This window comes from Ornithinimicrobium kibberense (genome assembly GCF_006519705.1).
In the GTDB taxonomy this organism is placed as follows: domain Bacteria; phylum Actinomycetota; class Actinomycetes; order Actinomycetales; family Dermatophilaceae; genus Ornithinicoccus; species Ornithinicoccus kibberensis.
The window spans coordinates 1-56,152 of sequence record NZ_VFXM01000012.1 but is presented as its reverse complement, the minus strand read 5'-3'; the positions used below and the strand labels follow the sequence as shown (position 1 = coordinate 56,152).

Annotated in this window: 53 protein-coding genes and 3 tRNA genes (1 of these 56 cut by a window edge); 38 read left to right on the top strand and 18 right to left on the bottom strand. The window is 73.0% G+C overall.

Translation table 11 applies throughout. The annotated features are described in order from the left end of the window. The 4 genes from FJR00_RS11495 to FJR00_RS11480 form a co-directional block, all read left to right on the top strand. On the top strand, positions 1 to 319 hold the final stretch of the coding sequence (locus tag FJR00_RS11495; RefSeq protein ID WP_141338866.1) for a Gfo/Idh/MocA family protein. It extends 710 nt beyond the left edge of the window; 319 of the gene's 1,029 nt are visible here — the last part of the coding sequence; its start codon lies beyond the left edge, outside the window; it ends in the stop codon at positions 317 to 319. Positions 320 to 338: 19 nt separating this feature from the next. Continuing rightward, the gene (locus tag FJR00_RS11490) at positions 339 to 1,523 is read left to right on the top strand and encodes a glycosyltransferase (RefSeq protein WP_141338865.1); all 1,185 of its coding nucleotides are present in this window, start codon (positions 339 to 341) and stop codon (positions 1,521 to 1,523) included. 101 nt (positions 1,524 to 1,624) lie between these two features. Further along, on the top strand, positions 1,625 to 2,815 hold the full coding sequence (locus FJR00_RS11485; protein WP_141338864.1) for an MFS transporter: 1,191 nt from the start codon (positions 1,625 to 1,627) through the stop codon (positions 2,813 to 2,815). 4 nt (positions 2,816 to 2,819) lie between these two features. After that, positions 2,820 to 3,461, top strand: a complete 642-nt coding sequence (locus FJR00_RS11480) for a DnaJ family domain-containing protein (RefSeq protein WP_141338863.1) — start codon at positions 2,820 to 2,822, stop codon at positions 3,459 to 3,461. On the opposite strand, the gene FJR00_RS11475 is transcribed toward FJR00_RS11480, so the two are convergent. Then, on the bottom strand, positions 3,409 to 4,647 hold the full coding sequence (locus tag FJR00_RS11475) for a glycosyltransferase (protein ID WP_141338862.1): 1,239 nt from the start codon (positions 4,645 to 4,647) through the stop codon (positions 3,409 to 3,411). The genes FJR00_RS11480 and FJR00_RS11475 overlap by 53 nt on opposite strands. 61 nt (positions 4,648 to 4,708) lie before the next feature. On the opposite strand from FJR00_RS11475, the gene FJR00_RS11470 reads away from it, so the two are divergent. From FJR00_RS11470 to FJR00_RS11460, 3 genes are read left to right on the top strand one after another with little or no spacing between them, the layout of a single operon-like run. Then, complete coding sequence (locus FJR00_RS11470; protein WP_141338861.1) at positions 4,709 to 6,541, top strand: ABC transporter ATP-binding protein; 1,833 nt, start codon at positions 4,709 to 4,711, stop codon at positions 6,539 to 6,541. Then, positions 6,534 to 7,928 carry a glycosyltransferase gene (locus FJR00_RS11465; protein WP_141338860.1) on the top strand — a complete coding sequence of 465 codons (1,395 nt, stop codon included), beginning with the start codon at positions 6,534 to 6,536 and terminating at the stop codon, positions 7,926 to 7,928. The genes FJR00_RS11470 and FJR00_RS11465 overlap by 8 nt, the downstream gene beginning before the upstream one ends. After that, positions 7,925 to 9,073: a glycosyltransferase gene (locus FJR00_RS11460; protein ID WP_141338859.1), complete on the top strand. Its 1,149-nt coding sequence runs from the start codon at positions 7,925 to 7,927 to the stop codon at positions 9,071 to 9,073. The genes FJR00_RS11465 and FJR00_RS11460 overlap by 4 nt, the downstream gene beginning before the upstream one ends. 24 nt (positions 9,074 to 9,097) lie before the next feature. On the opposite strand, the gene wecB is transcribed toward FJR00_RS11460, so the two are convergent. Next, complete coding sequence (gene wecB / locus FJR00_RS11455) at positions 9,098 to 10,165, bottom strand: non-hydrolyzing UDP-N-acetylglucosamine 2-epimerase (RefSeq protein WP_141338858.1); 1,068 nt, start codon at positions 10,163 to 10,165, stop codon at positions 9,098 to 9,100. Between the two features lie 34 nt (positions 10,166 to 10,199). On the opposite strand from wecB, the gene FJR00_RS11450 reads away from it, so the two are divergent. Then, a complete protein-coding gene (locus FJR00_RS11450; protein ID WP_181409609.1) occupies positions 10,200 to 12,467 on the top strand; it encodes a glycosyltransferase in 2,268 nt (755 codons plus the stop codon). Between the two features lie 43 nt (positions 12,468 to 12,510). On the opposite strand, the gene FJR00_RS11445 is transcribed toward FJR00_RS11450, so the two are convergent. Beyond that, positions 12,511 to 13,446, bottom strand: a complete 936-nt coding sequence (locus FJR00_RS11445) for an alpha/beta hydrolase (protein ID WP_141338856.1) — start codon at positions 13,444 to 13,446, stop codon at positions 12,511 to 12,513. Positions 13,447 to 13,520: 74 nt separating this feature from the next. On the opposite strand from FJR00_RS11445, the gene FJR00_RS11440 reads away from it, so the two are divergent. Then, complete coding sequence (locus FJR00_RS11440; RefSeq protein ID WP_141338855.1) at positions 13,521 to 14,849, top strand: nucleotide sugar dehydrogenase; 1,329 nt, start codon at positions 13,521 to 13,523, stop codon at positions 14,847 to 14,849. Continuing rightward, positions 14,846 to 16,822, top strand: a complete 1,977-nt coding sequence (locus FJR00_RS15780; RefSeq protein WP_181409608.1) for a DUF6541 family protein — start codon at positions 14,846 to 14,848, stop codon at positions 16,820 to 16,822. Before FJR00_RS11440 ends, FJR00_RS15780 begins: the two co-directional genes overlap by 4 nt. A gap of 28 nt (positions 16,823 to 16,850) precedes the next feature. Here FJR00_RS15780 and FJR00_RS11430 read toward each other — a convergent pair whose 3' ends face one another. The 8 genes from FJR00_RS11430 to FJR00_RS16005 form a co-directional block, all read right to left on the bottom strand. Beyond that, complete coding sequence (locus tag FJR00_RS11430) at positions 16,851 to 17,636, bottom strand: glycerophosphodiester phosphodiesterase family protein (RefSeq protein ID WP_141338854.1); 786 nt, start codon at positions 17,634 to 17,636, stop codon at positions 16,851 to 16,853. 85 nt (positions 17,637 to 17,721) lie between these two features. Further along, positions 17,722 to 18,363 carry a response regulator gene (locus tag FJR00_RS11425; protein WP_141338853.1) on the bottom strand — a complete coding sequence of 214 codons (642 nt, stop codon included), beginning with the start codon at positions 18,361 to 18,363 and terminating at the stop codon, positions 17,722 to 17,724. Beyond that, a complete protein-coding gene (locus FJR00_RS11420; RefSeq protein ID WP_141338852.1) occupies positions 18,360 to 20,060 on the bottom strand; it encodes a sensor histidine kinase in 1,701 nt (566 codons plus the stop codon). Before FJR00_RS11420 ends, FJR00_RS11425 begins: the two co-directional genes overlap by 4 nt. Before the next feature lie 98 nt (positions 20,061 to 20,158). Beyond that, on the bottom strand, positions 20,159 to 20,578 hold the full coding sequence (locus FJR00_RS11415; protein WP_141338851.1) for a hypothetical protein: 420 nt from the start codon (positions 20,576 to 20,578) through the stop codon (positions 20,159 to 20,161). Positions 20,579 to 20,736: 158 nt separating this feature from the next. After that, the gene (locus FJR00_RS11410; RefSeq protein WP_141338850.1) at positions 20,737 to 21,531 is read right to left on the bottom strand and encodes a spermidine synthase; all 795 of its coding nucleotides are present in this window, start codon (positions 21,529 to 21,531) and stop codon (positions 20,737 to 20,739) included. Between the two features lie 33 nt (positions 21,532 to 21,564). Beyond that, positions 21,565 to 23,094 carry a helix-turn-helix domain-containing protein gene (locus FJR00_RS11405; protein ID WP_141338849.1) on the bottom strand — a complete coding sequence of 510 codons (1,530 nt, stop codon included), beginning with the start codon at positions 23,092 to 23,094 and terminating at the stop codon, positions 21,565 to 21,567. Positions 23,095 to 23,151: 57 nt separating this feature from the next. Continuing rightward, entirely contained in the window at positions 23,152 to 24,414 is a 1,263-nt protein-coding gene (locus tag FJR00_RS11400) for an HRDC domain-containing protein (RefSeq protein WP_202876658.1), read from the bottom strand. Continuing rightward, positions 24,411 to 25,073 carry a DUF3000 domain-containing protein gene (locus FJR00_RS16005; RefSeq protein WP_272949582.1) on the bottom strand — a complete coding sequence of 221 codons (663 nt, stop codon included), beginning with the start codon at positions 25,071 to 25,073 and terminating at the stop codon, positions 24,411 to 24,413. Before FJR00_RS16005 ends, FJR00_RS11400 begins: the two co-directional genes overlap by 4 nt. Before the next feature lie 101 nt (positions 25,074 to 25,174). Between FJR00_RS16005 and hemE the strand changes: the two genes are divergently transcribed. Beyond that, entirely contained in the window at positions 25,175 to 26,224 is a 1,050-nt protein-coding gene (gene hemE / locus FJR00_RS11395; protein ID WP_181409607.1) for a uroporphyrinogen decarboxylase, read from the top strand. 45 nt (positions 26,225 to 26,269) lie between these two features. On the opposite strand, the gene nadE is transcribed toward hemE, so the two are convergent. After that, complete coding sequence (gene nadE / locus FJR00_RS11390) at positions 26,270 to 27,115, bottom strand: ammonia-dependent NAD(+) synthetase (protein WP_141338846.1); 846 nt, start codon at positions 27,113 to 27,115, stop codon at positions 26,270 to 26,272. 41 nt (positions 27,116 to 27,156) lie between these two features. On the opposite strand from nadE, the gene hemG reads away from it, so the two are divergent. Genes hemG through FJR00_RS11375 form a run of 3 tightly spaced genes read left to right on the top strand, consistent with a single transcriptional unit; the run spans position 27,157 to position 29,723 of the window. Next, positions 27,157 to 28,569: a protoporphyrinogen oxidase gene (gene hemG, locus FJR00_RS11385; RefSeq protein ID WP_141338845.1), complete on the top strand. Its 1,413-nt coding sequence runs from the start codon at positions 27,157 to 27,159 to the stop codon at positions 28,567 to 28,569. Between the two features lie 46 nt (positions 28,570 to 28,615). Then, a complete protein-coding gene (gene hemQ / locus FJR00_RS11380) occupies positions 28,616 to 29,323 on the top strand; it encodes a hydrogen peroxide-dependent heme synthase (protein WP_141338844.1) in 708 nt (235 codons plus the stop codon). A gap of 31 nt (positions 29,324 to 29,354) precedes the next feature. Further along, positions 29,355 to 29,723 (top strand): HNH endonuclease, encoded by a 369-nt coding sequence (locus tag FJR00_RS11375; protein WP_075956864.1) that lies wholly within the window; start codon positions 29,355 to 29,357, stop codon positions 29,721 to 29,723. A 7-nt stretch (positions 29,724 to 29,730) separates the two neighbouring features. On the opposite strand, the gene msrB is transcribed toward FJR00_RS11375, so the two are convergent. Both msrB and FJR00_RS15775 read right to left on the bottom strand, forming a co-directional pair. After that, complete coding sequence (gene msrB / locus FJR00_RS11370) at positions 29,731 to 30,147, bottom strand: peptide-methionine (R)-S-oxide reductase MsrB (RefSeq protein WP_141338915.1); 417 nt, start codon at positions 30,145 to 30,147, stop codon at positions 29,731 to 29,733. Between the two features lie 126 nt (positions 30,148 to 30,273). Next, complete coding sequence (locus FJR00_RS15775) at positions 30,274 to 30,966, bottom strand: hypothetical protein (RefSeq protein WP_181409606.1); 693 nt, start codon at positions 30,964 to 30,966, stop codon at positions 30,274 to 30,276. A gap of 163 nt (positions 30,967 to 31,129) precedes the next feature. On the opposite strand from FJR00_RS15775, the gene ligD reads away from it, so the two are divergent. From ligD to FJR00_RS11345, 4 genes are all read left to right on the top strand, one after another. Next, entirely contained in the window at positions 31,130 to 32,221 is a 1,092-nt protein-coding gene (gene ligD / locus FJR00_RS11360; RefSeq protein ID WP_141338843.1) for a non-homologous end-joining DNA ligase, read from the top strand. 4 nt (positions 32,222 to 32,225) lie between these two features. Next, the gene (locus FJR00_RS11355; protein WP_141338842.1) at positions 32,226 to 33,326 is read left to right on the top strand and encodes an ATP-dependent DNA ligase; all 1,101 of its coding nucleotides are present in this window, start codon (positions 32,226 to 32,228) and stop codon (positions 33,324 to 33,326) included. Further along, a complete protein-coding gene (locus FJR00_RS11350) occupies positions 33,323 to 34,504 on the top strand; it encodes an alpha/beta hydrolase family protein (protein ID WP_141338841.1) in 1,182 nt (393 codons plus the stop codon). Before FJR00_RS11355 ends, FJR00_RS11350 begins: the two co-directional genes overlap by 4 nt. 61 nt (positions 34,505 to 34,565) lie before the next feature. Continuing rightward, positions 34,566 to 35,480 (top strand): polyphosphate kinase 2 family protein, encoded by a 915-nt coding sequence (locus FJR00_RS11345; RefSeq protein ID WP_141338840.1) that lies wholly within the window; start codon positions 34,566 to 34,568, stop codon positions 35,478 to 35,480. A gap of 12 nt (positions 35,481 to 35,492) precedes the next feature. Here the strand turns inward: FJR00_RS11345 and glgX are convergent, their stop codons facing one another. After that, a complete protein-coding gene (gene glgX, locus FJR00_RS11340; RefSeq protein WP_141338839.1) occupies positions 35,493 to 37,631 on the bottom strand; it encodes a glycogen debranching protein GlgX in 2,139 nt (712 codons plus the stop codon). Positions 37,632 to 37,813: 182 nt separating this feature from the next. Between glgX and FJR00_RS11335 the strand changes: the two genes are divergently transcribed. The 19 genes from FJR00_RS11335 to trpS all read left to right on the top strand — a co-directional run bounded on the left by FJR00_RS11335 (position 37,814) and on the right by trpS (position 52,425). Further along, a tRNA-Gly gene (locus FJR00_RS11335) sits at positions 37,814 to 37,886 on the top strand. A 28-nt stretch (positions 37,887 to 37,914) separates the two neighbouring features. Next, positions 37,915 to 37,985 (top strand) — tRNA-Cys (locus FJR00_RS11330). A gap of 28 nt (positions 37,986 to 38,013) precedes the next feature. After that, positions 38,014 to 38,088, top strand: a tRNA-Val gene (locus tag FJR00_RS11325). A gap of 93 nt (positions 38,089 to 38,181) precedes the next feature. Continuing rightward, positions 38,182 to 38,499 (top strand): excisionase family DNA-binding protein, encoded by a 318-nt coding sequence (locus tag FJR00_RS16600; RefSeq protein ID WP_337678393.1) that lies wholly within the window; start codon positions 38,182 to 38,184, stop codon positions 38,497 to 38,499. 286 nt (positions 38,500 to 38,785) lie between these two features. Continuing rightward, a complete protein-coding gene (locus tag FJR00_RS11315) occupies positions 38,786 to 39,400 on the top strand; it encodes a hypothetical protein (protein ID WP_141338838.1) in 615 nt (204 codons plus the stop codon). 227 nt (positions 39,401 to 39,627) lie between these two features. Continuing rightward, complete coding sequence (locus FJR00_RS15770; RefSeq protein WP_181409604.1) at positions 39,628 to 40,320, top strand: hypothetical protein; 693 nt, start codon at positions 39,628 to 39,630, stop codon at positions 40,318 to 40,320. 72 nt (positions 40,321 to 40,392) lie between these two features. After that, complete coding sequence (locus FJR00_RS11300; protein WP_141338835.1) at positions 40,393 to 41,103, top strand: SAF domain-containing protein; 711 nt, start codon at positions 40,393 to 40,395, stop codon at positions 41,101 to 41,103. A 1-nt stretch (position 41,104) separates the two neighbouring features. Continuing rightward, complete coding sequence (locus FJR00_RS11295; RefSeq protein ID WP_141338834.1) at positions 41,105 to 41,899, top strand: CpaE/TadZ family protein; 795 nt, start codon at positions 41,105 to 41,107, stop codon at positions 41,897 to 41,899. Continuing rightward, positions 41,896 to 43,521, top strand: coding sequence for a TadA family conjugal transfer-associated ATPase (locus tag FJR00_RS11290; RefSeq protein ID WP_141338833.1), 1,626 nt, complete (start codon positions 41,896 to 41,898; stop codon positions 43,519 to 43,521). The genes FJR00_RS11295 and FJR00_RS11290 overlap by 4 nt, the downstream gene beginning before the upstream one ends. Beyond that, complete coding sequence (locus FJR00_RS11285; RefSeq protein WP_141338832.1) at positions 43,518 to 44,375, top strand: type II secretion system F family protein; 858 nt, start codon at positions 43,518 to 43,520, stop codon at positions 44,373 to 44,375. The genes FJR00_RS11290 and FJR00_RS11285 overlap by 4 nt, the downstream gene beginning before the upstream one ends. Next, entirely contained in the window at positions 44,372 to 45,295 is a 924-nt protein-coding gene (locus FJR00_RS11280) for a type II secretion system F family protein (protein ID WP_141338831.1), read from the top strand. The genes FJR00_RS11285 and FJR00_RS11280 overlap by 4 nt, the downstream gene beginning before the upstream one ends. Before the next feature lie 92 nt (positions 45,296 to 45,387). Beyond that, positions 45,388 to 45,588, top strand: coding sequence for a hypothetical protein (locus FJR00_RS11275; protein ID WP_141338830.1), 201 nt, complete (start codon positions 45,388 to 45,390; stop codon positions 45,586 to 45,588). Beyond that, entirely contained in the window at positions 45,588 to 46,070 is a 483-nt protein-coding gene (locus FJR00_RS11270) for a TadE/TadG family type IV pilus assembly protein (RefSeq protein ID WP_141338829.1), read from the top strand. The genes FJR00_RS11275 and FJR00_RS11270 overlap by 1 nt, the downstream gene beginning before the upstream one ends. Positions 46,071 to 46,287: 217 nt before the next feature. Beyond that, entirely contained in the window at positions 46,288 to 46,716 is a 429-nt protein-coding gene (locus FJR00_RS11265) for a hypothetical protein (RefSeq protein ID WP_141338828.1), read from the top strand. Then, the gene (locus FJR00_RS11260) at positions 46,688 to 46,870 is read left to right on the top strand and encodes a hypothetical protein (RefSeq protein WP_141338827.1); all 183 of its coding nucleotides are present in this window, start codon (positions 46,688 to 46,690) and stop codon (positions 46,868 to 46,870) included. Before FJR00_RS11265 ends, FJR00_RS11260 begins: the two co-directional genes overlap by 29 nt. Beyond that, a complete protein-coding gene (locus tag FJR00_RS11255; RefSeq protein ID WP_141338826.1) occupies positions 46,867 to 47,307 on the top strand; it encodes a TadE/TadG family type IV pilus assembly protein in 441 nt (146 codons plus the stop codon). The genes FJR00_RS11260 and FJR00_RS11255 overlap by 4 nt, the downstream gene beginning before the upstream one ends. A gap of 22 nt (positions 47,308 to 47,329) precedes the next feature. Then, the gene (locus tag FJR00_RS11250; protein WP_238330455.1) at positions 47,330 to 47,761 is read left to right on the top strand and encodes a pilus assembly protein; all 432 of its coding nucleotides are present in this window, start codon (positions 47,330 to 47,332) and stop codon (positions 47,759 to 47,761) included. Further along, on the top strand, positions 47,758 to 51,099 hold the full coding sequence (locus FJR00_RS11245) for a LysM peptidoglycan-binding domain-containing protein (RefSeq protein ID WP_141338825.1): 3,342 nt from the start codon (positions 47,758 to 47,760) through the stop codon (positions 51,097 to 51,099). Before FJR00_RS11250 ends, FJR00_RS11245 begins: the two co-directional genes overlap by 4 nt. 342 nt (positions 51,100 to 51,441) lie before the next feature. Continuing rightward, complete coding sequence (gene trpS / locus FJR00_RS11240; RefSeq protein WP_202876657.1) at positions 51,442 to 52,425, top strand: tryptophan--tRNA ligase; 984 nt, start codon at positions 51,442 to 51,444, stop codon at positions 52,423 to 52,425. A gap of 141 nt (positions 52,426 to 52,566) precedes the next feature. On the opposite strand, the gene FJR00_RS11235 is transcribed toward trpS, so the two are convergent. Beyond that, positions 52,567 to 53,049 (bottom strand): NUDIX hydrolase, encoded by a 483-nt coding sequence (locus FJR00_RS11235; protein ID WP_141338824.1) that lies wholly within the window; start codon positions 53,047 to 53,049, stop codon positions 52,567 to 52,569. A 785-nt stretch (positions 53,050 to 53,834) separates the two neighbouring features. Beyond that, positions 53,835 to 54,494: a DinB family protein gene (locus tag FJR00_RS11230; RefSeq protein WP_238330454.1), complete on the bottom strand. Its 660-nt coding sequence runs from the start codon at positions 54,492 to 54,494 to the stop codon at positions 53,835 to 53,837. 3 nt (positions 54,495 to 54,497) lie between these two features. Between FJR00_RS11230 and FJR00_RS11225 the strand changes: the two genes are divergently transcribed. Next, positions 54,498 to 54,908: an NUDIX domain-containing protein gene (locus FJR00_RS11225; protein ID WP_181409603.1), complete on the top strand. Its 411-nt coding sequence runs from the start codon at positions 54,498 to 54,500 to the stop codon at positions 54,906 to 54,908. 272 nt (positions 54,909 to 55,180) lie between these two features. On the opposite strand, the gene FJR00_RS11215 is transcribed toward FJR00_RS11225, so the two are convergent. Continuing rightward, complete coding sequence (locus FJR00_RS11215; RefSeq protein ID WP_141338822.1) at positions 55,181 to 55,966, bottom strand: metallophosphoesterase family protein; 786 nt, start codon at positions 55,964 to 55,966, stop codon at positions 55,181 to 55,183. Between the last annotated feature and the right edge of the window lie 186 nt (positions 55,967 to 56,152).

Genomic DNA, 56,152 nt, shown 5'->3' with positions numbered 1-56,152 from the left:
CCAGACGGTGGCCACCGGGGAGAAGGGGGCGTTCATCGCCAACACCCTCTCGGGCGACCTGACCTTCGTGGCCAACGGTGACGTGACCTCGTCCTGGGAGGCCGACCGGCAGTTCCGCGGGGTGTCCGAGGGCGACTCGGTGCGCTACGCCATCGCCCGCCGTGAGCCGTTGCGGGTGGAGCAGGAGAACTTCCGCGACGCCCTCTGGGGCCGACCCTCCGACGTCGTCTCCATGGCCGAGGGCGTGCACACCCTGCAGGTCGTCGAGGCGATCCTCGCCTCCGCACGAGCCGGTGAGACCGTCGCCCTCGGGGGCTGAACCTGGTCGGCCACCTTCGGTGCTGCTCGCCACGCGGATCTACTCCCCCGAGGCGGCGGCGGCCACCTTCCGGCTGCGGGCGCTGGTGACCGCCCTGGCCGGGCGGGCACAGGTGGAGGTGCTCACGACCGACCCTCCGCCGGCCCTGCGGGCACCCGGGCACGACCCTGACCACGAGCTGCCCGACAACGTGCTGGTCCGCCGGTGGCCGGCGCTGCGGGACGCCACCGGCTACGTCCGCGGCTACCTGCCCTACCTGTCCTTCGACCTCCCCCTCGCCCTCCGGCTCGTCCTGGCCGACCGCCCCGACGTCGTCGTCGTCGAACCGCCCCCGACCACGGGTGCGGTCGTGCGCGCCACGCTGGCGCTGCGGGGGCTGCGCGGCGGGCGGATCCCCTACGTCTACTACGCCGCCGACGTCTGGTCCGACGCCACCGCCTCCATGGGCGCGCCGGCCCCCGTCGTGGCCGCCATGCGGTGGATGGAGCGGTTCGCGCTGCGCGGAGCGCGCGACGTCGTCGCCGTCTCCGACGGGGTGGCCGACCGGGTCCGGGCGCTGGCGGGGGACGAGGCACCGGTCACCGTGGTGCGCAACGGGGTCGACACCGACCTCTTCACCCCCGAGGGGCCACCGTCGCCGGAGGCGCCGCGCACGCCATACCTCATCTATGCCGGGACCGCCTCGGAGTGGCAGGGCGCCGAGATCTTCGCCGCCGCCATGCCGCAGGTGCTGGCCCAGGTGCCGGGGGCCCGGCTGGTCTTCCTCGGCCAGGGCTCCAGCTGGCCGGAGCTGGAGCGGCTGCGGCGCGAGCTGCCGGCGGGGGCGGTCGAGCTCCGCCCGCTGGCGCCGCCGGCGCAGGCCGCCGCGTGGCAGCGTGGGGCGGCCGCGGCGCTGGTCAGCGTCCGGCCCGGGATCGGCTACGACTTCGCGTACCCGACCAAGGTCCTGGCCGCGCTGGCCTGCGGCACGCCCGTCGTGCACGCCGGTCCCGGCCCCGCCGGGGAGGACCTGCGTCGCGACGACCTGGGGGAGGCGGTGGCCTACGACGTCGACGAGGTCGCCGCGGCCATGGTGCGGCTGCTCCGCGGAGCCGTCACGGACGAAGCCCGGGACCGACGGGCCGCCTGGGTCCGGACCCACCGGAGCCTGCGCGCCACCGGCCGCCGCGTCGCGGACGTGGTCCTGCCGCCGCCGACGCACTGAGCGGGCGACCCCGGCGCCGTCCGCGAACGCTGCCGGAACGCCACCCTCCGTAGCGTCGGCCCCGAGCCGACGGACGGACCGCCGGGCGCAGGAGGGCCGCGATGACCGTCACCACCGCTCCGCACGCACCCGCCGGCCGGTCGGTGACGCTGCTGGCGCCGCTGGCCCTGGCCGGCATGGCCTCCCAGTCGCTGCTGCTCGTGCTGGCCCCGTCCATGGCGGCCGTCGCCGACGACCTGGGCGTGGGGGTCCCGGCGGTGGGCCAGGCCCGGACCGTCACCGCCGCCGTCGCCCTGGCGGGAGCCCTCGTGCTCCTGGTCCAGGTCTCCTCCCTCGGGGTCCGCCGCGTGGCGGTGGCCGGGTCGCTGCTGGCGGTCGCGAGCGGCGCCGCGGTCGCGACCGCCCCCAGCTATCCGGCCTACCTGCTGGCGCACGTCCTCGTGGGGCTGGCGGTGGCCGCGCTGGTGACCGTCTCCTTCGCCGGGATCGCGACCTTCGCCGGGGCGGACCGGTCGTGGGCCGCCGGGTGGGTGACGGCCGCGACCGGCTCGTCGTGGATCTTCGGCAACCCGGTCGCCGGCGCGCTCACCGAGCACCTCTCCTGGCGGGCCACCCACGCGATCCCGGCCCTGCTGGCGGTCGGGGTGCTCGCCCTGGCCCGGCACCTGCCCGGACCGGTGGCGCTCGTGCGCGGAGGTGCGCTGCGCGGGCTGCTGCGTCGGCGGCAGGCCCGGGCCTGGACGGTGGCCGGGACGCTCGGCAACGTCGGCTGGATGAGCGTGCTGACCTACGTGGGCGGGTTCTTCGTCACCCGGCTGGACGCCGGCCCCACGCAGGCCGGCTGGCTGCTGGCCCTGGGTGCGTCCTTCTTCGTGGCCACCTCGATCCTGGGCGGTCGGTCGCTGATGGCCCGCCACGTGCGCGCGGCCGCGGTCGTCTCCACGGCGGTGCTCGCCGCGGCCACCGTGCTCCTCTTCTCCGCCGGCCTGCGGGGCCCCGTCGGTGCTGCCGGTCTGCCCGCCGGGGCGGCCGCCTTCTGCCTGGCCGCGGCCGCCGGCGGGCTGCGGATCCCGTCCTCGAGCGTTCTCGGGATGGCGCAGCACCCGGAGCGTCCGGACGTGATGATGACGGCCCGGACCGGCGCCACCCAGGTGGGCTACCTCGCCGGGGCCGCGCTCTCCGGCTGGGTGGTGGCCGCCCTCGGCTGGGTCTGGCTCGGGCCGGTGCTGGCCGTGGTCCTGCTCGCCTCCGCCGCGCTCATGGCGCGGCTGCCGGACAGGTCGGTACCGTAGGGCCATGAGCGGCCAGGCCGACGGACGTCCTCCCTGGGGGACCCCCGGGCGGCGGCCGGGCGCGCCCGCTGCGGACGACCAGCTCGCCGACCAGGGCGTGCGGCGGCGCCCGCCCCCGCGGGCCACGGTCCAGGCGGTCTCGGGCTGGGTCGACCAGCAGATCCAGCAGGCCCAGCGGCAGGGGGCCTTCGACGACCTCCCGGGAGCGGGGCGTCGGCTGCCGGACGTCGACGTGAGCACCGACCCCGACTGGTGGGTGCGCGGCCTCGTCCAGCGGGAGAACCTCGACCTGTCCGAGGCGCTGCCGGGGGTCCTGCAGCTGCGCCGCGAGAAGTCCACCTTCCCGGAGTCGCTGCTGGGGCTGCCGGACGAGGCGGCCGTGCGGGCCCGGCTCGAGGACTTCAACGAGCGTGTCCTGGCCGACCGCCGCCGCCCCCACGTGGGGCCGCACCCCCCACCCGTCGTGGGCCGGGTCGACGTCGAGCAGATGGTGGGCCGGTGGCGGGCGCTGGCCGCCGCGCAGCCGGAGCGGACGGCTGCTCCCGACGGCGCGGAGCCCGGACCGTCGTCGGCGGGACCGGCCGGGGGGCAGGTCAGCCCGGAGTCCCGCCGCCCCCGCCGGTGGTGGCGCCGAGGACCTCGCTGAGCACCTGCGCGGCCCGGCGCCCGTCGTGGTGCTCCCGGGCCCACGCCGGCCCGGCGGCCGCGACGTCGCGGTAGGCCTCCGGCCGGGAGACGATCTCGCGCACCACGTCCTCGAACGTCGTGGGGTCCGCCTCGACGACGGGCAGGTCGAGACCGCGGACCGAGAGCTCCCGGGCCCGGGTCCGCACCGCGTCGGTGACGTGCCCGACGACGAGACGGCCGGCGGCCATCGACTCCGCGGCCAGGGTGGCCACGTTGCCCAGGGCGACCTGGTCGACCACGACGTCGGCCTCCGCGACCACCTGCGGCATCCGCGCGTGCGGGACGCCCGTCAGCCGGCGGTAGACGATCCGCCCCTCGTCGTGGAGCCGCGTCAGCACCGGCTCGACCACGGCCGTGCCCTTGAGGCGCGGGTTGGTCGGCGCGTGCAGGACCACCGGCACCGGACGTCGCAGCGCAGGGGTGTCCGTGGTGAACAGGTCCACGTCCGTGGTGATGGGCAGCAGCCCCGCGCCCGGCACGGCCTCGAGCATGTCCAGGGTCGGCACGAGCACCGGGCCCGGAAAGGCCTCGACGACGGTGCGGGTGCGGTCCACCAGGGCCTGCAGGGCCTCGAACCGCTCGTCCCACCGCTCCCGGAAGGGCGAGTGGGGGTCCCGCTCGGCGTGCTGACGCAGGTCCCGCATCTCCGAGCCGTGGACGAGGAGCACGGTGCGGACCCCGGCGTCCGCCAGGGCCGGCAGGTCGTCGAGGATCGTCCCCCCGAAGAAGTTCCCCAGCACCGGGCGGCCGCTCTCGGCGAGGACGCCCGTGGCCCCGGGCACACCCCGGCCCAGGACCCGGTCGCGGTGGGCGGGGGTGCCGCGCAGCTGCATACCCCGGTCCAGGTGCACCTCGGTCGCGTAGCCGAGGGTGCCGGCCCCGGCGGCGATGCGTTCCACCGACAGGCTGAGGGCCTGGGCCCCGGCGTGCCGGCGCGCCGACCGGGCCCAGGCGGCCGCCTGACCGGCCGTGTTCAACGGGCCGAGGAGCCACCGGTCGGGCGGCTCCGGGGCGAACCAGGGCTGGCGTCGCACCCCGCTGCCGGCCCGCACCCGCAGCACCGTCTCGGGCAGGGAGCGCGCGGGGGCGGGCAGGCCACGGTAGGCGTCGTAGACCACCTTGCGGACACCCGTGAGCGCAGCCATGGCTCCCAACCTAGGTCAACTACGCTGGGGCGACCTGCCATCGGACCGGGAAGGAGCCGACGTGCTGTCCCTGTGGCGCACCGTGCGTGACCTCCTGGCCGTGCTCCCCCCGGGGACGAGGCGGTTCATCATCACCTTCGCCGGCCTGCAGTCGCTCCTGGCGACCCTGGACGTCGCGGCCATCGGGCTGCTGGCGCTGGTGCTGGCCCCCATGCTCACCGGCGCGACCCTGACCGTGCCCGTCATCGGGCTGGAGATCTCCACCCCCGAGCAGTTCCGGACCGTGCTGATCATGGTCGGCGTGCTCATCATCGCCAAGTCGGTGTTCGCGGTGGCCCTGCAGTGGTGGGCCACCCGCCGGTTCGCCCGGTTCGAGCAGAACCTTGGCGCCCGCCTGCTGGAGTCGACCTTCGCGGCCCCCTGGACCGAGCGGCTGCAGCGCAACTCCACCGACCTGGTGCGCTCCACCGACGTCGGGGTGGCCTCGACGGTCTCCGGGGTGCTCATCCCGTTCTGCCAGCTCTCCGGGGAGCTGTTCACCTTCCTGGCCGTGCTGACCGTCCTCCTCGTCGCCCAGCCGCTGCTGGCGGGGGCCACGATCGTCTACTTCTTCCTCGTCGGGCTGGTGCTCTACAAGGTGGTGCTGCGCCGGGCCGTCCAGGCGGGCCGGGACAACCGGGACGCCTCCACCCGGGCCGTGCGCCTGGTGAGCGAGATGGTCCACTCGCTCAAGGAGATCACCCTGCGGGACAAGCAGGACGAGGTCGCCGAGGTGGTGCTGGAGGTCCGCCGGCGCGCGTCCTCGGCCCGGGCGGACCAGGCCTTCCTGGGGGCCATCCCGCGCTACCTGCTCGAGGCCGCCCTCATCGGCGGGCTGGGGATCGGGGCCGCGATCGGCTACCTGCAGGGTGGCCCTGCGGGCGCGCTGGCGGCGATCGCGCTGTTCGGGGTGGCCGGCTTCCGGATCGTGCCCAGCCTGACCCGCTTCCAGACGATCATGGCCCAGACCGGCGCCAACATCCCCTTCGCCCGGCAGGTGCTGGACGAGATCGAGCGCGGGTCCAGGTATGCCGAGGAGCGCCGGACCGGCGGCGCCCGCCCGGTCCCCGAGGACGCGCGCAGCCTGGTGCTGGACCGGGTCACCTTCAGCTATCCCGGCGCGGACGCCCCGGCGGTCCGCGGCATCTCGCTGGAGCTGCCCTTCGGCCGGACGCTGGCGCTCGTCGGGGCGTCGGGGTCGGGCAAGTCCACCCTCGTCGACATCATCCTGGGGCTGATGCCGCCCGACGAGGGCGAGGTCCGGGTCGGCGACCAGCCGCTGGCCGAGGTGCTGCACGACTGGCGGCGCCGGGTCGGCTACGTGCCGCAGGACGTCTCGTTGTTCGACGCCTCGGTCGCCCGCAACGTGGCGCTGACCTGGCGGGACGAGGAGATCGACGAGGACCGGGTGCGGCGGGCCCTGGCCCGGGCCCAGCTGCTGGACCTCATCGAGTCCCGGCCCGGCGGCATCCACGGGCGGGTCGGCGAACGCGGCCTGGCGCTCTCCGGGGGGCAGCGGCAACGGCTCGGGGTGGCCCGGGCGCTCTACACCGAGCCGCTCGTGCTCGTCATGGACGAGGCCACCTCGGCGCTGGACACCAGCACGGAGGCGGCCGTGACCGCGGCCATCCGCGAGCTGGCCGGCGAGGTCAGCGTCATCGTCGTGGCCCACCGGCTGGCCACCATCCAGCACAGCGACCAGGTGTGCTTCCTGCGCGACGGGCAGCTGGTGGCCAGGGGGAGCTTCGACGAGGTGGTGGCCGCCGAGCCGGACTTCGCCGTCCAGGCGGCGCTCGCGGGTCTCGGGGACCCGGGAGCCCGGCAGGCCGCCCTGGAGGGGCGGGTCGATGGCTGAGCCGCCCCGGCTGCCGTTGGTCGGCGGGCGCCCGGCCCGGGTCGTCAGCCTCGTCTACAACGACGCCAGCGCCGACTCGCGGGTGCAGAAGACCGCGGCCACCCTCCGCGCCGCCGGTGCCGACGCCGTCGTCGTGGCGATCTCCCGGGAGGTCGCCGGCCACCCGCCCGGTCCGGGCACCCTGGGCGACGGCCTGCCGGTGCACCGCGTCCACGACCTCGACCTCACCCGGCTGCTGCCCCGCACGACCCGGGCGTGGCGCCGGCTGCGGGGACGCGCGCCGGACGGCGGCCCCCGGTCCCCGTCGACGCCGGCGCCCGCACCGGCCGCCGCCCCGCCTCCCGCGGAGCCGTCGCCGACCACACCAGCCGCGTCCTCGACCGCCCGTGCCGTGGCCGTGGACCTGTGGATGCGCCTCTACCAGACCGTCCGGCTCGGCCACTGGTGGTACGGCGCGGTGCGCACCGCCCGCGGGCTGGAGCCGGACGTGGTCCACGCCAACGACGCCAACACCCTCGTCCCCGCCCTGCTCACGACGATGGGCACGCCGGGGCAGGTGGTCTACGACTCGCACGAGCTGTGGCGCCGACGCAACACCCGGCAGGACCGGTGGCTGGCCCCCGCCGTCGACGCGCTGGTGGAGACCGTCGGCACCCGCCTGGCGGCCGGGGTGATCACGGTCTCGCCCTCCATCGCCACCTGGCTCCAGGACCACTACCACCTCGCGCAGACCCCCACGCTGGTGCGCAACATCCCCACCGCGCGCCCCACCCCTGCCCCCGCCGAGGGCCGTCTGCGCGAGCTGGCCGGCCTCGGCCCCGAGGCCCGGGTCGTGTCCTACACCGGCAGCATCACCACCGGCCGTGGCCTGGAGGAGACGGTCGACGCCCTCGCCCTCCTCGACGACGACGTCCACCTCGTGCTCCTGGGCTACGGGGCGCCGCAGTACGTCGACCGGCTCCTCCGGCGCGCCCGCACCGAGGGGGTGGCCGACCGCATGCACCTCGTGGGGTCGGTGCCCTCCGCCCAGGTCCCGCAGACGCTGGCCGACGCCGACGTCGCCGTCGTCTACGTCCGCCCGATCTGCCTGAGCTACCTCTACTCCCTGCCCAACAAGCTGTTCGAATCGATCCACGCCGGCCTGCCGATCGTCGCGGCCGACCTGCCGGACACCGCCGAGGTGGTGCGCCGGCACGGGGTCGGGGAGGTGTTCGACGCCCGGACCCCCGCCGACCTGGCGGCCGCGATCCGCACGGTGCTCGCCGACCCCGGCCACTACCGGCAGGCCGCGGTCGCCGCCGCCCGCGACCTGACCTGGGAGCGGGAGGCCGCCCGCATGGTCGCCCTCTACGACCGGGTGCTGACCGGCCGGGCCGCCGCCCGATGAGGCCCGACCCCCGGCCCCGGCTGCTGGTCGTGGCCTTCAGCCCGCTGCGTTCCGACGCCCGCGTGCTGCGCCAGGTCGGCCTGTTCCGTGAGCGCTACGCGGTGACCACCCTCGGCTACGGCGAGGCGCCCGACGGGGTCGTGGAGCACCTGCGCCTGCCGGACGGCGTGGTCGCCTGGCACAAGGACCGCCGCCTCCTGGCGGCGCGCCGCTACGAGACCGCCTACCGCCGGGCCCCCGTCGTCCGGGCCGCCGAGGAGCTGCTCGCCGGACGGCGCGGCCGGTTCGAGGTGGTGCTGGCCAACGACGCCGACACCCTGCCGCTGGGGCTCGACCTCGCTCCGCCGGGCGGGCTGCACCTGGACCTGCACGAGTACGCCTCCCGGCAGAGCGAGGAGTCGTGGCGCTGGCGCGTCTTCGTGGCGCCCTACTACCGCTGGCTGCTGCTCCGCTACGGGCACCGGGCCGACTCGGTGAGCACGGTGGGCCGATGGTTGGCCCGGGAGTACCGTCGCGAGTTCGGGCTTGTCGCCGGCGTCGTCCCCAACGCCGCCCCGTGGGCCGACCGGACGCCCACCCCCGTCGGCTCGCCCCTGCGGCTGGTCCACTCCGGCCTGGCCCGGCGCGGGCGCAGCCTGCACGTCATGCTCGACGCCGTCCGCGCCACCCGCCGGGACGTGACCCTCGACCTCTACCTCATGCCCAACGACCCGGCCTACCTGGCCGAGCTGCAGGAGGCGGCCCGCGACCTGCCGCAGGTGCGCTTCCACGACCCCGTCCCGCCGGACGCGCTCGGGGACGCCCTCGCCGGCGCCGACCTGGGGGTCTTCGTCCTGCCCCCGGTCAACTTCAACTACAGGTTCACCCTGCCCAACAAGTTCTTCGACTTCGTCCAGGCCCGGCTGGGGATCGTCGTGGGCCCCAGCCCCGAGATGGCCGACCTCGTGCGCTCCCACCACCTGGGGGTCGTCCTCGACGACTTTACCGGGGAGGCGCTGGCCGCGGCGCTGGACGACCTGGGCGACGAGGACGTCGCCGGCTTCAAGGCCGCCGCGCACGACGCTGCCCGCGCGCTGTCCGCCGAGGAGCAGGTCCGGGGGTGGGTGCGGGCCGTGGACACCCTGGCGGCCAGGGTCAACGGCTGAGCGGGGGTATGCCGCGGTCCCGCCTCAGCGGGGCAGGTCCCCGGCGAGGGCGTCCAGGACCGCGGAGGCGGCGTGCCCGTCGCCGTAGGGGGTGGCGTCGGTGGAGGCCGGCAGGGGGCGCGAGGCCGCGGCGGCCAGGTCGGGTCCGGGCTCGACGAGGACGTTCCAGCCCAGCTCGACGGTCTCGACCCACTCGGTCTCGGTGCGCACGGTCGTGCAGGGGGTGCGCAGGACGAAGGCCTCCTTCTGCAGCCCGCCGGAGTCGGTGATCACGCCGCGGGCCTGGTCCACCGCTCCGACGAGGGCGGGGTAGGGCAGCGGGTCGTGCACCTCCAGCGACCCGCCGGACAGGTCCAGCCCCTGGTCGGCCGCCCTGGCCCGCAGCCGGGGATGGGCAAGCAGCACGACCGGGTGGTCGACCTGCCGCAGGGCGTCCACGACCGCGGCCAGCCGGGCCGGGTCGTCGGTGTTCTCGGCCCGGTGGACCGTGGCCACCGAGAAGCCTCCCGGGACGACGCCCAGGCGCTGCAGCACCGCGTCGGCGTCGACGAGCTCCTCCCGCACCCGGTGCAGCACGTCCACCATCACGTCGCCGACGAGAACGGACCGGTCGGCCAGCCCCTCGGCGGCCAGGTGCTCCATGGCCGCTCGGGTCGGGGCCAGGCACAGGTCGGCGGCGTGGTCGGTCAGCACCCGGTTGTGCTCCTCGGGCATGCGCCGGTTGAAGCTGCGCAGCCCCGCCTCAAGGTGGGCCACCGGCACCTGCAGCTTCACCGCCGACAGGGCACCGGCCAGGGTGGAGTTGGTGTCCCCGTAGACGAGCACCCGGTCGGGGCGGTGCTCGGTCAGCACCTCGTCCATGGCCGCCAGGATCCCCCCCGTCTGGACCCCGTGGGTTCCGGAGCCGACCCCCAGGTGCACGTCCGGGTCCGGGATCCCCAGGTCGGTGAAGAAGACGTCGGAGAGCGCCGGGTCGTAGTGCTGCCCGGTGTGCACGATGACGTGCTGCACCCCGCGGGCGGCGCACTCGGCCGCGACCGGCGACAGCTTGACGAACTGGGGACGGGCACCCACGACCGAGAGGATCCTCACCGGGCCAGCGTAGGGCCCCGGTAGGTTGGGCCCTGTGCGCGTGCTGGTGGTGACGACCTGGTTCCCCACCCCGTCGTCCCCGGGCACGGGCGTGTTCGTGGCCCGGGACGTCTCCGCGCTGGCCGACCGCCACGACGTGCGCGTCCTCCACCTGGTGGCGCCCCGCCTCGCTCCCGGCTCAGGGGAGGACCCGGCAGGGGAGGGCGTGCGAGCCCGGGTGCCCGTCCGGCGCCTCGTCATGGACCCGCGCCGCCCGGACCACGTGCTGCGCACCGCCCGGGTCCTGCGACGGGAGGCGCGGTCGGCCGACCTCGTCCACACGATGGCGGTCTCCGCCCTGCTGCCGACGGTCCGGTGGCGGCCCGCGGTGCCGTGGGTGCACACCGAGCACTGGTCGGGCCTCGGCGCGCCGGGGACGCTCTCCGCGGGTCTGCGCCTGGCCCGCAGGGTCGTGCGGCACCTGCTGGCCGGCCCGGACGTGGTTGCCGTCGTGGGGGAGGAGCTGGCCGCGGAGGTGCGCCGGCACCGCGCCGGGCCCGTGGCGGTGGTGCCCAACATCGTGACCCGGCCACCTGCCCTCGCGCCCCGTCGGCGGCCGCAGGAGCCGCTGGCGGCCCGCGGCCCGTTCGAGCTCGTCGGCGTCGGCGGGCTGATCGGACGCAAGGACCCCCTCACCGCCGTGCAGACGGCCGCCGAGCTGCGCCGACGGGGGGTCGACGCCAGGCTGACCTGGGTGGGGGAGGGGCCCCTGCACGACCGGGTGGAGGCTGCCGCCCGCGGCATGGGGGTGCCGGCGCGGCTCACCGGTCCGCTGCCGCCGGAGCAGGTGCAGGCGGTGGTCGCCGAGGCCGACCTCTTCCTCCTGCCCAGCCGGGCGGAGACGTTCTGTGTGGCCGCCGCCGAGGCCCTGGCCGCCGGCCGGCCGGTGGTCGTCGGCGACAGCGGCGGCCCCCGGGCCTTCGTCCGTCCCCCGGCCGGGGCGCTGGTCCGGCCCGGCGCGCCCCCGGCCGTCTGGGCCGACGCCGTCGAGCGGGTGTGGCGTGCCTCGGCCACCACCTCGGCCGAGGAGATCGCCGACCCGGTGGCCGGTCGCTACGGCCCCGACCGCTACGCCGACCGCGTCGACGAGGTCTACGCCACGGCCAGGGGCGGCCGACGCCCCGCCGGCGACCACGGCCCGGCCCCGGAGGACCATCCGGTCCCGGAGGACGACGGACCGCTGGTCGACTTCGTCGTGGCGACCCACTCCCCGGACCGCCGGACGGGCCGGGCGGTCGCCTCCGCGCTCACCGACGACGTCGGCGGCGGTGGGGTCAGGGTCAGCGTCGTCTGCCACAACGTCGACCCGGGCGTGATCCGGGCCACCCTGCCCCAGGAGGTGCGCGACGACCCCCGGGTAAGGCTGCTGGAGCTCCACGACGGGGTCGCCAGCCCCAGCGGCCCGTTCAACGCCGGGCTGGACGCGGCCACCGCACCCTGGGCGGCGATCATGGGCTCGGACGACACCCTGGCCCCCGGTGCCCTGTCCGGCTGGCTGGCCGCCGCGGAGGATCTCGACCCCGACGACCCGGTCGTGGTGGTCCCACCCCTGGAGCTGGCCGGCCGCACCGTGCCGACACCCCCCGTCCGCCCCGGGCGGCGCGACCACCTCGACCTGGTACGGGACCGGCTGAGCTACCGCTCGGCCCCGCTCGGTCTGCTCTCCCGGGGAGCACTGCGGCTGCCCGGCGCCCGGCTGCTCGAGGGCGCACAGGTCGGGGGCGACGTGCCGATGGTCACGGCGCTGTGGTCCCGGGCCCGCGTCGTCCTGGCCCGGGATGCCCCGCCCTACCGGATCCACGAGGACGCGACCGACCGGGTCACCTATGACCCGCGGCCCCTGCAGGAGCAGCTGCGCAGCGTCGACGCGCTCTGGGACCTGCCGGCGACGCAGGCTCTCCCACGAGCGGCCCGGCAGGCCCTGGGCACCAAGGTGCTGCGCATCCACGTCTTCGGGTCCGTGCCCACGCGGCCGGACCCCGCCTGGTGGACACCGGCCGAGCGCGCGGAGCTGGCCCGGGTGACCCGCCGGGTGCTCGCGGCGGCACCAGGCTGCGCCGACCCGCTGAGCCTGGCCGACGCCGACCTGCTCGAGGCCGTCCTGGACCCCGGCCTGCCCGCCGACCGGCTCCTGGCCCTGGCCGCGGCACGACGCCGGCACGGCCGGCCGCGCACGCTGCTGCCCTCCTCCTGGCGGCACGTGCTGCACCGGGAGGCGCCGCTGCGTCTCATGGCCGCCTCGCTCGCGGCCCGCCGGTCCTGAAGAGGGCGCCCTCGCCGCGGCGCGGCCCGGGGGAGCCCCCGGCTCAGCGCCGCAGGTGCGCGTCCAGCCAGCCCACGACGTCGTCGAGGACCTCGTCCCGGTCGGTCTCGTTGAACACCTCGTGGCGGGCGTCCGGCCACACCCGCTCGGTGACGTCCCGCACCCCGCCCGCTCGCAGCAGCCCGGCGACCTCGGCCACCGCGGGCGCACCACCCACGGGGTCGACCTCACCGGAGACGACGAGGACGGGCAGGTCGGCGGGGACACGGGCCGCGACGGCCGGCTCGCCCACCCAGAGCAGGCCGGTGAGCAGGTCGCGGTAGAAGGCGGCGGTGCCGTGCCCTCCGCAGAGCGCGTCGGCGACGTAGGCGTCGACCCGGGCGGTGTCCCGGGACAGCCAGTCGAAGTCGGTGCGGTTCGGGCGGAACGGACGGTTGTTCGGACCCAGGACGAGGGCCTCCATCATCCGGCTGCGGACCCGCGGTCCCCGCAGCCGCACCTCCAGCTCGGCCAGCGCCAGCCCGACGCGGCCGAGCGCCCCGGGGTGCCCGGCCGTGCCGGAGAGCACGAGCGCCGCGAGGCGGTCGCCGTGACGGGCGGCGTAGGCCCGCGCCAGGAAGGAACCCATCGAGTGGCCGAGCAGCACGACCGGCGCGCCGGGGTGCTCGGCCTGTGCGTGCCCGGTGACCACGAGCAGGTCGTCGACGGCCAGCGCGAAGCCGGCCTCGTCCGCGAGGTGGGCCAGCGACCCGGGCCCGTCGCCGGTGGCCCCGTGGCCGCGGTGGTCGGCGCCGAGCACGGCATACCCCTCCGCCGCCAGGCGCCGCCCGAGGTGGTCGTAGCGGCCGAGGTGCTCGACCATCCCGTGGGCCAGCTGCACGACGGCCCGCGGCGGACCGTCCGGGAGCCAGCTGCGTCCGTGCAGGACGGTCCCGTCGGGGGCCGGAAGGGAGAAGGTCGCGGTGCTCGGTGCGGTCACGTCGTCAGGGTATGCGGCGCGCGCCCACGTATCCTGGGCGGGCACCCAGCCCCCTCCAGGACGGACGCCTCCGCATGAAGATCGCCGTTGTCGCCCTCGGCAAGATCGGCCTGCCCCTGGCCGTGCAGTTCGCCGACGCCGACCCCTCCCACGAGGTGGTCGGGGTGGACGTGGACCAGCGGGTGGTGGACCTGGTCAACGCCGGCACCGAGCCGTTCCCGGGGGAGGACCACCTGGCCGACAAGCTCGCCGAGCTGGTCCCGGCCGGTCGGCTGCGGGCCACGACCGACTACGGGCAGGCGATCCCGGGCGCGGACGCGGTGGTGCTGGTGGTGCCGCTTTTCGTCGACGAGGCCACCGGAGCGCCCGACTTCGGCTGGATGGACGACGCGACCCGGTCGCTGGCGGCGCACCTGACCCCCGGCACCCTGGTCTCCTACGAGACCACGTTGCCGGTGGGCACCACCCGGACCCGGTGGAAGCCGATGATCGAACGGATCTCCGGGCTGACCGAGTCGCCGGAGGACGGCTCCGACGGTTTCTGGCTTGTGTTCTCCCCCGAGCGGGTGCTGACCGGGCGGGTGTTCGCCGACCTGCGCCGCTACCCCAAGCTCGTCGGCGGCCTGACCGAGGCCGGCACCGCCCGGGCCGTGGAGTTCTACGAGGCCGTGCTGGACTTCGACGACCGCGACGACCTGCCCCGGCCCAACGGGGTCTGGGACATGGGCAGCGCCGAGGCCGCCGAGATGGCCAAGCTGGCCGAGACGACCTACCGGGACGTCAACATCGGCCTGGCCAACCAGTTCGCCCGGTTCGCCGACTCCGCCGGCATCGACGTGCACACGGTCATCGAGGCCTGCAACTCCCAGCCCTACTCCCACATCCACACCCCCGGCATCGCCGTCGGGGGGCACTGCATCCCGGTCTACCCGCGGCTCTACCTGTCCACCGACGCCGACGCCACCGTCGTCTCGACCGCCCGGGCGGCCAACGCGGCCATGCCCGAGTACGCCGTCTCCCGCGCCGAGGCCCTCCTGGGGTCGCTGTCCGGGCTGCGGGTCGTCGTGCTCGGAGCCTCCTACCGGGGCAAGGTCAAGGAGACCGCGTTCTCCGGCGTGTTCGCCACCGTGGACGCGCTGCGCTCCCGCGGGGCCCAGGTGCTCGTGCACGACCCGATGTACACCGACGACGAGCTCGCCGGCCACGGGTGGGAGCCCTACTCCCTCGGCGAGCCCGTCGACGTCGCGATCGTCCAGGCCGACCACCCCGAGTACGCCACCCTGTCCACCGACGACCTGCCCGGGCTGCGCCTGCTCCTGGACGGCCGCCGCGTCACCGACCCCGCCCGCTTCACCGGCGTGCCCCGGCTGACGATCGGCGGGGGTGAACCGGCTCCCGCATGAGCTGGCCGGAGGCGGCTCCCGGGATCGTCGGGCTCGCCCTGCTCTGGGTCCTTCCCGGGTATGCCGTGCTGCGCCTCCTGGGGGCGCGGGGGCTGCTGGCCCTGGGAGCGGGGGCCCCCGTCACCACCGGGCTGTCCGGGACGTTGGCCATGGCCTACCCGTTCCTGGGCGTGCAGTGGTCGCTGGCCACCCTGCTGGCCGGGCTGGCGGGCGCGGTCGTCCTGGCGGCCGTCCTGGGTCGCGTGCTGGGCACCACCACCGACCCGGCCGGGGTCACCGTCGCGGGGGAACGGCGCCTACGCACCGACGACCGCGCCTGGCTGACGCTGTCGTGGGCCCTGGGCGGCGGCGTCGTGGCCGCGGCCATGATGCGGGGCATGGGCCGGGCCGACCAGCCGCCCCAGGCCTGGGACGCCGTCTTCCACCTCAACGCCCTGTGGTTCGTCCGGGACACCGGCAACGCCAGCTCCCTCGGGGGGCTGGCGCCGATGTACGCCGACAACGCCGCCCCGTTCTACCCCGCCACCTGGCACGGCATCGTGGCCGTGGCACCCGGCTTCGACCGCGTCACCGAGGCCGCCAACAGCTCCTCCCTCGTCGTCGGGGCGGTCATCTGGGTAGCCGGCCTGGTGGCGCTGGCCCGGGTCGTCTTCCCCGCCCGCGCGCTGCCGGCCGTGCTCGTGCCGGTGCTGGCGGCCTCCTACGTGACCTTCCCCGACGTCGCGGTCTCGATGCTGGCCGTCTGGCCGTTCGCGCTCTCGGTGGCCTGCCTGCCGGGGACGATCGCCCTGGTCATCGCCACCCTGCGCGGGGTGCTCTCCTGGCAGATGCACCTGGCCCTGGCGCTCGGCCTGGGCTGGGCCGTCGTCGGCGTCGTGCTGGCCCACCCCTCGGGCGTCTTCTCGCTGCTGCTGCTGGGTCTGCCGCTGCTGACCGTCCTGCTGGCCCGCCAGCTGCGGCGGACAGCCCGGAGGGGCCGGCCGGTGCTGGCCTGGTCGCTCATGGCGGCCTGGGTCTTCCTCGTGGTGGGCGTGATCACCTTCCTGGTGACCTTCCCGCCGGTGCGCTCGATCATGGACTACCAGCGCGGCGGCCAGGACTCCTACCTGCCGGGCGTCGGCTCGCTGCTCATCGACCACCCGCTGATCTACGTCTACAAGATCACCTCGGTCAACCTCGTGGGTGCGGTGCTCGTGGCGACCGGGGTCGCGCTGACGGTCCGCCGCACCCACGCCCGCTGGCTGGTCGCGGCGCTCGTCGCCGCGGCGGCCGTGACCCTCCTGGCGGCCGGTCCGCCGGAGCAGCCGCTGCGGGTGCTCGCGGGCTTCTGGTACACCCAGGCGTCCCGGGTCAACCAGCTCCTGCTCGTGCCGGCCGTGGTCCTGGCGGCGGGCGGCGGGTCCTGGCTGGCCCGGCGGGCCGCCGAGCAGCTCCGCGTGCCCGTCGCCGCCACGGCCGGGCTCCTCGTCGTCGCGGTGGTCCTGCTCACCTCGGGGCTGCGGTGGACCTCGCACGTGCAGGTGATGGCCTCCACCTACACGGCATACCCCATCGCCTGGGGGACGATCCTGGAGCCGGAGGAGATCGCGATGGTCGACCGGGCCGCCGAGACCCTGCCCGACGACGCCGTCGTCCTGGGCGAGGCGGTGGCCGGCTCGCCCTACCTGCTGCACCGGGCCGACGTGCAGGTCGTCTTCCCGCAGCTCAGCCCGATCCCCGGCTCGCCGGCGCGCAACGTGCTCGAGCAGCGGTTCCACGAGTGGCGCACCGACCTGGCGGTCTGCGAGGCGGTCCGGGACCTGGGCGTGACCCACGTCTACGCGGACTCGTTGACGTTCGAGGACGAGCTCAACGCCAAGTGGGAGGAGACGACCCCAGGCCTGCGCAACATCACCCCTGGCGTCGAGGGATGGCGGAAGGTCGACGAGGGCGGGCACGCCTCGCTGTGGGAGTTCACCGGCTGCGACCGGTGAGCGACCGGCCGGTGGAGGGCGGGAGCGGTCAGTCGTGCCACTGCCCCCGCTGCCGGAGGACCTCCCTGAGCACGTCCGCGCGGTCGGTCATGATGCCGTCGACCCCCAGGTCGAGCAGCCGGTGCATCTCCGCCGGCTCGTCGATGGTCCACACGTGCACGAAGCGGCCGACCTCGTGCGCCGCGGCCACGGTCGTCGGCGTCACCACCGGGATGCCGCGGTGCTCCGCCGGCACCTGCAGGCCGTCCACGCGGCCCAGGCTGCGGGCCACGACCGTGGACCGGATGAGCGGCGGCAGCTCGGCCGCGGCCCGGAAGGAGGCGGTGCTGCGCTGACCGGCCGAGGTGGCCACCGGGCGGGTCAGGCGCATCACGGCCGCGTCCCGGCGCTGGTCGGAGAAGCTGGTCACGCAGACGCGGTCGTGGGCCCGGGTGCGTTCGATGACCCGGACGAGGGGCAGGATCGCGCCCGGGCTCTTGATGTCGATGTTGACCCGCAGCTCGGGCCAGGAGCCCAGGAGGTCCTCCAGCTGGGGGACCGGCTCGGCACCGCCGACGCGGGCACGCGACACCTCGCGCCAGGACAGCTCGGGGATCGCCCCGCGGCGGTCGGTCACCCGGTCCAGCGTCTCGTCGTGGAAGGCGACCACGACGCCGTCGCGGGTGGCGTGGACGTCGGTCTCCACGTAGCGGTAGCCCAGCCGGACCGCAGCCTCGAAGGCGGGCAGCGAGTTCTCCAGCCCCCTGCCGGTGTCGTCGAACCCCCGGTGGGCCATGGCGATCGGACCGGGATGGTCCAGGTATGCCGTGCGCACGGTCCGAGACTAACCGGGCCGGGCCCCCGTGACCGGGCAACGGCGCGGGCCGGATCCCGTCCCGCGGAGGCCGGCACGGGACATCTCAGGCCAGCCCGGCCCGGTAGGCCATGACCACGGCCTGCAGCCGGTCACGGGCGGCCAGCTTCTGCAGGATGTGGGCCACGTGGCTCTTGACCGTGGCCAGCTCGACGACGAGCCGGGCGGCGATCTCACCGTTGGACAGGCCCTGGCACATGAGGGCCAGCACCTCCCGCTCCCGCTCGGTGAGCCGGTCCAGCCCCTCCCGGGGGCGGACGGAGTGGCTGCGGACGAAGTGCGCGGCCACCCGGGACAGGACCTCCGGGGTCAGCACGGCCTCGCCGGCCGCGCACGCGTGGACGGCGGCGATCAGCTCGCGGGCGTCCGCGGTCTTGAGCAGGAAACCGTGGGCGCCGGCCTGCATCGCGCCGGCGACGTACTCGTCCAGGTCGAACATCGTCAGCACGAGGATGCGGACCTCGGGCAGGACCCGGAGGAGCTCGGTGGTGGTGCGCACGCCGTTCCACCCGGGCATCTCCACGTCCAGGAAGACCAGGTCCGGGCGGCGCTCGATGGCAACCCGCACCGCCTCGGCGCCGTTCCCGGCCTCCCCGACGACGTCGATCTCCGGGTCGCTGGCGAGGACCATCGACAGGCCCGCCCGCATGGAGGCGTGGTCGTCGACGAGCATGACGCGGACGCTCATCCAAGCACCTCCGTGGTCCGGGCCGCCCGGGTGGGGGCGGGCAGGAAGGCGTCGACCCGGAAACCGCCCCGGGTGGCGTCGCCGCCCGCCTCGAGGGTCCCGCCGGCCAGCGCGACCCGCTCACGCAGTCCCACCATGCCGTAGCGGCGCACCGGCTGGCCAGCCGGACCGGGTCCGTCGTCGTGCACCGAGAGCCAGGTGCCGTCCGCGGTGGTGCGGACCCGCACGGCGACGTCGGCGCCCGGCGCGTGCTGCATGGTGTTGGTCAGCGCCTCCTGGAGGACGCGGTAGACCACGCCCATCTGGGTCGCGGGCGGCTCGCCCACGAGGGTGAGGCCGACGCAGCCGCCCGTGGCGCGCACGCGGTCCACGAGAGCCAGGACGTCCTCGACGGTGCGGGGTCCGACCGCGGGCATCTCCTCGAACCGGTCCAGCGGGGTGAGCTCGCGCAGGGCCTCGTCGCTGGTGGCCACGACGTCGCGCAGCGCCCGGACGCGGGCCTCCGGCGTCGTCGCGACCTCCAGGACGTTGAGCTGCATCGAGATGAGGCCGACGCTGTGGGAGACCACGTCGTGCAGCTCGCGGGCCATGCGGACGCGCTCGGCGGTCACGGCCAGGGCCACCTCGTGGGCGGTCCGGCGGCGCAGCAGCGTGGCCGCCTCGGTGGCGGCCGCGGACCGGCGGGCCGTCCTGGACCGCAGGAGGCCACCGGTCAGGGCCATCACGACGACCGCCGCCGTCGCGCCGACACCCAGGGCGGGCTCCTGCTGACGGCTGGCCAGCACCGTCGTGGCCAGCAGCAGCGCGGCCCCGAGCTCAGCCCTACCCGGGGCCCCGGAGGCGGTGCGCCACAGCACCGCGCCGACGCCACGGACGAGCCACACGCCGGACATGACCGGTGCACCCAGCCAGGAGGCCACGGCGAAGACGAGGGACTGGACGACGGCGGTGACGACGGGCGCGACGGTGCGACCGACGAACGCGCCAGCCGCCAGGACGGTCGCCACGACGACCCCGACGGCCACCGCTCCGTCACGGGCGGAGGTGTTGATGACGGCCTCCGCCGCCCCCAGGGCCACGATCACCGCGGTCTCGACGACGTCCCGTCGGGGTGGCCTCCATGCCTGGTCGGTGGCCCGCGCGGGGCCTGCGGCCGGAGGCACCTCCTCCTGCTCGTTCACCGGGTCGTGGACGGGGCCGTCCGTCCCGTCGGCCACCCGCAGGATGCCCAGGAGCCGGCGCAGCTCGCTGGTCGCGACCTGGGTCCTGGTGCGCAGCGAGGCCACCAGGGCATCCCCGGCGCCCGCGTCCCCGGCGCCCGCGTCGCCGGCCGGACGGGTCAAGGCGCGTTCCGCCCCGTCCCGGACCTGGGTGAGGGTGTCCACCAGGACGCCGCGGATGTCGACGGCCAGCCGGCGGCGCTCCTCGTGCACGGCCCGGTCGGCCAGGACGTGGCTGGACACGCCGGCGTCCGCCCGCAACCGGGCCTCCTCGTCGCGCAGGGCACGGCGCGCCGCCAGGACGTCCCCGAGGACGAGGCCGGCCACCGACCAGACGTAGGCGGCGGCGAACCACAGCAGGACGGGGCTCTCCGGCGACGTGAGCAGCAGGGTGAGGGTGGCCAGGGCGCAGCCGGTCAGCACGACCGCCCCGACCGTCACCAGGGTCCGGCGGTGGGCGGACCTCGTCCTGGCCATCTCACCCCTCTCCGACGCCGTCCGGCCCAGGATCGCCCAGCCCCCCGAGCTGGGCAACCCTGGGCCGCGCAGCAGAGCGGCGGTCTCCTCCGCTGGGCTCAGCCGCAGTCGTGGGACTCGGCTCCCTCGATGTAGGTGCCCACCATCTCGAAGGGAAGGGTGGAACCGGCGCCGAAGTACTCCAGGCCCCGGCCGTCGGCCCCGTTGGGATTCATCCGACCCGTCCCCTTGGGGTCCCCGATCGTCATCTTCTCGAAGATCTTGATGGCGACCGGGAGCCCGGCCTCGTGGAGCGCGGCGTACCCCGCGTCCACGGCACCCTCGCAGGCGGTGACGTACCCCGCCTCGAACATGGCTCCCTCCTCGGCCGAGACGACGAACCAGTTGGGGGAGCTGGGCCCGTTGAGGGTGTACATCGGGACGAAGCAGTGATGGGCCGAGGCGGACCCGGCGGCCATCGCGACGGCGGCGGTGCCGGCCGCGGTGGCCAGGAGCCCTCGGCGGACGATGCGGTGCATGGGTGTTCCTTCCGTGGCGGGGCGACCCGGCGTCGCCCGCTGCCCTCCAGTGCACCGGTGGCCGGTCGCCGACCACGACCGCCAGGAGGACGAACCTGCTCATCCGGCGGGACGAGCGTCGTCCGCCCCGAGGATGAGGCTCTCCCTGACGGCAGGGCCTACCGCAGCCGCAGCGGGCCGTCGTCCGGCGGCGGGGGAGAGGCCTCGCCGACCTCCTCGAAGGGCGGCACGCCCCGCTCGGCGGCCGCGAGCTGCGCGCTGGGCCGCCAGGTCGTCGGGAAGTTCGCCCGCGCCGCGGCCCGGGTCAGGGTGACGTCGTCCAGCGGCGCCCTGGAGGCCACGAGGACCACGTTGCCGAACCTCTTCCCCTTGGCCACCTCCCGCAGGACCAGCTGGCCCACGTGGGGCAGCTCGGTCCGCAGCGTCGCTCCCAGCCGGGTGACCCAGCGCAGTCCGGGGGAGTCGGCGGCGTTGACGAGCAGCAGCCCGTCGGGCGCCAGCACGCGTGCCGACTCCCGGGCCCACCGGCGGCCGGCCAGCTCGGCGGGCAGCCGCCCGTCGTCGTAGGCGTCCACGACCAGCACGTCGGCCGACCCGTCCCTCAGCCCGGCGATCCCCTCCTGCCCGGTCAGCGGTCGCACCCTGATCCGGTGGCCCCGGGGCAGCGGGATCTCCCGGCGGACCAGGTCGGTCAGGGCGATGTCGGGCTCGAGGACGATCTGCGGGGACCCCGGGTGCATCCGGTGCACCCAGCGGGCCAGCGTCATACCGGCTCCGCCCACGTGGGTGACCGCCAGCGGCGCCGGGTCCGGGCGCAGGGACTCCAGCACGAGGGCGAACTGCTGGACGTACTCGAAGACCAGCAGCAGCGGGTCGTCGGGGTCGACGTAGGACTGCGGGTGCCCGTCGCGGACGACGGTCGCACCGCCCCGCTCGTCCCAGACGATGCTCATCGGGTATGCCGTGGCCGGCGTCCGGTGCGCGGCTCAGATGTCCCGGAAGGTCTGGATCTGGGCCCCGAGGGCGTTGAGCCGGGTGGCCAGGTCCTCGTAGCCGCGGTTGATCACGTAGACGTTGCGCAGCACCGAGACGCCGGGAGCCGCGAGCATCGCCAGCAGGATGACGACGCCGGGGCGCAGCGCGGGCGGGCACATGATCTCGCCGGCGCGCCACTTCGTGGGCCCCTCGATCATGACCCGGTGCGGGTCCATGAGGTGGACCTTGGCCCCCAGGGTGGTGAGCTCGGTGAGGTAGATGGCGCGGTTCTCGTAGACCCAGTCGTGGATGAGCGTCGAGCCGTGCGCGCACGCCGCGATGATCGCGAAGAACGGCAGGTTGTCGATGTTCAGGCCGGGGAAGGGCAGCGGGTGGATCTTGTCCAGCGGCGCCTTCAGCGGTCCGGGCACGGTGCGCAGGTCGACGAGCCGGGTCACCCCGTTGGCCGAGGTGTACTCCTCGGAGAGCTCGCACTCGAAGCCCATCGTGTCCAGGACGGCCAGCTCGATCTCCATGAACTCGATCGGCACCCGCCTGATGGTGATCTCACTGCCGGTGACGACCGCCGCCGCCAGCAGGCTCATCGCCTCGATCGGGTCCTCCGAGGGGGAGTACTCGATGTCCTGGTCGATGCGCTCCACGCCGGTCACGGTGAGCGTCGTGGTGCCCAGCCCCTCGATGGTCACGCCCAGCTGCTGGAGGAAGACGCACAGGTCCTGGACCATGTAGTTGGAGGAGGCGTTGCGGATGACCGTGGTGCCCGGGTGGCGGGCGGCGGCCAGCAGGACGTTCTCGGTGACGGTGTCGCCGCGCTCGGTGAGCACGATGGGACGCTGGGGGCTGGCGGTGCGGTCCACCGACACGTGGTAGGACCCCGTGGTGGCCGTCACGTCGATCCCGAAGTGCCGCAACGCGATCATGTGGGGCTCGACGGTGCGGGTGCCCAGGTCGCAGCCGCCGGCGTAGGGCAGCTCGAAGGTCTCGAACTCGTGCATGAGGGGACCGAGGAACATGATGATCGTGCGGGTGCGCCGGGCCGCGGTCTCGTCCATCGCGTCGAGGTCGATCGTCTCCGGCGGCACGATCTCCAGGTCGGAGGAGTCCGGCAGCCACCGGATCTTGAAGCCGATCGAGGTCAGCACCTCGGTGATCCGGTTGACCTCCTCGATGCGGGCCAGGTTGCGCAGGGTGGTCCGCCCCTTGTTGAGCAGGGAGGCGCACAGCAGGGCCACGGCGGCGTTCTTGGAGGTGCGCACGTCGATCTCGCCGGAGAGCTTGCCCCCGCCGACGATCCGCAGGTTCTGCGGCACCCCCGAGGAGACCTGGACGATCTCGGAGTCCAGCTTCTCCCCGATGCGGGCGATCATCTCCAGGGAGAGGTTCTGCTTGCCCTGCTCGATGCGGGCCACGGCGCTCTGGCTGGTGCCGAGGAGCTGGGCGAGCTCTGCCTGGGTGAGGTCCTTGTGCCGACGGGCGTCGCGGATCAGGCCGCCGATGCGGGAGAGGTAGCTCTCAGTCATGACGGCCACTGTAGATCACATATGAGATAGACGCGGGACCGCGCGCGTCGGTCGAGGTCAGCCCGACCTCAGTGCCGAGTGCACCACCGGGACCACGAGCTCGCGCTGCCAGGGGCGCGCCCCCAGATCGGCGAAGGCGGCCTCCAGCGCCTCCGGCGTGGCCGGTGACGGGGGCTCCCACAGCACCCGGCGCACCAGGTCGGGGGTCATCAGGTTCTCCACGGGCACGTCCACCCGCTCGGACAGCTCGGCGAGCCCGGCGCGGGCCCGCTCGAGCCGGGCCGCGGCCTCGGGGTCCCTGTCGGCCCACGCCCGGGGCGGGGGAGGGCCGTCCGGCCGCGGGGGTGGCGGGGGCAGCTCGTCCTCGGGGAGGTCGGCCGCCCGCCGCAGCGCGGCCAGCCAGATCCGCTGGTGCCGCGCCAGGCCCTGGTCGGCCCGGCGCTGGCGGGCGTGGCTGCGCTCGGTCTTGCCGCCGGCAAGGTCGGCGGCGTGCTGGGGGAGGCGGGCGGCGAGGTCGACGAGGGTGGCGTCCGGCAGGATCCGGCCGGGAGGCACGTCCCGCTCCCGCGCGAGCCGGTCGCGCTCGAGCCACAGCTCCCGCAGGGCCGCGGCCTGGCGGGGCCGGCGGGCCCGCTGCGCGCCGCTCGTGCGGCGCCAGGCGTCCTCGTCGTCGCGCTGCGGCCCCACGAAGGAGACGAGCGCCTCGAACTCCTGCCGGGCCCACTCGAGCTTGCCCTGCTCGGCGAGGTCGCGCTCCATCCGGTCCCGCAGGTCGACGAGCAGCTCGACGTCGAGGGCCGCGTACCGCAGCCAGGGCTCCGGCAGCGGCCGGGTCGACCAGTCGACCGCCGAGTGCTCCTTGGCGAGGGTGACGCCCAGGTAGTACTCCATCGAGGCCGACAGGCCGACGCGGGGCAGCCCGGCGAGCCGGGCACCGAGCTCGGTGTCGAAGAGGCTGGTGGGTCGCAGCCCGACCTCGGCCAGGCAGGGAATGTCCTGGGTGGCGGCGTGCAGCACCCACTCGACCCCGTCGATCGCCCGGGCCACCGGGGAGAGGTCCTCGAGGGCGACCGGGTCGACGAGCCAGGTGCCGGCCCCCTCCCGGCGCAGCTGCAGCAGGTAGGCCCGTTGACCGTAGCGGTGGCCCGAGGCCCGTTCGGCGTCGACGGCGACCGGTCCCTCGGCACCGGCGAGCGCCTCGGCCAGCTCGGCGAGCCGGGACGGCGTCTCGACCACGGCGGGAACGCCTTCCACCGGGGCGTCCAGCGGCTCGAAGTCCTCGAGCGCGACCTCCCGGTCGTCCCCGCGGGGCTGGTTCACCGGCGCAACCCCGTGATCGCCACGACCCCCTCCGGCAGCGGCGGCAGGCCGGCCAGCGTGCACAGCAGGTCTCCCCACGCCCCCAGGTGGGCGGCCGTCTCCTCGGCCTCGCGGCCCGGGGTCAGGACCGGCGTCCACGAGGCCCGCAGCTCCAGCTCCACGGTGGGCGGCCGGTCCTCGAGCGCGCCGAAGCTCTCGGACGTCACGCAGGTGACGGTGCCCGCCGGGGCCGCCCACGTCAGGTCCGCGGCCTCGAGGGCGTCGGTCAGCCAGGACCATCCCGCCTGACCGGCAAGAGGGTCGTGACCCACCTCGGGCTCCATCTCGGCCTTGGCGTAGCTGACGATCCGCCACGGCCCCTCCCAGGGCTCGGGGCAGTCGGGGTCGTGCAGCAGGACGAACCGGCCGGTGGCGATCGCGTCGTCGTCCTCGGTAAGGTGGCTGGGGACCACCTCGCCCGAGAGGGCGACCGCCTGCGGGGCCAGCCGGGTCGGGGCGGGCACCTCCTCCAGCCGCAGCTCGGGACGGGTCGTGGCCAGCCGGATGCCGTCGAGGGCGAGCGCGAACGGGGAGACGGCGGAGGTCCCCGCCGGTCCCGACGCCGTGGAGCGGCCCGCGGTCCCCGACCGCGGGCGAGGTCCGGATCCGCGGCTCACCACGCCTCCACAGTAGGCCGCACCAGCGGCTGCGGCGTGGAGGCGAGGCCGACCGCGTGTCCGTGGACAGGGGCCCGCCGGGCTCCGCGTGGGACACTTCCGGGGTGAGCGTTCCCACCCCCCAGGCCGACAGCGTCCTCGTCCGTGCCGCCCGCCGGCAGCCCGTTCCGCACACCCCCGTGTGGTTCATGCGTCAGGCCGGGCGCTCCCTGCCGGAGTACCGCGCGATCCGCGCGGACGTGCCGATGCTGCAGTCCTGCCGCACGCCGGAGCTGGTCACCGAGATCACCCTCCAGCCGGTCCGACGGCACGGCGTGGACGCCGCGATCTTCTTCAGCGACATCGTCGTGCCCCTGCAGGCGGTCGGCCTGGACCTGGACATCGTGCCGGGCACCGGCCCGGTGGTGGCCCGGCCGGTCCGGGAGCGGTCGGACCTGGACCGGCTGCCCGAGCTGACGCCGGAGCACGTGCCGGACATCACCGAGTCGGTGGGGCTGCTCGTCGCCGAGCTCGGGGACACCCCGCTCATCGGGTTCGCGGGAGCCCCGTTCACCCTCGCCTCCTACCTCGTCGAGGGCGGACCGTCGAAGAACCACGAGCGCACCAAGGCGCTCATGCACGGTGACCCGCAGCTGTGGCACGACCTGTGCGCACGGCTGGCCCAGATCTCGCTGGCCTTCCTGCGGGTGCAGGCAGACGCGGGCGCCTCCGCGGTGCAGCTGTTCGACTCCTGGGCCGGCCACCTCTCGCGGGCCGACTACCTCCGGTTCGTCGAGCCGCACAGTCGCGCCGTGCTGGAAGGGATGGGACGGTCGCACCCCGACCTGCCCCGGATCCACTTCGGCGTGGGGACCGGCGAGCTGCTCGCGCAGATGGCCGAGGCGGGGGCGGACGTCGTCGGCGTGGACTACCGGGTCAGCCTGCCCGACGCGGTCGAGCGGACCGGGGGCCGGTATGCCGTGCAGGGCAACCTGGATCCCGCGCTGCTGTTCGCCCCCTGGGACGCGCTGGAGCGGAGGGTGCGCGAGATCGTCGAGGAGGGCCGGCGGGCCCCGGGCCACATCTTCAACCTCGGCCACGGCGTGCTCCCCGCGACCGACCCGGACGTGCTCAGCCGGGTGGTGGAGCTGGTGCACGAGGTGTCGCGGCGCTGACGCCCCGGAAGACCTGCGCCCGGCGTCCCGGCCCCTGGTGGAGGGTCAGCGGTCGCCGAGGAAGCCGTCCGGGGTGACCGGCAGGGCGCGCTTGTGGGCGGTGCGGCGGTACCAGCCCAGGATCGTGGCCTCGTCCTCCTCGGCGATCTGCTTCCCCTCGAGGTAGTCGTCGATCGCCACGTAGGTGACGCCCAGGGCCTCCTCGTCGGTCAGCAGCGGCCGGTCGCTCTCCAGGTCCGCGGTGGGCACCTTGTCCACCAGCGGGTCCGGGGCACCCAGGACCCGTCCGACGTCGCGCACGCCCCGCTTGGGCAGGCCGAAGAGCGGCGTGACGTCGGCCGCCCCGTCGCCGTACTTGGTGTAGAAGCCCACGATCGCCTCGGCCGCCTGGTCGGTGCCCAGGACCAGCATCCCGCGGGCCCCGGCGATCGCGTACTGCGTGACCATCCGGTGGCGGGCCTTGACGTTGCCCTTGTGGTACTCGTCCACGTCGTCGTGCACGTCCAGGCCCGCGTCGAGCATCGCCTGCCAGTGGGCATCCACCCCGGGGCCGATGTCGATGGTCATCACCTCGTCCGGGGCGATGAACTCCAGCGCGGCCTGCGCGTCGTCCTCGTCGGCCTGCACACGGTAGGGCAGCCGGACGCCGACGAACGCGGCCTCGCCGCCCTCGGCACGCACCCGCTCGCAGGCCAGCTGCGCCATCCTCCCCGCCACGGTGGAGTCGACCCCGCCGCTGATGCCGAGCACATAGCCCTTGGTGCCCGTCCGGCGCAGGTACTCCGCCAGGAAGGAGATCCGGCGCTCGGTCTCCGCGGCCGCGTCGAAGGTGTCCGGGTCGACGACCTCGAGGGCCGCACGGATCTCGTCCTGGGTCTGTCGGTCGGTCATGCGGCCGACTCTAGCTAGGGACGGGGTGAGACGCTGGGCGGATGACCTCCTACCTCGTCGTCGGCGGCGGCGTCGCCGGCCTCACGGCGGCCGACGAGCTCCTCCGGCGCGACCCCACGGCCGAGGTGACCCTCCTCGAGGGCAGCGACCGCGTCGGCGGCAAGATCCGCGCCGGTGCCGTGGCCGGGGTGAGCGTGGACGTGGGGGCCGAGGCGGTGCTGGCCCGCCGGCCCGAGGCGCTGGAGCTGATGGAGCACGCCGGTCTCGGGGGGCAGGTCGTCCACCCCACGGGAGCCTCCGCCCAGATCTGGTCCCGCGGGCGCCTGCACCGCGTCCCGCCACGGACCCTCATGGGGGTGCCGGCCGACCCGGGGACGCTGACGGGCCTGCTCACCGACGACGAGGTCGACCGGGTGCGTCACGAGACCCCCGGCGTCCGCCCGGGACCGGACGAGGACGTGTCCGTGGGGGAGCTCGTCGGGTCCCGCCTGGGGCGGGCCGTGGTCGACCGGCTCGTCGAGCCGCTGCTGGGCGGGGTGTATGCCGGGTCGGCCGACCTCCTCTCCGCCGCCACGGCGCTGCCCGGGCTCCTGGCCGCCGCGCGGACGGGGGAGCCGCTGCTGGCCGCGGTGGACCGGGTCGTCCCGGCAGGGGGCGGCACGCAGGCCCCCGCACCCCGACCGGTGTTCGCCACCCTTGCGGGAGGGCTGCACCGGCTCCCGGCCGCGCTGGCGGGGTCGTTGGAGTCGCGCGGTGCCCGGGTCGTCCTGGGGACGGTGGCCCGGGAGCTGCACCGGCGTCCCGACGGGGGCTGGGAGGTGGTGACCGGCCCGCGGCCCCGGCCCACGTCATACCTGGCGGACCGCGTCGTGCTCGCCGTCCCGGCCGCGCCCGCCGCCCGCCTGCTGCGGCCGGTGTCGCCGGAGGCGGCCGGACTGCTGGGCGAGGTCGAGACCGCGTCCATGGCGGTGGTCACCCTCGCCTACGGGAGCCGCGAGCTGGGCGAGCTGCAGGGGTCCGGCTTCCTCGTGCCCCCCGTCGACGGCCGGACCGTCAAAGCGTCCACCTTCAGCGCGGCCAAGTGGGACTGGGTGCGCGAGGCCGGGCGGGGCGCCGGCCCCGACGGGCAGGACCTGACGCTGCTGCGCGTCTCCGTGGGGAGGCACCGCGAGGAGGCCACCCTGCAGGTGCCCGACGCCGACCTGGTCGCGGTGTGCCGCTCCGAGCTGGCCGCGGCCCTCGGCCGGGACCTTCCCTCACCCGTGGACGCCCACGTCCAGCGGTGGGGCGGCGGCCTGCCGCAGCACGCCGTGGGGCACCAGGACCGGATCGCGCGGGTGCGTGCGGCCCTGGCGTCCGTGCCCGGCCTGGCGGCGTGCGGGGCGGCCTTCGACGGGGTCGGCATCCAGGCCTGCATCGCCTCGGCGCGCCGGGCGGTCGAGGACCTGGGGTGAGGCACCCCGCCGGGCCCCGTCCAGCCGGAGCGGGGACAATGCCGCCATGACGTCCTACACGCCGCCCACGTCCGAGCAGGTCGACGAGATCAACGCTACCGTCCGCTACGCCGCGTACTCGGTGTTCCGGGCAGCGGCCCCGCTGCCGCACGAGCGCGACGGTCTGGTGGCCGAGGTCGAGAGCCTCTTCGCCGAGCTCGAGGACGAGGGCCTGGTCGTGCGGGGCGTCTACGACGTCTCCGCCCTCCGCGCCGACGCCGACCTCATGGTCTGGTGGCACGCCGAGGAGGTGGAGACGGTGCAGCGGGCCTACCAGCGCCTGCGCCGGACCGAGCTGGGCCGGCACCTGGACCCCGTCTGGTCGGTCGTGGGGCTGCACCGGCCCGCGGAGTTCAACCGCGGGCACGTGCCGGCGTTCCTCTCGGGCCACGAGCCGGGGAAGTACCTGTGCGTCTACCCCTTCGTGCGCTCCTACGAGTGGTACATCCTCGACCCCGCCGAGCGCGGCCGGATGCTCCGCGAGCACGGCCAGGCGGCCGCGGGCTACAAGGACGTGCTGGCCAACACGATCTCGGCGTTCGCCCTGGGTGACTACGAGTGGCTGCTGGCGTTCGAGGCCGAGGAGCTGCACCGCATCGTCGACCTCATGCGCGACCTGCGGGCCACGGACGCCCGGCTGCACGTGCGCGAGGAGGTCCCGTTCTTCACCGGGCCGCGGGTGGAGCTGGGCCAGCTGGTCGCCAGCCTCCCCTGAGCCGGGCGCGCCGCGGCATACCCTCGCGGTCATGGTCTCCCGCACCCGCTCGGCGCGCGCCTCGCGCCGGCGCGCGCGCCGGATGGCCCGGGTCGAGCACGACCTCACACCCGCCCAGTGGGCGCTGCTGGTCGAGGCGTGGGCCGGCTGCGCCTACTGCGGCGCCAGGACGCCAGGCCTGCAGAAGGACTGCCTGCTGCCGATCTCGCGGGGCGGGCGCTACACCCTCGACAACGTCGTGCCGGCCTGCCGGTCGTGCAACGCGAGCAAGTGCTCCACCGAGGTCACCGTCTGGCTGCGGCGCAAGAAGCTCGACGAACGGGCCTTCCTGGTCCGGCACGCCGAGCTGACGGCGGTCGTGGCCGGCAGGGCGGCCGACCACGACCCGGTGACGGGGTGAGGCGCGCTCAGCCCCGGTCGCCCTCCGCCGGCTGCAGCGTCATCGCGATGGAGTTCATGCAGTAGCGCAGGTCGGTGGGGGTCTCGTAGCCCTCGCCCTCGAAGACGTGCCCCAGGTGCGAGCCGCAGGAGGCGCAGCGCACCTCGGTGCGGGTGCGGCCCAGGGAGTTGTCCTCGATGTACTGGACGCGGTCCTCGGCCAGCGGGGCGTAGAAGCTGGGCCAGCCGCAGTGGCTCTCGAACTTGGTCTCGGAGCGGAACAGCTCGGCCCCGCAGGCGCGGCAGCTGTATACGCCCTCGGTGGTGGTGTTCGTGTACTCCCCGACGAAGGGACGCTCGGTGCCCGCCTCGCGCAGGACGTGGTACTCCTCCGGCGTCAGCTGCGTCCTCCACTCGTCCTCGGGACGGGCGGTGGGGTATGCCATCGCGTTCTTGGCGGCGTCGGTCGCGGGGGTGCTGTGGTGGTGGGCCATGTCGTGGTCAACGACGTGCGCGCGGAGTTGTTCCCGGGCGGTGCGGCCGCTTCCGTGCCGCACCGCCCGGACGGTCCGTCAGCGCTGCCTGGTCATCTCGCGGAAGGAGAACGTGCCCAGGTAGCCCTCGGCGTGGTCGAACGAGGCCCCGCCGACGGTGCCCTCCACCGCGGCCTGCCGGGTGCTCTCGGTGCGCATGCCCTTGTAGAAGAACCCGCTGACCGGGTCGCGGTAGCTCTCCGTGGCCCGGTAGGTGGCCGCCTTCTTGGTCAACGCCGTCAGCGCGAGGTCCACCGACATGGTCTCCTCGGTCTCGACCAGGTAGCACTCCTCGTAGTCCTCGTACATTTCGCACTCCCAACGGCCCACCGCCAGCTCGGCCTCGACCGTCGCCGAGCCGCCCCGGCGGTCGATCCAGACGGAGGCGTCGCCCAGGTCGGCGAGGAAAAGCATCGCGTCCTCGACGTCCGTGCAGGACTCCCAGCCCTCCTCCGACCACGGGTCGGTGACGCCGCCGTCGCAGGCGTAGCTGTCGATGTAGGCGTAGACGTCGGTGTACTGCCTGCCCACCTGGGCCGAGACGTCGACCAGGTGCACGTTGCCGTCAAGTCCGTCGACCTGGCCGACGAGGGTGCCGTAGGCCGCGGCGTAGGCGCCCGACTCGACGTACCGGGAGCTGTCCGGCGGTGCGGCCGTCGCCGACAGGGCCGCGCCCGCGACGAGCGGGGCGGCGAGGAGGGCGGTGGTGAGGGTGCGGGTGGTGGTGCGCATGATGGTTCCCCTTCGAACCGGGGCCGTCCCCTGGACGGCCCGTCAGGCAGGTGCCGAGCGGCACCTGTGCTGATCATCCCGCCGAAACCGCCCACTGTGGTGCACTTCATCCCCAGTGATCTTGGTCACATCGCACGGGCGGGCGGCTCGGTAGGTTGGGGCCATGCCCGAGGCCCTCACCCTGACCGCTCCCGGACCCGACGGGACGGACCGGCAGGTCCGCCTCTCCAGCCCGGACAAGGTCGTCTGGCCCGCCACGGACCGAGGCGCAGCGATCACCAAGGCCGACCTGGCGGCATACCTGCAGGCCGTCGCGGAGCCGATGCTGCGCGGGCTCGCCGACCGCCCGGTGACCCTGCAACGGGTCCGCGGGGGGATCGAGGGGGAGGAGTTCTACTCCAAGAACCCTCCCAAGGGGGTCCCGGAGTGGGCGCGGACGACGATGGTCACCTACCCCAGCGGCCGCAGCCACCCGCAGCTGGTCGTCGACGACCCGGCCACGCTGCTGTGGACCGCGCAGATGGGCACGGTCACCTGGCACCCCTGGCCGGTGCGCACCGGGGACAACGATCACCCCGACGAGGTGCGGGTGGACCTGGACCCGCAGCCGGGCCGCGACTACCGGGACGTGGTCGAGGCCGCGCACGGCCTGCGGACGGTCATGGCCGAGGTGGGGCTCGACCCTTACGTCAAGACCACCGGCAGCCGGGGCGTCCACGTCTTCGCCGCGGTGCGCCCGACCCTGGAGTTCCTCGACGTGCGGCACGCCGTCATCGGCATCGCCCGCGAGCTGGAGCGTCGGCTGCCCGACCTGGTGACCACCGCCTGGTGGAAGGAGGAGCGGGGCGAGCGGATCTTCGTCGACTACAACCAGGCCACCCGCGACCGCACCCTCGCGGCCGCCTGGAGCCCCCGTATCCTGCCTGGCGCGCCGGTGTCGGTGCCGGTCTCCTGGGAGCAGCTCGACGAGGTCGATCCCACGACCCTGACGGTGCACACGGTCCCGGGGTGGCTGGCCGAGCACGGCGACCCCTGGGCCGACCTGCACGAGGACCCGGCCGACCTCGCCGCCGCGCACGCCCTGTGGGAGGCGGACCTGGAGCGCGGCCTGGGGGAGCTGAGCTTCCCGCCGGACCACCCCAAGATGCCGGGCGAACCGCCGCGGGTGCAGCCCAGCAAGAAGGTCGCCGAGCACTGGGACGAGCACGGCAACCGCGTGGAGCCACCGTCGGCCGGACCGGATCGGGCAGACTGACCCCGTGGACCTGCCCGTCGTGCCACCCGTCGCGCCCATGCTGGCCAAACCGCTGAAGACGCTGCCCGCGGGCTGGTGGTACGACCCCAAGTGGGACGGCTTCCGCTCGATCGCCTTCCGCGACGGCGACGAGGTGGTCCTCGGGAGTCGCAACGAGAAGCCGCTGACCCGCTACTTCCCCGAGGTCGTGGAGGCCGTCCGGGCGCACCTGCCGGAGCGGTGCGTCGTCGACGGGGAGATCGTCGTGGCCACCGCAGACGGCACCAGGCTGGACTTCGAGGCGCTCCAGCAGCGGATCCACCCCGCGGACTCCCGGGTGCGGATGCTGGCCGGGGCGACACCGGCGACGTTCGTCGCCTTCGACCTGCTGGCCCTGGGGGACGAGGACCTCACGGATATGCCGTTGCGCGAGCGGCGGGCGCGGCTGGACGAGGCGCTGGGCGGGCTGGGCACCCCGGGGGGCGTCGAGGACGGCCGGCCGGTCGGGGTGCACCTGTCCCCGGTCACCGACGACGAGGCCGTGGCGATGCGCTGGTTCCAGGACTTCGAGGGGGCGGGGCTCGACGGGTTGATCGCCAAGGACCCGGACGCGCCGTACCAGCCCGGGAAGCGGGTGCTCACCAAGCTCAAGCACGAGCGGACGGCGGACTGCGTGGTCGCCGGCTACCGGACGCACAAGACCGACGACGAGGCGATCGGCTCGTTGCTGCTGGGCCTGTGGACCGAGGAGGGGACGCTGGCCAGCGTGGGCGTTGCCTCGTCCTTCCCGATGAAGCGCCGACGGGAGCTGTTCGTCGAGCTGCAGGGGCTCGTCACCGACCTGGACGGCCACCCGTGGGACTGGGCGCGCCACCTGGCCGGCGAGCGCACCCCCCGCAAGAGCGAGCAGTCGCGGTGGGCGGCGGGAAAGGACCTGTCGTTCGTGCCCCTGCGGCCGGAACGCGTCGTGGAGGTTCGCTACGACTACCTCGAGGGGGAGCGGTTCCGGCACACGACCCAGTTCGTGCGTTGGCGCCCGGACCGCGACCCGCGCAGCTGCACCTACGACCAGCTGGAACGCCCGGCCGATTTCGACCTGGCCGACGTGCTGGGGGTGGGTCGATGACGAGCGGGGCCCGGCGGGCGGCCTCGGTCGGGGCCGGCGTGGTCGGTGGCGCCGCCCTCGGCGGAGCGGTGTCGATGGGCACCGCCACCTACTTCGCCCACCGCATCATCACCCCTGAGCACGAGAAGAAGGACGACACCACGATCGTCGAGGTCGGCGAGGACACGGTGACGCTGCGGGCCACGGCCTGGACCACGGCGTCGGGCCGCTACGGGCTGTGGCTGGACGGCGGGGCCGGCCACGCCCGACTGGGCGAGGTGGTCGAGCCCGGGGACACGCCTGTGCGAGGTCGGCGGTCCCCGGCGACGGTGACCCGTCGCCTGCTGGGCGTGGACCGTGGGGAGCTGGCCCCCGGCAGCGCCAGGTGGAACAAGTACTTCTACTGCGGCACACCACGGTCGGCGCTCGGGCTGGAGCACGAGGACGTCGTCGTCACCTCCGACGTCGGGGACCTGCCCGCCTGGCGGGTCGCCGCCGACCCGGACGCCGACACCGGGGACTGGGCGATCCTCGTCCACGGCCGCAGCGCCCAGCGCGAGGAGTGCCTGCGTGCCCTGCCCGTCCTCCACCGGCTCGGTTTCACCAGTCTGGTCCCGATGTACCGCAACGACATCGGAGCACCCCCGTCGGCGGACGGCCGGTACAGCCTGGGCCTGTCCGAGTGGCGCGACATCGACGCCGCGATGCGGTTCGCCCTCGCGCACGGCGCGCGGCGGCTGGTGCTGGTGGGGTGGTCCATGGGCGGCGCGATCGTCCTGCAGGCGCTCAACCGGTCCGACGTGGCCCACCGTGTGCACCGGGTCGTCCTCAACGGACCGGTGATCGACTGGGGGTCGGTGCTGGCGCACCAGGCGGACCTGCACTTCATACCCCGTCCCATCGACCACCTGGCCCGCTCGCTCATGCGCTCGCGCGCCTCGCGCCACCTGCTGCGGATCGCCGAGCCGGTGGACGTGGCCGCGACCAACTGGGTGGACCGCGCCGACGAGGTCAGCCACCGGATCTTCATCATCCACTCCGCGACCGACGAGACGGTGCCCTTCGGTCCCTCGCAGGACCTCGCCCGCAGACGTCCCGGCATGGTGCACACCTTCGTCTGGCCCCGGGCGCGCCACTGCCAGGAGTGGAACACCAACCCGGCGCTGTGGGAGGACCTGGTCGCCAGCTTCGTCCGATGACCCGGTGGGCGCCGTGCCGTCGGCGGCGCCCACCCCGGGGGGGCTCTGCCAGGATGGGCCGATGGGCAAGAGCAAGAAGAAGCAGAAGAAGACCGCGGCGGAGCCGGCGGGCACCCCTGACCCCGTCGTCGAGACCGACGCGGGGACCCCGTTCAGCGACGCGCTGCGCGTCGGGGACGACTTCGTGCTGGCCGACGTCGACCCCCGGGCGACCCCGGAGTTCGACGGGGGGAAGGCGGAGGGCAAGGCGGCGCTCCAGGAGGTCGACGACGAGCTCGACGCGCTGCAGGAGATGCTCTTCGCCGGCAGCACGGCGGGGGACCGGCGCCGTGTCCTGCTGGTGGTCCAGGGCATGGACACCGCGGGCAAGGGCGGCATCATGCGACACGTCGTGGGGGCCGTAGACCCCCAGGGCGTGCAGATCCGCGCGTTCAAGAAGCCGACCGAGGAGGAGAAGCAGCACCCCTTCCTCTGGCGCATCCGCAAGGCCCTGCCTGAGGCCGGGATGATCGGCGTCTTCGACCGGTCGCACTACGAGGACGTGCTGGTCGTGCGGGTGCACGACCTCGTCCCTCCGGCCCAGTGGGCGCGTCGCTACGCGACCATCAACGAGTTCGAGCAGGGCCTGGTGGACGACGGCGTGACCCTGATCAAGGTGATGCTGCACATCTCCCCGGAGGAGCAGAAGGAGCGGCTGACCGAGCGGCTGGAGCGGCCGGACAAGTACTGGAAGTACAACCCCGGCGACGTCGACGAGCGGGCGCACTGGGAGGCGTACCAGGAGGCCTACCAGGCCGTGATGGACCGGTGCAGCACCGAGGCGGCACCGTGGTTCGTCGTCCCGGCCGACCGCAAGTGGTACGCCCGGCTGGCCGTCCAGCGGCTGCTCCTGGAGCACCTGCGTGCGCTGGACCTGCGGTGGCCGCCGGCGGACTTCGACGTGGAGGCCGAGCAGGAGAGGCTCGCCGCCAGCTGACCGGACGGGTCGTCAGTCCCCGTTCGTCCCCGACAGCTGGGGATGGGGGGTGGCCTGGAGGAGGACGACGGCGCGGGGAGGCATGGGGTGCGTCGACCCCGTCTCCCACGGGACGTCGTCGTCGATGTCGTCCCCCGAGGTGTCCACCGCGACCCGCCAGGTCGTGGTGTCGATGCCCTCGGGGACGGTGAACTCGACCGTCTCGTGGTGGCCGTTGACGAGCAGCAGGAAGTGGTCGTCCAGGACGGGGCGGCCCCGCTCGTCGGTCTCGGTGATGGCCTCTCCGTTGAGGAACACCGCGAAGGCCTGCTTCTTGCGGTGCCACCCGTCCTCGGTCATGACCGAGGCGTCGGGGGAGTACCAGACGATGTCGCCGAAGTCGCTCTGACCCCCGTGGTCGGCGTCCCCGGCGAAGAACCGCCGCCGACGGAAGACGGGGTGCTCGCGCCGCAGCTGGATGAGGTGGGCGGTGAAGGCGAGCAGGTCGCTCTGCTCGGGGTCCAGGTCCCAGTCCATCCAGGCCAGCTCGTTGTCCTGGCAGTAGACGTTGTTGTTGCCCATCTGGGTGCGGCCCATCTCGTCGCCGTGGGCCAGCATCGGCACGCCCTGGCTGAGCATCAGGGTGGCCAGGAAGTTCTTCTGCTGGCGAAGGCGCAGCGCCTGGATCTCCGGGTCGTCGGTGGGTCCCTCGACGCCGCTGTTCCAGGAGCGGTTGTGCGCCTCCCCGTCGTTGCCCCCCTCGCCGTTGTCCTCGTTGTGCTTCTCGTTGTAGGACACCAGGTCCCGCAGGGTGAAGCCGTCGTGCGCGGTGATGAAGTTGACGGAGGCGAACGGGCGGCGGCCGCTGTGCTCGTAGAGGTCCGAGGACCCGGTGAGCCGGGAGGCGAACTCGCCCATCGTGGCGGGGGCGCCGCGCCAGAAGTCGCGGACGGTGTCGCGGTACTTGCCGTTCCACTCGGTCCACAGCGGCGGGAAGTTGCCCACCTGGTAGCCGCCGTCGCCCAGGTCCCACGGCTCGGCGATGAGCTTGACCTGGGAGATCACCGGGTCCTGCTGGATGATGTCGAAGAAGGCCGAGAGCTTGTCGACCTCGTGGAACTGGCGCGCGAGGGTGGCGGCCAGGTCGAACCGGAACCCGTCGACGTGCATCTCGGTGACCCAGTACCGCAGCGAGTCCATGATGAGCTGCAGCACGTGCGGGCTGCGCATGAGCAGGCTGTTGCCGGTGCCGGTGGTGTCGTAGTAGTGGGCCTTGTCGAAGTCGACCAGCCGGTAGTAGCTGGCGTTGTCGATGCCGCGGAAGGACAGGGTCGGGCCCAGGTGGTTGCCCTCGGCGGTGTGGTTGTAGACCACGTCGAGGATGACCTCGATGTCGGCCTCGTGCAGCGCCTTGACCATCGACTTGAACTCGGTGACCTGCTGGCCGCGGTGGCCGTAGGCCGAGTACGCGTTGTGCGGGGCGAGGAAGCCGATGGTGTTGTAGCCCCAGTAGTTGGACAGGCCCTTGTCCTGCAGGTGGGGGTCGTCGACGAACTGGTGCACGGGCAGCAGCTCGATCGCGGTCACCCCCAGGGTGGTGAGGTGCTCGATGACCGCGGGATGGGCGACGCCGGCGTAGGTGCCCCGGATCTCCGGCGGCACGTCGGGGTGGTTCATGGTCAGGCCCTTGACGTGGGCCTCGTAGACCACCGTGTCCGCGTAGGCGTGCCGCGGCGGACGGTCGTGGCCCCAGTCGAAGAACGGGTTGACGACCACCGACAGCATCGTGTGCAGCAGCGAGTCGTCCTCGTTGTAGGAGGTCGGGTCGCCGAAGTCGTAGCCGAAGATCCCCTGGTGGTTGCGGATCTGGCCGCTGATCGCCTTCGCGTACGGGTCCAGCAGCAGCTTTTTCGGGTTGAACCGGTGACCCTCCTGCGGCGCGTACGGCCCGTGCACGCGGTAGCCGTAGCGCTGGCCCGGCTGGCAGTTGGGGATGTAGGCGTGCCAGACGTGGGCGTCGACCTCCTCCAGGGGGATGCGCGTCTCCTTGGCCCGCTCGCCGATGAGGCACAGCTCGACGGCGGTCGCGTGCTCGGAGAACAGCGCGAAGTTCACCCCGCTGCCGTCGAAGGTGGCGCCGAGGGGGTAGGCGCTGCCGGGCCAGACATCCATGGTGGTCGTCTTTCGGGAGGGAGGGACAAGGGAGGGACCGCGTCGTCACCGCCATCCATTGTGACCGAACGGGCCGCTTCTCCCGACCACGACGGGCCCGCGACACACGTCCCGACCCGGATTTGGACGACCGGCGCACGTCGGCTAGTGTTCTTTCTCGCGCCACCGATTCGGTGGGGCACGCGGACGTAGCTCAGTTGGTAGAGCGCAACCTTGCCAAGGTTGAGGTCGCCGGTTCGAGGCCGGTCGTCCGCTCGGAGGCACAACCACCGAATGCCTCTTTGGTGGCGTGGCCGAGAGGCGAGGCAACGGCCTGCAAAGCCGTCTACACGGGTTCAAATCCCGTCGCCACCTCGCAGGACCGGCCAGCAGCACCGGCCACGGGCGATTGGCGCAGTGGTAGCGCGCTTCCTTGACACGGAAGAGGTCACTGGTTCAAACCCAGTATCGCCCACCAGTTATAAACACCCCCTGACCTGCAAAGACAGGCCAGGGGGTGTCTGCGTTCGCCGGGTCCGTGTCGCCCCCGTGTCGTTCAGGTCATGGACGGATGCTTCCCGGACCGTTCTCCCAGTCGTCGAGCGACCCGGACAAGCGCCCTGCCGCATGCGGTGGTGAAACCCGAAGGCGGATGAGACGCGCATGTGGGGGCATGGCGACCACAACCAGAACGGCGACCGCGATGTCCTCACGCCGCTACGAGACCCTCGCTGCAGCGGCCGATCGTACGGGCATCAGCGTGAAGACTCTCCGTCGGCGCATCGCTGACGGCAGCCTTCCTGCGTACCGCACGGGAAGGCGGATCATCCGCGTCTCACCCGAAGAGGTGGACGGGCTGTTGAAGCCGGTGCCCTCGAGTGTGGTGTGAGTGGCCTCACCGCAATGAGCTGGCCGTCCAGGTCAGAGGCCGGGGCGTGGCGGTGGTCGAGGAGGTCGAGGGGCTTGTCGAATCCTTACCGAGTCTTGGGTCATTCCATACCCGTACGGGGATAGCGTCGGCCGACAACGGACTGACTGGATGCGATAGCAGTTGTCCACAGGTTGCATATCCGTCGAGGCGTGGGCGGCCACGTTGGGGCTACGGTCCTTCGAATCGAGAATTGGTGGACCCCGGGAGTTGCGATCGGACGCATGGGGACCTCGAGGAGGTTGCGATGATGAGAAGGCAGGCTGGCCTGGGGGCTGTCCTGGGGCTCGCAGCGGTCCTGGTCCTGAACGGGTGCAGCGACGAGCTCCCCGAGGAAGCTGACCCTGTACCGGCGGCCACCACGGAGACTCCCTCGCCCTCGGAGTCCGACCCGACGACCGAGGCGCCGGTTGACGACGCGGAGACCACGAGCGCGCCGCCGGAGTTGTCGGTAGAGGAGGACGAGGCCGACATCGAGGAGACGCTGCAGCTCTACACAGTCGCGTTGAGCGACGCCTTCAACGGCGATGGATCGATTGAAGGTATCTATCCGTTCTCCCGGGACGCCGCCCGGGAGAAATGGGTCACTGAGGTCATGGCGGCCAAGGCCCAGGAGCTCAACTTCAGCGGGACCATGGACGTCGAGGCACTCGAGGTCACCGTCGGCGGGGAGACAGCAGAGGCGGTGGCGTGTCTAGACGTGTCGGCTGTCCAAGCGGTTGATGCGGACGGCAACTCGGTCATCACTGAGGATCGATTGGATCGAACGCTGCAGGACTACGTCCTGGAGCGTGACGACTCGGCCCAGTTGGGCTGGTACGTCGTCGAGGACACGAACCGGAACGAACCGTGCGACGGTTAGCGCTCCTGTGGTCCACCCTGTCTCTGATTATGGGGTCCACCCTCGCCACCCTGGCCAGTGCGCCGGCCGAGGCCGAACCAGAGTGTCGGGAAGTCAGTCCGATGACGGGCCAGTGCATCATCTATGTTCCGCCTCCGCCGCCGGACTACCCGGACCCGCCGAGAGACGTCCCTGGGGATCCTGGTGATGGTAGCGGTGGTGAGGAGCCGGTGTGCGCGGACCCGCTGGTGGATCGTGTGGTCCCGTGCGTCGTGCACGACTGGTACTGGTCCTATGACTGGGCGTGCTGGACGAAGTATGCCGACCCGCAGCCGCCGTGGAGCGATCCGGTCTGGAGCGGGCGGACCGATGGGGCGATCTTCTGGTGCTCCCGCGGGGTGACCCTGACCGACCCGTTCCCTGCGGACACGATCCCTCGGTGGGCACCGTCCCCGCCGTGGGGTGCGCCTCCGGACCCGGAGGCGTTGGCCCGGGCGGCGGTGGAGTCGATGGGGCTGCGGGCGATTCAGATCGGGATCGTTCCCGAGCAGGGGCCGGGCCGGGTCGGGCTGGTGGGGTTGCCGACGTGGATGTGGGTGCAGGACCTGGGTGGGGCGACGTGGGGGCCGATCACCCGGACCGCGACCAGCGGGCCGTGGTCGGTGACCGCGACAGCTGAGGTGGAGCGGATCGAGTGGGACATGGGGGACGGGACGACGGTGGTCTGCACGACTCCGGGTACCCCGTACGAGGACCGGTTCGGTGACATGGACAGCCCGGACTGCGGCCACCGGTATGAGGTGCAGGGGCACTACCCGGTCTCGGCTACCTCGTACTGGGTCATCACCTGGGCCGGCCTGGGCCGGTCGGGAACCATCGAGATGGACCTGGTCCAGGAGGGGCAGATCGTGATGGGGGAGGCCCAGGTGCTGAGCCAGTAGCGCAGGCAACGTCATCGGTTCGGGTGCGGGACACCGCAAGCACTCGACCAGCAAGATCGGGGAGAGACGCACATGGCGAAAAAGTTCGACCAGGCCGACGGTCAGGGCGGCACCGGCGGCTCGATCCCGCCCGGCACACCACGACCCGCGGTGGAGACGGCCCGGGTGGCGGCGCCGCCGAAGCTGCGCCGGCGGCCGTTGCTTGCCCTGGCGGGTCTGGGTCTGGTGGTGATGGGGGCCCTGCTGGCGGTGTGGGTGTACCTGTCCAACACCGATGCCACGAGTGCGGTGGCGGTGCGGGACACAGTGATGCGGGGGGAGACGATCACCGCGGCGGACCTGATGACGGTCCAGGTGACCCCGGACCCGGCCCTGCAGCTGGTGCCGGCCGCCGGCCTGGACTCCTTCGTCGGCCAGCGTGCCGCCCGCGACCTGTCCGCCGGGGCGCTGCTGACCCCCGATGCGGCCGCCGAGCAGGTCGTCCCCGGGGCCGGTGAGTCCGTGGTGGGTCTGGCGCTGACGTCCGGGTTGATGCCCGGGGAACCGTTGATGGTGGGGGACCGGGTGCGGGTGGTGGCCACCCCTGGTCAGGCCGGGGACCCGGCGGCGTTCGAGTCCGCGGACACCGTGTTCGGGGCCGAGGTGGTCGGCGTGGCTGCCTCGTTGGAGTCGCCGCAGACGGTGGTCTCGGTCCTGGTCCCGGAGCAGGACGCCGCGAAGATCGCGCAGTGGGCCTCGGCGGGGCGGGCCGCGGTGGTGCTGGACAGCCGGGAGGGCGACTGAGATGGCGGTCATCACGCTGACGTCGGCCTCCGGTTCGCCGGGGGTGACGACGACCGCCCTGGGGTGGGCGCTGTCCCGTGGGCGGCCCACCGTGCTGGTGGATGCCGACCCGACCGGGGGTGCGTCCATGCTGGCCGGGTACCTGCGCGGGCAGCTGGTGCCCCCGGACGCGCTGCTGGAGGCCTGGGCGGCTCAGCAGCAGGGCCGGCTGCGGTCGGTGCTGCCGTCGCTGACCATGTCCCTGCCCGACTCCCAGGTCGGGCTTCTGCCGGGTGCCCGGTCGCACGGCCAGGCTCGGGGGCTGGTCGGCCTGTGGGAGCCGTTGCTGGCCGCGTTGAAGGCGTTGGAGGGCACGGGGCAGGACGTTCTCGTCGACGTGGGGCGTCTGGGGCTGGCCGGGTCGCCCACGCCGTTGCTGCACGGGGCGGACCTGGCCCTGGTGGTCTGCCGGTCCGACCTGGTGTCGCTGTCGGCCCTGCGGTCGTGGCTGGCCACCCTGCACACCGAGCTCGAGGAGGTCGGTGGCGCGACGTCGCTGGGCGTGGTGATCGTCGGCCCCGGTCGGCCCTACAGGGAGGCCGAGGTCGGCAAGGTCCTGGCCCCGGTGTGCGGCGGGCGGTCCCCGGTCCTGACGTCGCTGGCCTGGGACCCCAAGGCCGCTGCCGCGTTCTCCGCCGGCGCCCAGGTGCGCCGGCTGGGCTCGAGCAAGCTCGTGGCCAGCCTGCGGCACCTCGACGACGCCGCGCGAAAGCGGATCGCGAGCACCACCCACGACCTGGACGAGGTGCGGGCATGAGCATCGAGAACTACGCCGTCCAGCCCGAGGGGACGGCCAGCTGCGACCCGACCGGGCTGCCACTGTTCACCACCCCGCCCACCACGGAGACTGCCACCACCCCTGGGTCGTGCCGTGGCCGTCGACGCGGGGGATTCACCCTGAACCAGGGCACGGGCGAGCAGTCCAGCCACCCCTCGGCACTTGGTGCTGCCTCCCACCCGGAGCAGGGTCGGGGCGACAACGTCGTGCTCCTGCAGACCAGGGACGCGGGCCGGGCGGGCCGGCACGGCTGGTCCCAGGACGCCCTGGACTGGGAGCTGGTGGCCAGCCTGCGGCAGCAGACCGCGGACCGCCTGTCCCAGGAAGGGACCCCCACGGGAGAGGAAGACCGGGGCGCCCAGCAGGAGCGGGGACGGGCGATCATCACCGAGCTGCTGGGTCAGGAGGCCACCGAGCGGCTCCGGGCCGGGGAGACCGCCTGGGACACCGACACCCAGGGTGGCCTGGCCAGGGCCGTGTTCGACGCGGTGTTCGGGCTGGGCCGTTTGCAGCCGCTGGTCGATGACCCGCAGGTGGAGAACATCATGATCTTCGGCCACGACCAGGTCACCGTGGAGCTCACCGGCGGCCGGCAGGTCATGGCGGCGCCGGTGGCCGACTCAGACCAGGAGCTGGTGGACTTCCTGTCCTTCGTGGCCTCCCGCTCGGAGGTGAACGCCCGCCCGTTCTCCCCGTCCCACCCCGAGCTGCACCTGCGCCTCGACGGTGGTGCCCGTCTGGCGGCGCAGGCGTGGGTGACGCCGCGGCCGCAGGTGGTGATCCGCCGCCACCGGCTCACTGAGGTGTCCCTGGGAGACCTGGTCGACCTTGGCGCGCTGGACCCGGTCGCGGCCTCGTTCCTGGCCGCGGTGGTCCGCTCGGGCCGTTCGGTCGTGGTCTCCGGCGCCCAGGGCGCGGGCAAGACCACGATGGTGCGGGCCCTGTGCAACGAGATCCCCAGGTATGAGGTCATCGGCACCTTCGAGACCGAGCACGAGCTGCACCTGCACCAGATGCCCGACCGGCACCCGTACGTCTTCGCCTGGGAGGCCCGGCCCGGGTCCGGCGAGGTCGGCCCGGACGGGTCACGGGCGGGGGAGTACACCCTGGACCAGGCACTGCACGGCAGCTTCCGGATGAACCTGAACCGGCAGATCGTCGGTGAGGTCCGCGGCCCGGAGGCCGCGGCCATGCTCAAAGCCATGCAGTCGGGGGCGGGGTCCATCTCCACCACGCACGCCGCCCACGCCGTCGGTGCCGTGGAGAAGCTGGTCACCTGCGTCATGGAGTCAGGCCAGCACGCGACCCACGACTTCGCCCTCCGCGCGGTCGCCTCCGGTGTCGACGTCGTCGTCCACGTCACCAAGCAGACCCTGCCGGCCGACGACGGCACGGCGCAGGTGTCCCGGTTCGTCTCCGAGATCATCGCCGTCGCCCTGGGGGAGGAGCAGACCGGGTACGCGGTCACGCACGTGTTCAAGGCCGACCCCGGGTCGGCGACCGCCCGTCCGCACGTCCTGCCCGACGACTACCGGGACCTGGCCCGGTTCGGTTTCGACCTGGCTGCGTTCGCCCAGGAGCAGGAAGGGACCGGGGCATGAGCACCTTGCTCGTCGCTGTCGCCGGCGCCCTGGTCGCTGGTGGCCTGCTCGCCCTGGTGGCAGGGCTGGCGGTCCGGCCGGTCCCCCCGGCCCGGCCACGGCGGGCCAGCACCCGGCGTGGCCGGTTGAGTCCGCGTACCCGGATGCTGGCAGGTGTCGGTCTGGGCATCGGCGCTCTGGTGGCGGTGCTGACCGGATGGGTGATCGCTCTGGCCGTTGCTCCGCTGGCCCTGGCCGGTGTCCCGGTGCTGCTGGCCGCGCCCCCTGCGCAGCGGGAGGTGGCGCGGCTGGAGGCGATGGAGGAGTGGGTGCGCACGGTGGCGGGCACCCTGGGGGCAGGGGTCGGGCTGGAGCAGGCGCTGCTGCGGTCCCTGCGCTCCACCCCGGGGCCGATCAAGCCGGAGGTGACCCGCCTGGCAGGCCGGCTGCGGGCCCGGTGGGCCACCGAGGACGCGCTGCGGGCTTTCGCCGACGACCTGGACGACCCGACCGGGGACCTGATCGCCGCCAACCTGGCCCTGGGGGCCCGCCGCCGAGGCGGCGGCCTGGCCACCGTGCTGGGTGCGCTGGCGCAGTCCGTGGGTGAGGACGTGCGGGCCCGGCGCGAGATCGAGTCCGACCGGGCCAAGCCGCGGGCCAACGCCCGCCTGATCACCGGCATCACGCTGTCGGTGCTGGTCTTCCTGTCCCTGTCCGGGAGCTACATCGCCCCCTACGGGACCCCGGTCGGGCAGGTGCTCCTGGGCACCTTCCTGGCCATGTACGTCGGGATGCTGATCTGGCTGCGCACGATGGCCCGCGGCAAGCCGATGCCCCGCTTCATCGGCACCTCCGTGCGGGAGCGTGCGGCATGACCGTCCTGCAGCTGCTGCTGGCCGCCGGCGGGCTCGTCGGTGCCGGCCTGGCCCTGGTGCTGTTCCAGCTGGTCCCGTCCCACCCCGACCTGGGGCAGGCGCTGGCCCGGCTCTCCCCGACCGGCGCCCGGGAGGCCCAGAACGCCGCCCTGGCCCAACCCCAGGTCAAGGGGGCCGGTGCTGACCGGGACCTGCGCGATGTGCTCGGTGCCTGGGGTGCCCGGCACCTGCCGGCCAACCTGTGGGGCAGGGTGGCACCGGCCGACCTGGCCGTGCTGGGGATGACCCCTGCGCGGTTCTACGGCGAGAAGATCCTGTACGCCTTCATCGGCCTGGTCGCCGGTCCGCTCCTGGCCGCCGCGGCCATGTTCTCCTTCTCCATCCCGGTGTACGTCCCGGTCCTGGCCACCCTCGTGCTGACCGTGGTGCTGTGGTTCGTCCCGACCTACAACGTGGTCACCGACGCCCGCGACGCCCGGGTCGAGTTCGCCCGTTCCCTGGGCGCGTTCGTCGACCTGGTCGCCCTGGAGATGACCTCCGGGTCAGGCCCGAGGCAGTCGATGGAGGCCGCGGCCGCGGTCGGGGACTCCTGGGTGTTTCGTCGGATGCGGGAGGAGCTGGCACGCACCCGCTGGTCGGGGATCACCCCCTGGGACGCGCTGCGGCACCTGGGCAACGAGATCGACATGCCCGACCTGCACGATCTCGCCGACATCATGCGCCTCTCCGGTGAGGACGGTGGACGGGTCTACCCCCAGCTGAAAGCGAGAGCGGCCAGCATGCGCTCGGCGATCCTGTCCGCGCAGAAGACCCGCGCCAACGAGGTCAGCGAACGGATGACCCTGCCGATGACCCTGCTCGGGATGATCTTCCTGCTCATCCTCGTCACCCCCCAGGTCCTGCGCATGGTGGGGAGCTGACCGACACGGCACCCACGACGCGGACCCGCCGCCAGGGACACCCACCCGACGAACGCAAGAACCATCCGCACCATCACGAAGGGGAGAAACCCATGAAGAAGTCCACGTATCACTACAGCGCCCAGGTGCGCACCTACCCGCGGCGTCTGCGCCAGGAGATCGTCGCCCGCGGTGAGCGGGGGTCGATCTCGGTGGAGACCGTCGTCATCGCCCTGGGCCTGTTCGCCCTGGCCACCGTGATCGTCGGTCTGCTGACCGCCTGGGCGACCGGCAAGCTGGGTGGCCTGAGCTGATGGCCCGCCGACTCGGCCTGCGGCCCCGGGGAGTGGTGCGTGTTCTGCGTGCCACGCCCCGGGACCGTGGTTCGAGCTCGGTGGAGGTCGTGGTCCTGCTGCCGCTGGTGTTCCTGCTGCTGTTCGGCATGGTGCAGGGCGGGCTGTGGTTCCACGCCCGCGCGGTCGCCCTGGGCGCGGCCACCGAGGGTGCGCGCGTCGCCGCCGCGGAGAGCTCCTCGGCCGGTGCCGGGATCTTCGCAGCCACCTCGTTCATCGCCGACGCCGGCAGTGGCGTGGTGATCGACCCCGCCGTCACCGGGTCGCGGTCGGCCACGACGGCGACCGTGACCGTCACCGGGCAGGCGCAGAGCCTGGTCCCTTTCCTGAACCCGTCGGTGGCCCAGTCGGCCAGCTTCCCGACCGAGAGGATCACCGGAACCTCTCGTGGGTTTGGGATCTCGGAAGGCTGGTACGCCGGGCACTTCGGGGGTGGACGGTGAGGGTGGGTATGCGACCGAGCCTGGGTTGGCGAACTGGCAGCTGCCCGGGCCTCCGCGGCGTTGTCCGGGGTCGACCGCACGTGGGCACGGTGAGCAGGAGTGGCGGTCGCAGCAGGGCGCAGGTCGGTGGCGGAACGACCGGTCTCAGGGGCATGGACAGGATGCCCACACACCTCGCCACCGTGTCGAGGAGATCCGTCCCGGGAGGATCCGAGTGATGAGCGATTGGGACGTCTTCGGTTACATCGTGTTTGGTCTGGTCTTCTGCCTGGCCCTCTTCGGACTGTGCATGACTGCTCACCAGACCGGCGTGTCCGCGGAGCTGCGGTGGTGGCTGCGCCGTTGGTGGTGGGACCGCCGCCACGGGCGTGGTTCCTATGACCTCGTCGCCGAAGAGCGCGCAGTCCGACTTCGGGACGCGTGGGTGGTCGAGATGGAGCCCACATGGAATCCCCACGATCCGGGACGTGAGAACTTCGAGCGGTGGGAGAGGATCGTGGAAGCCTGGAGCAAGATGGCGCCCACGTGGGAAGGCACCTCTGAGGACGTCGAGCGGTGGGAGCACACCCGGCGCGAAGCGGCCCTGCGCGCAAGCACCCGGGAAGAGGGTGGATGTGATGAGCGTGCGGAACCGCACCGACCGTGAGCAGAGTACAGAAGCCGTGGTGGCTGCGATCGGCATTCCCGCCGTCATGCTCTACGTGGCCTTGCTGACGGTCGTTGGCCGGCTCCAGCTCGCGATCGCTCATCAGGTGGTGGAGCTCACTGCTGTGCCGGAACTGATCGGGTTAGGGACATGATCCGAACGCGCCGGGCCGGGTTCGACCGCGGAGCGGTGTCGGTGGAGATGGTGATCCTGGGGCCGGTCCTGCTGTTCTTCGTCCTGGCGGTGCTCTTCGCCGGCCGGTACGCCCTGGCCCAGCAGTCCGTCCAGGCCGCGGCCGCCGAGGCGGCCCGGGCCGCCTCGATCGCCCGGTCGGCCGGGGAGGCGTCCGGTTCTGCGACCGGGGCGGCGTCGGCGTCGTTGGCCAACCAGGACGTGCGCTGCGTCACCCGGTCGGTGTCGGTGGACACCAGCGCCTTCGCGCAGGACCCGGGCACGCCCGGGCTGGTCACCGCGACCGTGTCGTGCCAGGTCGACATGTCCGACCTGGCGTTCCCCGGCATCCCCGGCAACCGCACGCTGGAGGCGACCATGTCGTCCCCGATCGACACCTACCGTTCGAGGCAGGGGTGAGACCGTGATGACCAGGAACAGGGTGATTGCGTGCCTGCGGGAGCGTGTCGAGCGCGGGTCGGTGGGGGTGTTCGTCATCGTTCTCGCGGCCTCGTTCCTGATCATGGTCGGGCTGGCGGTGGACGTCTCCGGGCACCTGCACGCGATGCAGGAGGCCCGCGCGACCGCCCGTGAGGCCGCCCGCGTCGGGGGCCAGCAGCTGCAGACGCCCACCGGGGTCCGCGGCCTGGGGGCCGTGGCCGACCCCGGCCAGGCCGCGGCAGCCGCGCAGGCCTACCTAGCCAGCGCCGGAGTCGCCGGTTCGGCGTCCGTGACCGGCCCGGCCAGCATCAGCGTCGACGTCACCTCGGTCTACCCGACCAAGTTCCTGTCGATCATCGGCGTGCCCAGCCTGAGTGCCACCGGCACGGCGCAGGCACGGATCACCCGGTCCGTGGGAGGAGTGGAGCAATGAGAGTCCGTCGACGCCTTCTCGGCCTGGGCGCCCTGGTCGTCCTGGCCGCCATCCTGGTGGGCCTGCCCGCCGTGTTGCTGGCCCTGGGCGGGAACCCGCTGCCGGGAACCCTCCCCAGCCTGGACCAGGTCCGCGCCGCCCTGCTGACCCCTGACGACGGCACCCTGGCTCTGACCGGGGCCAAGTTGCTCGGCTGGGTGGTCTGGGCCGCCCTGAGCCTGAGCATCGTCGTCGAGGCTATCTCGGCGCTGCGCGGCGTCCAGCCTCCGAGGCTGCCTGCCCTGTCCCTGCCCCAGTCCGGCATGCGACCCCTGGTCGTGGCCGCGCTGGCCCTGTTCATCGCCGCCCCCGGCGGAACCGTTCCGGCGGCCACGGCGGCACCCGCCCCTGCGGTGACGGCCTCTGCCCCGGTGACGGCCGGGGCCGGCACGGCCCCCGCCCCAGTCACGGCGACCCCTGCAACCGGCACCGAGCAGGAGTCCACGATCTCCTACGTGGTGCGCCCTGGGGACACGCTCTGGTCCATCGCCGCCCAGCACCTGGGGTCCGGTCACGACTACCACCGCATCGTCGACCTCAACCCCGAGCAGCTGGCCGGTGGCGCCGACTGGGTCACCCCCGGCATGGTGCTGCACCTCCCCGCGACCGAGGCCGGGACAGGCACCGGCGAGCAGGCCGGCCAGGACCAGGACGTGGTGGTGCAGACCGGTGACACCCTCAGCGGTCTGGCCGCCGAGCACCTGGGCGAGGCCGACCGGTGGCCAGAGATCTACGAGGCCTCCACGGGCACCGTCCAGCCGGACGGGCGACGCCTGAGCGACCCCGACCTGATCTATCCCGGCTGGCGCCTGGACCTGCCCGACTCGGCCGTGGGCCAGGAGCAGGAACGGCCGGCGCCGACCATCGCGGATGCGCGGACTGCCGCGGACGTCGGCACCGCACTGGGGGCGCAGCCAGACACCCCCGACGCAGGCGAGCCGGAGCAGCCCGCCGAGACGAGCCCGGCAGGTGGCGCGTCCGCCCGGTCGGGCATCACCCTGGGTGCCGCCGTGGGCGCCACCTCCATCGTCGACAGCGCCGCGCAGGCCGGACCCGACACTGGTGGAGACGTCGGTCGCGGCGTCGGTGGGGACGCTGCAGGGAACGGCAGGGGTGCGGATGGGGACGTTGCCCTGGACGGAAGGGACGCTGCCGGAGACGGTGAGGAGGACACCCCTGCGGCGTGGTTGCTGGAGGGCATCGTCGGGTCCGGGGCCCTGCTGGGGGGTGCGCTGTTCCTCGCGCTGACCTTGCGCCGCCGGTCCCGGTTCCGGACCCGCCGCCCAGGGCGTGCCCTCGCCCCGCCGGACCCGGTCCTGGTCCCCGTGGAGAAGACGATCCAGACCCGCGGCCGGTCTGCGGCTCCCACCCTGGAACAGGTGGACCAGGCCTTGCGCCGCCTCGGTGGGGCGTGCGCCGCGACCGGGGCCCCTGTCCCGGCCGTGGCGGCCGTGCAGCTGGCCGGTGACGGCATGTGGCTGCACCTGTGGCAACCGGCCGACCTGGGAGCCCCGTGGGAGGACACCGGGGACGGGCAGCACTGGTTCCTGCCCGCCGGCACTCCGGTGGAACAGATCGGGCCCTGCAGTGAGGACGCTCCTGCACCGTTCCCGCTGCTGGTCTCCATCGGCGCCGGGGACGACGGGTCGGCCTGGTTGCTGAACCTGGAGGACCTGGAGGTGGCCCTGACCGGGCAGCCCGAGTACGTGGACGACCTGGCCCGCTACCTGGCTGCCGAGGTCGCGGTGAACCCGTGGTCGGCCGGGGTGCGGCTGGACTGCGTCGGCATCGCCTCCGAGGTCGCCCAGATGAACCCGGCCCGGGTGCGTGTCGCGGACACCGGCGCGCTCGAGGACCTGGTCGCCGAGGTCGTCGGCGTGATCGACCGGGTGGGGGAGCAGGGCGTGCCCACCGCCCGGGTCCGCCAGGACGGCGAGGACACCTGGCCGGCCCGGCTGGTCCTGCTCGCCACCGAGGGTGCGGCGCCTGCGGCCACCGACCAGCTGCGTCAGCTGCTGGCCCGACACGCCGGGAGCACGGGCGCCTGCCTGGTCGTCCGCAGCGGCACCCCCACCGCCACCGCGATGCACATCGAAGCCACCACCGACGGGCGGGTACGTATCCCCGCCGCGGGGCTGGACCTGGTCGGCGTGGGCCTGACTGCCGACGAGGCGGCCGGGTGCGCGGCGCTGCTGGCCCAGTCGCATGCCGAACCGGACGTGCCGATGCCGGCAGCCACCCCCGACAGCGACGAACACCAGGAGGACTGGCGGGGCTGGAGCGACCAGGCCGGCGCCCTCCGCCCCGAGCACAGCGCCGGGCGGGACGCCGCCGACCAGGACCTGACGACGCTCCTGCCGCAGGAGGATGAGGTCTACGAGCAGGAGGCGGCTACCACCGCAGAAGACCTTGCGACGCTGGCCCCGCGCGTGGAGCCCGACGTCGCCCGCCAGGTGCTGCAGGTCGACCCCACCCTGGACGCTGACCTGGCCGCATGGTGGGACCCCACCGCCCGAGTCCCCCGGCTCACCCTCCTCGGCCCGGTCAAGGCCAAGACATGGGGCAAACCGCTGGCCGAGCGCAAGGCGTACCTGACCGAGCTGCTGGCCTACCTGGCGCTGCACCCACGAGGGGTCACCACCGCCCAGACGGCCGAGGCCTTCGGGATCACCGAGACCAAGACCCGCGACTACATCGGCCGCTGCCGTGACTGGCTCGGCACCGACCCTGCCACCGGCGACCTGCACATCCCGCACGCCCAGGACACCCCCGCCACCCGCGAACGCGGCGTGAACGTCTACCAGGTGCTAGGCCTGCTGGTCGACGTCGACCTCTTCCGCCGGCTGCGTACCCGCGCCACCGCCCGCGGCGGCACCGAGGGCATCGAGGACCTCAAGGCTGCGCTGCGCCTGGTCCAGGGACGACCCTTCGACCAGCTTCGCCGCGGCGGCTGGGCCTGGCTGTTCGAGGGGGACCGTCTCGACCACCACATGACCTGCGCCGTGGTCGACGTCGCCCACATCGTCGCCACCCACCACCTGCAGACCGGTGACCTGGCCGGGGCACGGGCAGCGGCGCAGATCGCCTACCTCGCCGCCCCGGACGAGGAGATCCCCACGCTCGACCTGGCCACCGTCACCGCACGCGAAGGCAACACAGCCGAAGCCGTCCGCCTGCTGCAGACCGACATCTGCAACCGCACCGACGACCCCGACCTCCCACCGGCCGAGCTACCCGAACGCACCCAGCAGATCCTCGACCGCCACGCCTGGCTGGAGGACCGCAAGGAAGCCGTCTGACGAGTGCCTACCCGGGGGGGAACCCACCTCAGTGACGACCACGTGCGCGGGGCGGCTTCTCAACGGCAGTGACACGTCAGGGCCCCGATGCTCGTGACATCGCGACTCCGCCGAGGTGCGTGACAGACCGGATCCGCCGATGAGCGGGCGTTCCCTAACGGTGTCGCTGCTTTGTATTTAGGGTCTCCTCGGGGGCATGTGCGCGATGTTCCAGTGGTGGCCGTCCTAGAGGGACGGTTACCCGAGCGCTCTATCGACCGTCCCGCCTGGGGCGGTCTTTTGCTTGTGAACGATGCAGGCAGGTCGCCTCAAGGGGGCTTACCCTTGCAGGAGACCCGCCCCATGACCATGCAACGCGACCTGTCCGGCATCACGCCCTCCGGTCATCTCACCCTCGGCAACTACCTCGGCGCCCTGCGACGTTTCGTCGAACGACAGCACACCGTCGATGGGTTCTACTTTGTCGCCGACCTTCATGCTCTGACCACTAAGCACGACCCTGCCAAGCATCGCGAGCTCACGACGTCGACTGCCGCCCTTTTTCTCGCTGCTGGCCTGGACCCACAGCGTGCGACCGTGTTCGTACAGTCCGACGTGCCTGCCCACGTGCAGCTGGCCTATCTGCTCGAATGCACCGCGCACGTCGGTGAGCTGTCTCGTATGATCCAGTTCAAGGAGAAGGGCGGTCGGCCCGGTACGAGGGCATCGCTGTTCACTTACCCTTGCCTCATGGCGGCCGACATTCTTCTGTACGGCGCACAGCGGGTACCGGTCGGCGGGGACCAGTCCCAACACGTCGAGCTGACCCGCGACCTCGCGGTCCGCTTCAACACCCTGTACGGACCCACTTTCGTGGTGCCCGAGCTTGAGCCCACAGCCCTGACCGCCCGGGTCCTTGACCTGCAAGATCCCACCCGGAAGATGAGCAAGAGCGACTCCGACGATGCCGCCGGCGTCGTCCGCCTGCTCGACACTCCCGACGTGATCCGCAGGAAGTTCCGCCGCGCCGTCACCGACTCCGAGGGCGAAGTCCGCTACGACCCCCATGCCAAGCCCGGCGTGTCCAACCTCCTTGACATCCTCGCCGCCCTGACTGGCCAGGGCCCCGTCTCGCTGGCCACGACGATTACCGGCTACGGACAACTCAAAGACGCCGTCGCGGACGCCGTCATCGCTGAGCTCCGACCCCTTCAGGAACGTCACGATGAACTGGTCGCCGATCGTCCAGAACTCGCGCGCTTGCTTGACATCGGGAGGCAGCGCGCCCGCGAGACATCCACCCCCGTCCTCGACCAAGCCCAGCAAGCCATGGGCATCACGCGCTGACCCGGTCTTTCGTCGGGCCGCGCCTACTTCAGCAGGACCCGCTCACCCGGGTGCTCTACACCACTCTGCAGGACTCCACTGAGACAACGAGCGACCACGGTCACCTGAGCACGTCGTTGACATGTGGGCTCCGCGCCCTGGTCACTCCAGAGCGGGGATCGCGTGGGGCTGGGCTGGTACGCCATCTCTGAGGACCCTCTCGATCTGAGTACTCAGATCACGTGGGCTGAACACGACGGCGCCTGTGGCGATCTCTCGGCGAGAGAACCATCGCACTCCGTGTACGTGCTCGGCCTTCAGGTCGATCGTCGGAGCGGGAAGGAAATGCGGTGTCCGGACGAGGTACCAGGTCTCCGCCTGGCCGTCCCAGTCCGTCATAGGAAAGGTCCGCGTGAGCTCCCAGAGCGCGCCCTGAATTTCCAGATCGTGGAGTCCGAGTTCCTCTTTCAACTCGCGGCGCAGCGCTTCTTCGGGTGTCTCTCCCGGGTCTATGCCTCCGCCTGGGCAGGCCCAGAATCCGTCCTCGAACTGCAAACCTGGCCAGTGAAAATGGACTAGCAGAGCGTTGTCGTCTTCGTCGAGCACGAGGGCGCGTGCCGCTTGGCGGAGCCTGGCTGAGGTCACTTTGCGATTACAGCATGCAAACCGACCGTCGTCGTACGCTGAGGGATGACGCCCGCCGACGCACTACTTTGCCGCGACGGGGGCGGCGGTGCTGAAGTTGTTGTACTCGTAGCCATAGGTTGGCCGCGTGGCATACGACGCCGTGGCCGAGAGCCGTCGACTCATCGAGTCGCGTGAGCTCACGCCAGCGACGAGATTGAGCCGACGCCGCCGCTACGTCCCCATGGCCGTGTTTGTCTCCGATGACATCGCGATCACGATGTTTGCTCGCCGAAGTGTGGGGTGCAACGTCGAAGAGACTCACGTTCTCGCTCGGCGCGGAAACGAGTGGACGATGCTGGGAGGTGGCGGTGGACCATTGGATGACGACGCCCTTGACCACCGACCTGCAGTGCTGCCTTCGAGGCCGAGCGCGCACCCCGAGGCCAATGCGCCGGTCGTGAGAACAGAGGGCGGTGGTGGCGTCCTGGACAGCAAGGCGAGGAGGCTGTGGCCCCGCCGTGGGAGGTGGATCAATTACCGCGTGGTCCGAGTCAATGCGGAGGTCAGTCACCTCGTTGTCGATGGCCGACACATTGAGGTTCCGTGGCACGGGCGATGTGTCGTCGGATGGGCTGGACGAAGACCCAAGGAGGTAGCCGTCCTGACTCATGACGGCAGACAACTGGACCAAGTCGCGCTGATGCCAGCACGTTGAGCACCCGTCCGCTCCTGCCGCATCCGGACAGGGGGGCGCCGGCGACTGGCTCCTCAGGCTATCCCGTGGGCGAGGGGCTACTCCCAGGCTAGTAGCTACGTATCCCGTCTAGTTGCTCGCGGATGATGTCGAGGTGACCGAGGTGGCGGGCAGTCTCCTCGATCATGTGCGCGAGGATCCATCGCAGACTTACCGGCGAGAATGCCTCCGGGGTAAACTCTTGCATCTGCCCAAGATCAAGATCCTCGATGGCCGCCCGAGAGAATTCACACTCAACTCGGTAGCCATCCAACAGCTCCGCCAGCGGTGCACTCGATCGTGTCCACCCGCCCTGTGGATCGCGCTGCACTGTTCTCGCCCGAGTGGGGAAACTCCCCGAGAACCACTCGTGCTCGGTCTGTCGAAGATGGGACAACACCCCCGCGACCGTCATGCGTGGCGACGTGGGGAGCAGCGACCGGTGAGCATCATCGTGACCAAGATCAGTGACCTTCAGGCTCACAGTTTCTCTCTGCCAGTCCAAGAAGCCAGTTAATATCTCGCGCTCGGCGCCACTTCCGGCTGGGTACTGCCTGACCATCGGTTCTTCCTTCCAGCCCGTCCTGGCCGCTTCCCACCGCACGCTACTGGCGCACTGAGCGTGTTCGCACGCTCTTGCCGCCGAGCGGGCGGTCGGCGAGGCCACGGCTAGCCTCGTCCTATGCCCGTTGCCCCACACATCGCCCGTCTCCGACAGAAGGTTGGCCACGACATGCTCCTGCTGCCCTCGGTCGCCGTGCTGCCGGTGGACCTGGAGGGCCGGGTCCTGCTGGTTCACCAGTCGGAGTTCCGTGCCTGGGGCACGATCGGTGGTGCGGTGGACGTGGACGAGAGCCCTGCCGATGCAGCCCACCGTGAGACCGCCGAGGAGATCGGCACTGACGTGGAGCTGACGGCCATCCTCGGAGCCCTCGGTGGACCCGACTTCCGCATCACGTACCCCAATGGCGACCAGTGCGCCTACGTGAGCACCATCTTCGAGGCGCGCATCATCGGTCGTCCGCCGCAGCCGGACGGCGATGAAGTCGACGCACTCCGGTGGTTCACCCGCACCGAGCTGCTCAGCGAGCCCGCACTCGGCCCTTTCGCCATCTCCACGTTCCGCGCCCTCGGCTGGATCTAGCGACGCCCTGTACTGGCACCCCTCTATGTCAAGACGCCGTTGGGAGGGTGGTTCTAGGCTTGGTGGTGGCGAGTCCGGGAAGTGGCTTGTCCGAAGAGCTGGCAGTGGGTTGTGAGCCGCTGGCACACCTTGCGGGTGTGCTCCTCACCCAGGGAACCGCGCCGGTCCACGGACATCCGCAGGACTTCGAACTGATTGTCGGTCACCACCTGGCGCAGTCCCGACATGCGCACCCCAGCCAGGGCGATGGAGTGGGCGTCGGTGGCGCGGTCTTACGCCCCTGCCCGGTGGTGAAGATCCGGGGCGGCGATCAACCCCTCCCTCTCCGCCCGTCCCCGATAGATCGCCTGTCGAAGCTCGATCGCGTAGGCATCCTGCTCCGGGTTACCCAACTCCGCTGCTGCGGCGAGCTCGCCCTCGATGTCGTAGGCCACCCGCACGAACTGCAACCCGAAGGGTGCATCCGGGCCACCGTCCACTACGCCCTCGACGACGACGTAGGACGCTGAAGGCTCGTCGAGCGCGTTGCCGACGCTGCCGGCATTGAACAGCGTCAGCCCCCGGTGCACCTTGAGATAGGCCGCGTGGATGTCGCCGTACGCGACCACAGTAGGCACCGGACCGCTTCCCGTCGCCGCAGTCGTCTCGAACATCCCCCGAAACTCCTCCTCGCTGTGGTCCTCGAACACCCGGGTGTTGACGTCACCTGCCGACGCGTGGAACAGGCGCAACCGACGCCCGCTGACGACCATGTCGTGACAGAACGGCAGTCGCGTCAACCAGGCCCGCTGATCCTGCCCTAGCTGCCCCCGCCACCACTGCCCCGCCGCGTTGAGCTCGATCTCCTCCCGCCCGACGAAGTCGTCCCAGTTCCCGAGCACCGTGACCTCACACCGCTCCTGGGTGAGCTCGACGCACTCGGCACCCCGTGGCCCCTTACCCACCAGGTCCCCCAGGTTCAGCACCCGGGTGATCCTCCGCCGCTCGATGTCATCGAGCACCGCCCGGTATGCCGTCAGATTCCCGTGCACGTCCGAGACGAGGGCGGTCCGTTCCACCGGACCAGTATGGCGGGACCAGTGCCACTGTGGTTCATCGCCTCCCGGGTCAACGTCGAACTGACGAAGAACCTCACCGAGATCAACCAGGTGAAGATGCGGCGAGCCAACCTCGACTCTTAGCACGGGGAGGGGCCCGCAATCGACTTCACTCTTCTGCCGCCGGTCGCGCGCTGCGAGGAAAGC

Bases quoted from the DNA above. Each gene is read 5' to 3' on its own strand.
- FJR00_RS11485 (WP_141338864.1), top strand. From the start codon at position 1,625: ATGACCGTCACCACCGCTCCGCACGCACCCGCCGGCCGGTCGGTGACG.
- FJR00_RS11480 (WP_141338863.1), top strand. From the start codon at position 2,820: ATGAGCGGCCAGGCCGACGGACGTCCTCCCTGGGGGACCCCCGGGCGG.
- FJR00_RS11475 (WP_141338862.1), bottom strand. From the start codon at position 4,647: ATGGCTGCGCTCACGGGTGTCCGCAAGGTGGTCTACGACGCCTACCGT.
- FJR00_RS11465 (WP_141338860.1), top strand. From the start codon at position 6,534: ATGGCTGAGCCGCCCCGGCTGCCGTTGGTCGGCGGGCGCCCGGCCCGG.
- FJR00_RS11460 (WP_141338859.1), top strand. From the start codon at position 7,925: ATGAGGCCCGACCCCCGGCCCCGGCTGCTGGTCGTGGCCTTCAGCCCG.
- FJR00_RS11440 (WP_141338855.1), top strand. From the start codon at position 13,521: ATGAAGATCGCCGTTGTCGCCCTCGGCAAGATCGGCCTGCCCCTGGCC.
- FJR00_RS15780 (WP_181409608.1), top strand. From the start codon at position 14,846: ATGAGCTGGCCGGAGGCGGCTCCCGGGATCGTCGGGCTCGCCCTGCTC.
- FJR00_RS11425 (WP_141338853.1), bottom strand. From the start codon at position 18,363: ATGAGCGTCCGCGTCATGCTCGTCGACGACCACGCCTCCATGCGGGCG.
- FJR00_RS11420 (WP_141338852.1), bottom strand. From the start codon at position 20,060: ATGGCCAGGACGAGGTCCGCCCACCGCCGGACCCTGGTGACGGTCGGG.
- FJR00_RS11415 (WP_141338851.1), bottom strand. From the start codon at position 20,578: ATGCACCGCATCGTCCGCCGAGGGCTCCTGGCCACCGCGGCCGGCACC.
- FJR00_RS11410 (WP_141338850.1), bottom strand. From the start codon at position 21,531: ATGAGCATCGTCTGGGACGAGCGGGGCGGTGCGACCGTCGTCCGCGAC.
- FJR00_RS11405 (WP_141338849.1), bottom strand. From the start codon at position 23,094: ATGACTGAGAGCTACCTCTCCCGCATCGGCGGCCTGATCCGCGACGCC.
- nadE (WP_141338846.1), bottom strand. From the start codon at position 27,115: ATGACCGACCGACAGACCCAGGACGAGATCCGTGCGGCCCTCGAGGTC.
- hemG (WP_141338845.1), top strand. From the start codon at position 27,157: ATGACCTCCTACCTCGTCGTCGGCGGCGGCGTCGCCGGCCTCACGGCG.
- hemQ (WP_141338844.1), top strand. From the start codon at position 28,616: ATGACGTCCTACACGCCGCCCACGTCCGAGCAGGTCGACGAGATCAAC.
- FJR00_RS11375 (WP_075956864.1), top strand. From the start codon at position 29,355: ATGGTCTCCCGCACCCGCTCGGCGCGCGCCTCGCGCCGGCGCGCGCGC.
- msrB (WP_141338915.1), bottom strand. From the start codon at position 30,147: ATGGCATACCCCACCGCCCGTCCCGAGGACGAGTGGAGGACGCAGCTG.
- FJR00_RS15775 (WP_181409606.1), bottom strand. From the start codon at position 30,966: ATGCGCACCACCACCCGCACCCTCACCACCGCCCTCCTCGCCGCCCCG.
- ligD (WP_141338843.1), top strand. From the start codon at position 31,130: ATGCCCGAGGCCCTCACCCTGACCGCTCCCGGACCCGACGGGACGGAC.
- FJR00_RS11350 (WP_141338841.1), top strand. From the start codon at position 33,323: ATGACGAGCGGGGCCCGGCGGGCGGCCTCGGTCGGGGCCGGCGTGGTC.
- FJR00_RS11345 (WP_141338840.1), top strand. From the start codon at position 34,566: ATGGGCAAGAGCAAGAAGAAGCAGAAGAAGACCGCGGCGGAGCCGGCG.
- glgX (WP_141338839.1), bottom strand. From the start codon at position 37,631: ATGGATGTCTGGCCCGGCAGCGCCTACCCCCTCGGCGCCACCTTCGAC.
- FJR00_RS16600 (WP_337678393.1), top strand. From the start codon at position 38,182: ATGCTTCCCGGACCGTTCTCCCAGTCGTCGAGCGACCCGGACAAGCGC.
- FJR00_RS11315 (WP_141338838.1), top strand. From the start codon at position 38,786: ATGATGAGAAGGCAGGCTGGCCTGGGGGCTGTCCTGGGGCTCGCAGCG.
- FJR00_RS11300 (WP_141338835.1), top strand. From the start codon at position 40,393: ATGGCGAAAAAGTTCGACCAGGCCGACGGTCAGGGCGGCACCGGCGGC.
- FJR00_RS11295 (WP_141338834.1), top strand. From the start codon at position 41,105: ATGGCGGTCATCACGCTGACGTCGGCCTCCGGTTCGCCGGGGGTGACG.
- FJR00_RS11290 (WP_141338833.1), top strand. From the start codon at position 41,896: ATGAGCATCGAGAACTACGCCGTCCAGCCCGAGGGGACGGCCAGCTGC.
- FJR00_RS11285 (WP_141338832.1), top strand. From the start codon at position 43,518: ATGAGCACCTTGCTCGTCGCTGTCGCCGGCGCCCTGGTCGCTGGTGGC.
- FJR00_RS11280 (WP_141338831.1), top strand. From the start codon at position 44,372: ATGACCGTCCTGCAGCTGCTGCTGGCCGCCGGCGGGCTCGTCGGTGCC.
- FJR00_RS11275 (WP_141338830.1), top strand. From the start codon at position 45,388: ATGAAGAAGTCCACGTATCACTACAGCGCCCAGGTGCGCACCTACCCG.
- FJR00_RS11270 (WP_141338829.1), top strand. From the start codon at position 45,588: ATGGCCCGCCGACTCGGCCTGCGGCCCCGGGGAGTGGTGCGTGTTCTG.
- FJR00_RS11265 (WP_141338828.1), top strand. From the start codon at position 46,288: ATGAGCGATTGGGACGTCTTCGGTTACATCGTGTTTGGTCTGGTCTTC.
- FJR00_RS11260 (WP_141338827.1), top strand. From the start codon at position 46,688: ATGAGCGTGCGGAACCGCACCGACCGTGAGCAGAGTACAGAAGCCGTG.
- FJR00_RS11255 (WP_141338826.1), top strand. From the start codon at position 46,867: ATGATCCGAACGCGCCGGGCCGGGTTCGACCGCGGAGCGGTGTCGGTG.
- FJR00_RS11245 (WP_141338825.1), top strand. From the start codon at position 47,758: ATGAGAGTCCGTCGACGCCTTCTCGGCCTGGGCGCCCTGGTCGTCCTG.
- trpS (WP_202876657.1), top strand. From the start codon at position 51,442: ATGACCATGCAACGCGACCTGTCCGGCATCACGCCCTCCGGTCATCTC.
- FJR00_RS11225 (WP_181409603.1), top strand. From the start codon at position 54,498: ATGCTCCTGCTGCCCTCGGTCGCCGTGCTGCCGGTGGACCTGGAGGGC.